General features: G+C 67.6%; 53 protein-coding genes and 4 pseudogenes (2 of these 57 running past the window's edge). 49 read left to right on the top strand and 8 right to left on the bottom strand.

Annotation, left to right across the window (positions count from 1 at the left end):
* From IPK20_01980 to IPK20_01905, 16 genes and pseudogenes are all read left to right on the top strand, one after another.
* On the top strand, window positions 1-613 hold the 3' portion of the coding sequence (locus tag IPK20_01980) for a phospholipase A (protein ID MBK8015580.1). The gene continues 392 nt to the left of window position 1, outside the view; the window shows 613 of its 1,005 coding nt (coding positions 393-1,005); its start codon lies beyond the left edge, outside the window; the stop codon is at window positions 611-613.
* Window positions 614-619: 6 nt separating this feature from the next.
* Window positions 620-1,645, top strand: coding sequence for a phospholipase A (locus tag IPK20_01975; protein MBK8015579.1), 1,026 nt, complete (start codon window positions 620-622; stop codon window positions 1,643-1,645).
* Between the two features lie 73 nt (window positions 1,646-1,718).
* Window positions 1,719-2,174, top strand: coding sequence for a DUF3429 domain-containing protein (locus tag IPK20_01970; GenBank protein MBK8015578.1), 456 nt, complete (start codon window positions 1,719-1,721; stop codon window positions 2,172-2,174).
* A gap of 8 nt (window positions 2,175-2,182) precedes the next feature.
* A complete protein-coding gene (locus IPK20_01965; protein ID MBK8015577.1) occupies window positions 2,183-3,103 on the top strand; it encodes a polyphosphate kinase 2 family protein in 921 nt (306 codons plus the stop codon).
* The gene (locus IPK20_01960; protein MBK8015576.1) at window positions 3,100-4,050 is read left to right on the top strand and encodes a phosphate acetyltransferase; all 951 of its coding nucleotides are present in this window, start codon (window positions 3,100-3,102) and stop codon (window positions 4,048-4,050) included. The genes IPK20_01965 and IPK20_01960 overlap by 4 nt, the downstream gene beginning before the upstream one ends.
* A gap of 233 nt (window positions 4,051-4,283) precedes the next feature.
* Window positions 4,284-5,453: an acetate/propionate family kinase gene (locus tag IPK20_01955; protein MBK8015575.1), complete on the top strand. Its 1,170-nt coding sequence runs from the start codon at window positions 4,284-4,286 to the stop codon at window positions 5,451-5,453.
* Window positions 5,387-6,802 carry a guanine deaminase gene (gene guaD / locus IPK20_01950; GenBank protein MBK8015574.1) on the top strand — a complete coding sequence of 472 codons (1,416 nt, stop codon included), beginning with the start codon at window positions 5,387-5,389 and terminating at the stop codon, window positions 6,800-6,802. The genes IPK20_01955 and guaD overlap by 67 nt, the downstream gene beginning before the upstream one ends.
* 227 nt (window positions 6,803-7,029) lie before the next feature.
* On the top strand, window positions 7,030-8,265 hold the full coding sequence (locus IPK20_01945) for a cation:proton antiporter (GenBank protein MBK8015573.1): 1,236 nt from the start codon (window positions 7,030-7,032) through the stop codon (window positions 8,263-8,265).
* On the top strand, window positions 8,240-9,355 hold the full coding sequence (locus IPK20_01940; protein MBK8015572.1) for a glutamate--cysteine ligase: 1,116 nt from the start codon (window positions 8,240-8,242) through the stop codon (window positions 9,353-9,355). The genes IPK20_01945 and IPK20_01940 overlap by 26 nt, the downstream gene beginning before the upstream one ends.
* 148 nt (window positions 9,356-9,503) lie before the next feature.
* Window positions 9,504-9,986: an NADPH-dependent 7-cyano-7-deazaguanine reductase QueF gene (gene queF / locus IPK20_01935; GenBank protein MBK8015571.1), complete on the top strand. Its 483-nt coding sequence runs from the start codon at window positions 9,504-9,506 to the stop codon at window positions 9,984-9,986.
* Between the two features lie 41 nt (window positions 9,987-10,027).
* A complete protein-coding gene (locus tag IPK20_01930) occupies window positions 10,028-11,626 on the top strand; it encodes a choline dehydrogenase (GenBank protein ID MBK8015570.1) in 1,599 nt (532 codons plus the stop codon).
* A gap of 134 nt (window positions 11,627-11,760) precedes the next feature.
* Window positions 11,761-13,344 (top strand): ABC transporter substrate-binding protein, encoded by a 1,584-nt coding sequence (locus IPK20_01925; GenBank protein MBK8015569.1) that lies wholly within the window; start codon window positions 11,761-11,763, stop codon window positions 13,342-13,344.
* Window positions 13,345-13,434: 90 nt separating this feature from the next.
* Window positions 13,435-15,267: an ABC transporter permease subunit gene (locus IPK20_01920; protein MBK8015568.1), complete on the top strand. Its 1,833-nt coding sequence runs from the start codon at window positions 13,435-13,437 to the stop codon at window positions 15,265-15,267.
* A 95-nt stretch (window positions 15,268-15,362) separates the two neighbouring features.
* Window positions 15,363-16,339: pseudogene (locus IPK20_01915) on the top strand (ABC transporter ATP-binding protein).
* Window positions 16,336-17,292 carry a dipeptide ABC transporter ATP-binding protein gene (locus tag IPK20_01910; GenBank protein MBK8015567.1) on the top strand — a complete coding sequence of 319 codons (957 nt, stop codon included), beginning with the start codon at window positions 16,336-16,338 and terminating at the stop codon, window positions 17,290-17,292. Before IPK20_01915 ends, IPK20_01910 begins: the two are co-directional and overlap by 4 nt.
* A gap of 110 nt (window positions 17,293-17,402) precedes the next feature.
* On the top strand, window positions 17,403-17,729 hold the full coding sequence (locus IPK20_01905) for an NIPSNAP family protein (GenBank protein ID MBK8015566.1): 327 nt from the start codon (window positions 17,403-17,405) through the stop codon (window positions 17,727-17,729).
* Between the two features lie 227 nt (window positions 17,730-17,956).
* On the opposite strand, the gene IPK20_01900 is transcribed toward IPK20_01905, so the two are convergent.
* Window positions 17,957-18,313: a nucleotide pyrophosphohydrolase gene (locus IPK20_01900; GenBank protein ID MBK8015565.1), complete on the bottom strand. Its 357-nt coding sequence runs from the start codon at window positions 18,311-18,313 to the stop codon at window positions 17,957-17,959.
* 13 nt (window positions 18,314-18,326) lie between these two features.
* On the opposite strand from IPK20_01900, the gene IPK20_01895 reads away from it, so the two are divergent.
* From IPK20_01895 to IPK20_01880, 4 genes are all read left to right on the top strand, one after another.
* Window positions 18,327-19,046 carry a pyrimidine 5'-nucleotidase gene (locus IPK20_01895; GenBank protein MBK8015564.1) on the top strand — a complete coding sequence of 240 codons (720 nt, stop codon included), beginning with the start codon at window positions 18,327-18,329 and terminating at the stop codon, window positions 19,044-19,046.
* A 355-nt stretch (window positions 19,047-19,401) separates the two neighbouring features.
* Window positions 19,402-20,322 carry a glutathione S-transferase family protein gene (locus IPK20_01890; GenBank protein ID MBK8015563.1) on the top strand — a complete coding sequence of 307 codons (921 nt, stop codon included), beginning with the start codon at window positions 19,402-19,404 and terminating at the stop codon, window positions 20,320-20,322.
* A gap of 175 nt (window positions 20,323-20,497) precedes the next feature.
* Window positions 20,498-21,073: a nucleoid occlusion factor SlmA gene (gene slmA, locus IPK20_01885; GenBank protein ID MBK8015562.1), complete on the top strand. Its 576-nt coding sequence runs from the start codon at window positions 20,498-20,500 to the stop codon at window positions 21,071-21,073.
* Between the two features lie 11 nt (window positions 21,074-21,084).
* On the top strand, window positions 21,085-22,239 hold the full coding sequence (locus IPK20_01880; GenBank protein ID MBK8015561.1) for a hypothetical protein: 1,155 nt from the start codon (window positions 21,085-21,087) through the stop codon (window positions 22,237-22,239).
* A gap of 9 nt (window positions 22,240-22,248) precedes the next feature.
* Here the strand turns inward: IPK20_01880 and moeB are convergent, their stop codons facing one another.
* The 4 genes and pseudogenes from moeB to gpmA form a co-directional block, all read right to left on the bottom strand.
* Window positions 22,249-23,040, bottom strand: coding sequence for a molybdopterin-synthase adenylyltransferase MoeB (gene moeB, locus IPK20_01875; GenBank protein MBK8015560.1), 792 nt, complete (start codon window positions 23,038-23,040; stop codon window positions 22,249-22,251).
* Window positions 23,041-23,107: 67 nt separating this feature from the next.
* The gene (locus IPK20_01870; GenBank protein MBK8015559.1) at window positions 23,108-24,499 is read right to left on the bottom strand and encodes a S41 family peptidase; all 1,392 of its coding nucleotides are present in this window, start codon (window positions 24,497-24,499) and stop codon (window positions 23,108-23,110) included.
* A gap of 190 nt (window positions 24,500-24,689) precedes the next feature.
* Window positions 24,690-25,548 (bottom strand): annotated as a pseudogene (locus tag IPK20_01865) (peptidoglycan DD-metalloendopeptidase family protein).
* Window positions 25,549-25,963: 415 nt separating this feature from the next.
* On the bottom strand, window positions 25,964-26,716 hold the full coding sequence (gene gpmA / locus IPK20_01860; GenBank protein ID MBK8015558.1) for a 2,3-diphosphoglycerate-dependent phosphoglycerate mutase: 753 nt from the start codon (window positions 26,714-26,716) through the stop codon (window positions 25,964-25,966).
* A gap of 146 nt (window positions 26,717-26,862) precedes the next feature.
* Between gpmA and IPK20_01855 the strand changes: the two genes are divergently transcribed.
* The 8 genes and pseudogenes from IPK20_01855 (at window position 26,863) to IPK20_01820 (ending at window position 33,531) form a co-directional block, all read left to right on the top strand.
* A complete protein-coding gene (locus IPK20_01855) occupies window positions 26,863-28,584 on the top strand; it encodes an O-antigen ligase C-terminal domain-containing protein (GenBank protein ID MBK8015557.1) in 1,722 nt (573 codons plus the stop codon).
* Entirely contained in the window at window positions 28,581-28,991 is a 411-nt protein-coding gene (locus IPK20_01850; GenBank protein ID MBK8015556.1) for a rhodanese-like domain-containing protein, read from the top strand. The genes IPK20_01855 and IPK20_01850 overlap by 4 nt, the downstream gene beginning before the upstream one ends.
* 5 nt (window positions 28,992-28,996) lie before the next feature.
* The gene (grxC, locus tag IPK20_01845; protein ID MBK8015555.1) at window positions 28,997-29,254 is read left to right on the top strand and encodes a glutaredoxin 3; all 258 of its coding nucleotides are present in this window, start codon (window positions 28,997-28,999) and stop codon (window positions 29,252-29,254) included.
* 199 nt (window positions 29,255-29,453) lie between these two features.
* Window positions 29,454-29,876: a thioredoxin TrxC gene (trxC, locus tag IPK20_01840; protein MBK8015554.1), complete on the top strand. Its 423-nt coding sequence runs from the start codon at window positions 29,454-29,456 to the stop codon at window positions 29,874-29,876.
* A 335-nt stretch (window positions 29,877-30,211) separates the two neighbouring features.
* Window positions 30,212-31,389: pseudogene (locus IPK20_01835) on the top strand (NnrS family protein).
* Window positions 31,390-31,473: 84 nt separating this feature from the next.
* Complete coding sequence (gene secB / locus IPK20_01830; GenBank protein ID MBK8015553.1) at window positions 31,474-31,950, top strand: protein-export chaperone SecB; 477 nt, start codon at window positions 31,474-31,476, stop codon at window positions 31,948-31,950.
* 38 nt (window positions 31,951-31,988) lie between these two features.
* Window positions 31,989-32,387, top strand: coding sequence for an SH3 domain-containing protein (locus IPK20_01825; GenBank protein MBK8015552.1), 399 nt, complete (start codon window positions 31,989-31,991; stop codon window positions 32,385-32,387).
* A pseudogene (locus IPK20_01820) lies at window positions 32,384-33,531 on the top strand (NAD(P)-dependent glycerol-3-phosphate dehydrogenase). Before IPK20_01825 ends, IPK20_01820 begins: the two are co-directional and overlap by 4 nt.
* Here IPK20_01820 and IPK20_01815 read toward each other — a convergent pair.
* Together IPK20_01815 and IPK20_01810 are read right to left on the bottom strand one after the other, a co-directional pair.
* A complete protein-coding gene (locus tag IPK20_01815; GenBank protein ID MBK8015551.1) occupies window positions 33,447-35,198 on the bottom strand; it encodes an ABC transporter ATP-binding protein in 1,752 nt (583 codons plus the stop codon). The pseudogene IPK20_01820 and the gene IPK20_01815 overlap by 85 nt on opposite strands.
* Before the next feature lie 194 nt (window positions 35,199-35,392).
* A complete protein-coding gene (locus tag IPK20_01810; GenBank protein ID MBK8015550.1) occupies window positions 35,393-35,863 on the bottom strand; it encodes a tRNA (cytidine(34)-2'-O)-methyltransferase in 471 nt (156 codons plus the stop codon).
* A gap of 119 nt (window positions 35,864-35,982) precedes the next feature.
* Between IPK20_01810 and tadA the strand changes: the two genes are divergently transcribed.
* The 17 genes from tadA to IPK20_01725 all read left to right on the top strand — a co-directional run bounded on the left by tadA (window position 35,983) and on the right by IPK20_01725 (window position 52,859).
* Window positions 35,983-37,686 carry a Flp pilus assembly complex ATPase component TadA gene (gene tadA, locus IPK20_01805; protein MBK8015549.1) on the top strand — a complete coding sequence of 568 codons (1,704 nt, stop codon included), beginning with the start codon at window positions 35,983-35,985 and terminating at the stop codon, window positions 37,684-37,686.
* A 96-nt stretch (window positions 37,687-37,782) separates the two neighbouring features.
* Entirely contained in the window at window positions 37,783-39,048 is a 1,266-nt protein-coding gene (locus IPK20_01800; GenBank protein ID MBK8015548.1) for a type II secretion system F family protein, read from the top strand.
* A gap of 134 nt (window positions 39,049-39,182) precedes the next feature.
* Window positions 39,183-39,686 (top strand): type II secretion system protein, encoded by a 504-nt coding sequence (locus IPK20_01795; GenBank protein ID MBK8015547.1) that lies wholly within the window; start codon window positions 39,183-39,185, stop codon window positions 39,684-39,686.
* 112 nt (window positions 39,687-39,798) lie between these two features.
* Window positions 39,799-40,209, top strand: coding sequence for a type II secretion system protein (locus IPK20_01790; protein ID MBK8015546.1), 411 nt, complete (start codon window positions 39,799-39,801; stop codon window positions 40,207-40,209).
* Between the two features lie 98 nt (window positions 40,210-40,307).
* Window positions 40,308-40,727: a type II secretion system protein gene (locus IPK20_01785; GenBank protein ID MBK8015545.1), complete on the top strand. Its 420-nt coding sequence runs from the start codon at window positions 40,308-40,310 to the stop codon at window positions 40,725-40,727.
* Window positions 40,714-41,304: a prepilin-type N-terminal cleavage/methylation domain-containing protein gene (locus IPK20_01780; GenBank protein ID MBK8015544.1), complete on the top strand. Its 591-nt coding sequence runs from the start codon at window positions 40,714-40,716 to the stop codon at window positions 41,302-41,304. Before IPK20_01785 ends, IPK20_01780 begins: the two co-directional genes overlap by 14 nt.
* The gene (locus tag IPK20_01775; GenBank protein ID MBK8015543.1) at window positions 41,301-42,191 is read left to right on the top strand and encodes a prepilin-type N-terminal cleavage/methylation domain-containing protein; all 891 of its coding nucleotides are present in this window, start codon (window positions 41,301-41,303) and stop codon (window positions 42,189-42,191) included. Before IPK20_01780 ends, IPK20_01775 begins: the two co-directional genes overlap by 4 nt.
* Entirely contained in the window at window positions 42,175-42,657 is a 483-nt protein-coding gene (locus tag IPK20_01770) for a hypothetical protein (protein ID MBK8015542.1), read from the top strand. Before IPK20_01775 ends, IPK20_01770 begins: the two co-directional genes overlap by 17 nt.
* Window positions 42,648-42,803: a hypothetical protein gene (locus tag IPK20_01765; GenBank protein ID MBK8015541.1), complete on the top strand. Its 156-nt coding sequence runs from the start codon at window positions 42,648-42,650 to the stop codon at window positions 42,801-42,803. Before IPK20_01770 ends, IPK20_01765 begins: the two co-directional genes overlap by 10 nt.
* A 35-nt stretch (window positions 42,804-42,838) precedes the next feature.
* Window positions 42,839-46,198, top strand: coding sequence for a LamG domain-containing protein (locus tag IPK20_01760; protein MBK8015540.1), 3,360 nt, complete (start codon window positions 42,839-42,841; stop codon window positions 46,196-46,198).
* Window positions 46,199-46,258: 60 nt separating this feature from the next.
* Window positions 46,259-47,191 (top strand): pilus assembly protein PilM, encoded by a 933-nt coding sequence (pilM, locus tag IPK20_01755; protein ID MBK8015539.1) that lies wholly within the window; start codon window positions 46,259-46,261, stop codon window positions 47,189-47,191.
* Between the two features lie 17 nt (window positions 47,192-47,208).
* Entirely contained in the window at window positions 47,209-47,742 is a 534-nt protein-coding gene (locus IPK20_01750; protein MBK8015538.1) for a PilN domain-containing protein, read from the top strand.
* Between the two features lie 113 nt (window positions 47,743-47,855).
* Entirely contained in the window at window positions 47,856-48,530 is a 675-nt protein-coding gene (locus IPK20_01745) for a type II secretion system protein M (protein ID MBK8015537.1), read from the top strand.
* Window positions 48,527-48,928, top strand: coding sequence for a hypothetical protein (locus tag IPK20_01740; protein ID MBK8015536.1), 402 nt, complete (start codon window positions 48,527-48,529; stop codon window positions 48,926-48,928). The genes IPK20_01745 and IPK20_01740 overlap by 4 nt, the downstream gene beginning before the upstream one ends.
* A gap of 76 nt (window positions 48,929-49,004) precedes the next feature.
* On the top strand, window positions 49,005-50,819 hold the full coding sequence (gene mshL, locus IPK20_01735) for a pilus (MSHA type) biogenesis protein MshL (protein MBK8015535.1): 1,815 nt from the start codon (window positions 49,005-49,007) through the stop codon (window positions 50,817-50,819).
* Window positions 50,820-50,871: 52 nt separating this feature from the next.
* The gene (locus IPK20_01730) at window positions 50,872-51,708 is read left to right on the top strand and encodes an AAA family ATPase (protein ID MBK8015534.1); all 837 of its coding nucleotides are present in this window, start codon (window positions 50,872-50,874) and stop codon (window positions 51,706-51,708) included.
* Complete coding sequence (locus tag IPK20_01725; GenBank protein ID MBK8015533.1) at window positions 51,705-52,859, top strand: tetratricopeptide repeat protein; 1,155 nt, start codon at window positions 51,705-51,707, stop codon at window positions 52,857-52,859. Before IPK20_01730 ends, IPK20_01725 begins: the two co-directional genes overlap by 4 nt.
* Window positions 52,860-52,878: 19 nt before the next feature.
* Here IPK20_01725 and IPK20_01720 read toward each other — a convergent pair whose 3' ends face one another.
* Entirely contained in the window at window positions 52,879-53,580 is a 702-nt protein-coding gene (locus IPK20_01720; protein ID MBK8015532.1) for a ComF family protein, read from the bottom strand.
* On the opposite strand from IPK20_01720, the gene IPK20_01715 reads away from it, so the two are divergent.
* The 4 genes from IPK20_01715 to ctaD all read left to right on the top strand — a co-directional run.
* The gene (locus IPK20_01715; GenBank protein MBK8015531.1) at window positions 53,579-54,526 is read left to right on the top strand and encodes a methyltransferase domain-containing protein; all 948 of its coding nucleotides are present in this window, start codon (window positions 53,579-53,581) and stop codon (window positions 54,524-54,526) included. The two genes, IPK20_01720 and IPK20_01715, sit on opposite strands and share 2 nt — an antisense overlap.
* Window positions 54,527-54,723: 197 nt before the next feature.
* Entirely contained in the window at window positions 54,724-55,110 is a 387-nt protein-coding gene (locus IPK20_01710; GenBank protein MBK8015530.1) for a DUF2244 domain-containing protein, read from the top strand.
* Window positions 55,111-55,129: 19 nt separating this feature from the next.
* Entirely contained in the window at window positions 55,130-56,251 is a 1,122-nt protein-coding gene (gene coxB, locus IPK20_01705; protein ID MBK8015529.1) for a cytochrome c oxidase subunit II, read from the top strand.
* A 61-nt stretch (window positions 56,252-56,312) separates the two neighbouring features.
* Window positions 56,313-57,374, top strand: partial view of a cytochrome c oxidase subunit I gene (gene ctaD / locus IPK20_01700; protein ID MBK8015528.1) — the 5' portion only. The gene runs 519 nt beyond the window's last position; 1,062 of the gene's 1,581 nt are visible here — the first part of the coding sequence; its start codon is at window positions 56,313-56,315; its stop codon lies beyond the right edge, outside the window.

The following is a 57,374-nucleotide window of genomic DNA, read 5'->3' as shown; positions in this document are numbered from 1 at the left end:
CTCCATCAAGACGCGCATTCTCCAGGGGCTGATGAACGACCGGCTGGACATCTGGGCCGGGTACTCCCAGCAGGCCCACTGGCAGGTGTACTCCGATTCGAGCCCGTTCCGCGAGGTGAACTTCGAGCCCGAGGTGATGGCTCTGTGGCGCACGGGACGGGATCTGCCCGGCGGGCTCACCTGGCGTTTCGTCAACTTCGGCCTGGTGCATCACTCCAACGGACGGGGTGGCGCGCAGTCCCGCAGCTGGAACCGCGTGTATGCCCAGTTCGGCCTCGAATACGGCGACGATCTCGCGCTCACGGTCAAGCCCTGGTGGCGGGTTCCCGAGCCGCGCGGCACGGACAACAACCCGGACATGCAGGACTACTGGGGGCGCATCGACGTCACGGGCCTGGCGCGTCTGGGCGAGCACGGACTCGAGCTGACCCTGCGCAACAATCTTCGCCTGGACCGCAACCGCGGCGCCTTCCAGGGCAGCTGGTACTTCCCGCTGTATCGCGGCCTCAAGGGCTATTTCCAGCTCTTCACCGGTTACGGCGAATCGCTGATCGACTACAACCACGTCCAGACGACACTGGGTCTGGGCGTGGCGGTCGTCGACTGGATGTAACGGATCGTGATCGACATGCGGGCTGCAGGTGCTGTCGCCTGCGTGTGCCTGGCGGCCGCACTCTGCGGCGCGGTCCATGCGCAGGACGTCACCGCGGTGCAGTCGTGCACGGACATCGACGACGACACGGCGCGATTGCATTGCTACGACCGGGCCGCCGGACGGCAAGCACGCGCAGAACGCCGCGATGCTCCGGCGCGGGAGGGCACCGCCTCCGGTGCCGCCCGCGCCGAGCGGGACGCAACCGTGCTCGACAGGCTGTGGCATCTCGGCAGCGACGAGGTTCTGGGCCTGCACGTGCATGAAGCGAACTTCCTGCTGCCGGCCAGGTGGACGAGCGCCGTGAACGAGCGGCCCGCCTCTCCGGAACTGGGATCGTTTTCCCAGGGATCGCTGGAGAACGCCGAAGCGAAGTACCGCTTCTCCGTGAAGAGCCGGCTCTGGCACGGGCTAGCAGACGGGCGGCTGGATGTGTGGGTCGCCTATTCGCAGCAGGCCCAATGGCAGCTCTACCGGGCATCGGGGCCGTTCCGGGCCATCGATCACCAGCCCGAGATCATGGCCCTGTGGCGCAGCGACACGCAGTTTCTCGGCAACCGGCTCCGGTACGTGAACCTGGGCGTGAGCCACCACTCGAACGGCCGCGGCGGCGTGGAGTCGCGCAGCTGGAACCGGTTGTATGCGCAGTTCGGTTTCACGCGCGGCGACGATCTGGCCCTGCAGATCCGGCCCTGGATCCGGCTCGCCGAACTCGAGCGCCGCGACGGCAACCCCGACATCGTCGACCACTACGGCGCAGGCGACGCCACGCTGTACGTGTCCGCCGGGCGTCACGCGTTCGAGTTCATGGCCAGAGCACGGCCGAACCTCGGCAACCCGCGCGGGGCATTCCAGGCCGACTGGTCCTATCCGCTGTATCGCGGGATCCGCGCCTACGTGCAGCTCTTTCACGGCTACGGCGAATCGCTGATCGACTACAACCACCGGCAGACTGCCGTAGGCGCGGGACTGGCGCTGATCGGCTGGGACTGACGGTCTCCCGCGGTGTCTGGCCCCTGGCCCTCCCGTTTGGCATACTGCTTCGAGAGATCCGCTCACTCCCATCATGCCGCTACCGCCCGACCGCGTACCGGTGCCCGCCGTGCCTCTGTGGCTGGGCGCAGGTGGATTGGTTCCCTTCGTTCTGCTGGCCGGCGCCCTGTGGGTCGTTCCCGCGGAGTTCCATCCGGTCATCCACGACTGGCTTCGCACCTACGCGGCCGTGATCCTCTCGTTCATCGGCGCCATCCATTGGGGTATCGCGATGACCCACCGGGACATGGCCGATGCCGATCGCTCCGTGGTCATGGGCTGGAGCATCGTGCCGGCGCTCGTGGCGTGGGTCGGCCTGCTCATGCAGCTTCGCGCCGGCATCGTGCTCACGGCTGCCATGTTCGTGGTGCACTATTCGATGGACCGGCAGCTTGCCAGCCGCTTTCCGCTGCCCGGCTGGTATCTGCCGCTGCGGCGCGGGCTCACCGTGGTCGTGGTGGCGTGCATGGCAGTGGCGGCGATGAGATAGGCGCAGGCATGGACAAGAAGGCACTGAAGCGGATCGCGCGGTTCATCGCGCCGTACCGCGTGGACGACGGACGGGGCTTCCGGTTGCGGCAGGTCGATCCGGGCGATACGGGAGCACTGGGCGACGAGTCGCGCGACGAAGCGAAGGCCTGGCTGCAGTCGACCGTCGCATGGCTGGCAGAGGAACAGGAGAAGCTGTACGCGCAGGACACCTGGGCCGTGCTGCTCGTGTTCCAGGCCATGGACGCTGCGGGCAAGGACAGCACCATCGAGCACGTGATGTCGGGCGTCAATCCGCAGGGTTGCCACGTCACGTCCTTCAAGGCGCCGACGAGCACCGAACTGGATCACGACTACCTGTGGCGCTGCAACGCCGCGCTGCCGGAACGCGGTCGCATCGGCATCTTCAACCGGTCGCACTACGAGGAAGTGCTGGCCGTGCGCGTGCATCCCGAGTATCTGGCCAGGCAGAAGCTGCCCCGGCGTCCCGACGGCAAGCGGTTCTGGAAGGAGCGCTGCGAGGACATCGCCGCCTGGGAGCGCCACCTCACCCGGAACGGTGTCGCGATCCGCAAGTTCTTTCTCCACGTCTCGAAGGAGGAGCAGGCCAGGCGCTTTCTCGAACGCATCGACGACCCTGACAAGAACTGGAAGTTCGCCGCGCAGGATGTCGCGGAGCGCGACCACTGGGACGCCTACATGGACGCCTTCGAGAGCGCCATCCGCGCGACGGCGACACCCGACGCCCCCTGGTTCGTCGTGCCGGCCGACAACAAGTGGTACACGCGAGCCGTCGTGGCCGCCGCCGTGGTGGAACTCATGGAAAGCCTCGGGCTCGCGTATCCCCGGCTCGACGAACGGCAACGTGCGGAACTGCAGGCGATGAAGCGCAAACTCCTGCCAGCCCAAGACCTGGCCAGAACGAAGTGACCGAATCGAACCAGAAGCACCGCAAGTTCCTGCGGCTCATCACCCAGTGCGATGGCTTCGACGCCATCCCCATGGCGGTGGTGCACCCCTGCGACGAGAATTCCATCGAGGGCATGGCGGCCGCGGCGCGCATGAAGCTCATCGACCCGATACTCGTCGGGCCGCAGGCGCGCATCCATGCCGCTGCGGCGAAGGCCGGAGTGGAGATCGGCGCATGGCCGATCGTCGATGCGCCTCACAGCCACGCGTCCGCCGCCAGGGCGGTCGAACTGGTGCGGGAAGGCCGAGCGGAAGCGCTCGTGAAAGGCAGCCTGCACACGGACGAACTGATGTGCGCGGTCGTGGACCGCGACACCGGCCTGCGGTCCGCGCGGCGGATCAGCCACTGCTTCCTGATGGACGTGCCCTCGCACCCCGATGCGCTGCTCATCTCCGACGCTGCCGTGAACATTGCGCCGTCACTGGAGGAAAAGGTCGACATCGTGCAGAACGCGATCGATCTGGCGCGCGTGCTCGGATTCGACGAAGTCCGCGTGGCCATCCTCTCCGCCATGGAAACGGTGAATCCCAAGGTGCCCTCCACCGTGGAAGCGGCGGCGCTGTGCAAGATGGCCGATCGCGGGCAGATCACCGGCGGAGTCCTGGACGGGCCCCTGGCGCTGGACAATGCGATCAGCCTCGCGGCGGCGGAGATCAAGCACATCCGTTCCGAGGTCGCGGGGCGTGCGAACGTGCTCATCGTTCCCGATCTCGAAGCGGGCAACATGCTGGCGAAGAGCCTGTCGTACATGGCCGAGGCGGACTCCGCGGGTATCGTCCTCGGTGCGCGCGTACCGGTGGTCCTCACGAGCCGTGCAGATCCGGTGATCTCGCGTCTCGCCTCCTGCGCCATCGCTGCGCTCATTGCGCAGGCGCGTCGCGAAGGCAAGGGCAAGTCGGTGCCATGAGCGCGTTCGGCGAGCGGAGTCCCCCCAGCCTGTCTGCAGCGGATTTCCTCTCCTTCGAGGAGAAGGACGGGATGAGGATGGGGTGCCTCGGGACCGGGGACCAGGAGTCCCCCCCAGCCTGTCTGCAGCAGGTCCCTTCTCCTTCAAGGAGAAGGACAGGATGAGGATGGGATGCCTCGGGTCCACGGATCAGCGTCTCGGGACTGGTCCGTCGCGCGTCGCCTGACACGGAAATGTCCTCCCTCCTCGTCCTGAACGCGGGCTCCTCCAGTCTCAAGTTCTCGCTCTACGGCGTGGAGGGCGCGGCCGTTCGTCTCGTCCGGCATGGCCAGGTCGAGAATCTGCTCGGCAATTCACGGCTTGTGATCGACGATGCGGACGCCGGCACGCACGTCACGCAGGAATTCGGCGAAGCGCTGGGCCACCATCGCGCCACCGCGCTCCTGCTGCAGCGCTTCGCGGAAGACCCATCGATCGAGCTGCTCGCGGTGGGGCACCGTGTCGTCCACGGCGGTACGCGATATGCAGCGCCGGTCCGCGTGGACGACGAGGTTGTCGCCGCACTCGAAGCGCTGGTGCCGCTCGCGCCGTTGCATCAGCCACACAACGTCGCGCCCATCCGCGCCATCTCCGCGTTGGCGCCCGCACTCCCACAGGTTGCCTGTTTCGACACGGCGTTCCATCGCACCCAGCCGGAACTGGCGCAGATGTATGCCCTGCCCGCGGCCATACGGGCGAAGGGCGTGCGCCGCTATGGCTTTCACGGCCTGTCGTACGAGTTCATCGCCGGGCGGTTGAAGGAACTCGATGCAGGCGCCGCCGGAGGCCGGACGGTCGTGCTGCATCTGGGCAACGGCGCCAGCATGTGCGCGCTGCAGGCGGGGCGCAGCATCGCCACCACCATGGGTTTCACGGCGCTCGAGGGTCTGCCCATGGGCACGCGCAGCGGCAGCGTCGATCCGGGTGCCGTGATGTATCTGCTGGACCAGTGCGGCATGGACGTTCGCGCCGTGGAGCATCTCCTTTACCACGAGTCCGGTCTGAAGGGCGTGTCGGAACTCTCCTCGGACATGCGGTCGCTGGAGGCGAGCGGCGATCCGCGCGCCGCGCTCGCCATCGAGCTTCTGTGCTACCGCATCGGCCGGGAACTCGGATCGCTGGCTGCTGCGGTCGGCGGCCTGGATGCGCTGGTGTTCACGGCAGGCATCGGCGAGAACAGCGTTCGCGTGCGCAGCCGGGTGGGAAGCCTCGCGGCCTGGCTGGGGCTCGCCGTGAACGAGGAGGCCAATCGCCGCCACGGGCCGCTCATCAGCGCAGCGCACAGCCGGGTGCGCGCATGGGTCATTCCGACCGACGAGGAGCTGATGATCGCGCAGCACACGCTTGTGGAGATCGGCATTTGAACCGCGCTCTCGCCTTGAGGGGCCCGGCACTCTGGTTCAAGGCGGATCCCTTCACGGTTCCACCCGAAGATGCGCTCGGTTACGACAGTGACGCCATGCTGGTCATGGAGGAAGGCCGCATCAGCGCCTTCGGCCCGGCGGCGCATGTGTCGCGGACGCTGCCGCCGGACACGCCCGTGGAACGTCATGCGGATGGGCTGATGGTCCCGGGCTTCATCGACTGTCACGTGCACTTCGCGCAGCTGGGCATCATCGGCGCGAGCGGTCATCCGCTCCTCGAATGGTTGCAGCGCTTCACGTTCCCGGAGGAGCGGCGGTTCGCCGACGACGGGTACGCGCGGGAAGTGGCACGTCTTTTCCTGCAGGAGATCGCGCGCAACGGCACGACCACCGCGGTGGTCTACGGCACCGTCCACGCGTCGGCGGTGGAGGTGCTGTTCCAGGAGGCCGAGCAGTCCGGCCTGCGCATCATCGCCGGCAAGACGCTCATGGATCGCCATGCACCCGAAGGGCTGCAGGACACGGTCAGTTCCGGATACGAGGATTCGCGCCGGCTCATCGAGCGCTGGCATGGCAGGGGGCGGCTCGGCTATGCGGTCACGCCGCGGTTCGTGGTCACCAGTTCGCGCGAGCAACTCGAATCCGCTGCCGAGCTCTATCGCGCCCATCCGGGCGTATGGGTCCAGTCGCACATCGCGGAGAATCTCGATGAAGTGCGCTGGGTGTGCGATCTATACCCCGAGTGCCTCGACTACACGGACGTCCTCGATCGCGCGGGGTTGCTGGGGCCGCGTGTGATCCTCGGACACGGCATCCACCTGCGGGGCCGGGAGCGCGACCGCCTCGCCGCCAGCGGCGCGGCCCTCGCGCACTGTCCCACCTCCAACCTCTTCCTGGGCAGCGGGCTGTTCGATCTTCGCGCCGCCAAGCGGCGGTCCGATCCCATCCCCGTGGGACTCGCCACCGACGTGGGCGCGGGCACGACGCTGTCGATGCTGCGGACCATGGGGGCAGCGTATGAAGTGTCGCAATTGCGCGGCGAGCCGATCACCCCATCGCAGGCACTGTGGCTCGCCACCGGCGGCGCGGCGCAGGCACTGGGCCTGGAATCGGACACGGGCAATCTGACACCGGGCCTGGATGCAGATGTCGTGATCCTCGATCCAGCGGCCGTTCCGCTCGTTCAGTGGCTCGCGAGCAGAGCGGAGAGTGCCGAGCGCTGGCTCGGCACGGTGCAGACCCTGGGTGACGATCGCACCATCGCAGCGGTCTTCTCCGGCGGCCGGCGTTGCACCCCGGGCGATTTGGGACGATCATCGTCCGCCTGGATCGCGCCTTCGTCCCGCTGACCGACCGGCGCCTCCTGCCCGACCACAGGACGGGTGTCACCCACCTCCCGTGACCCCCCTCCCGATGCCTTGACCGGATCTTTCTCGTCCGGATTCCGGCCCTGGACGGCGGCCGCACGCGCCGCCACTCATCGGAAAGCCCGGGGAAGTTCCCATCGATGCACGCGGATCTCGATCGGACCTTCCCTCGCTTCCGGCCGCATTCACCAACGTCCGGAGGAGGACCCGTGGAGTTCATTCGAGACATCGCCTTGCCGCTCGACATGGGCGGCCGCTTTGCGCTCGTCCTCATCGCGGGAATCGTGTTCGCGGAAATTGCGCAGCGTCATCTGTCGCTTCCGCGCATCGTCGGCTATCTGATCGGCGGGTCGCTGTTCGGTCCTTCCGTGCTGGGGGTGATCCATCCCGACGAGATGGCGCCGCTGAATCTCGTCGTGGAGATGGTCGTGGGTCTCATGGCCTTCGAACTGGGCAGCCGGGTCGATCTCGGCTGGCTCCGCAACAACCGCTGGCTGCTTGCGACGGGCGTGCTGGAGGCGGCGGCCACGTTCGTGGCCGTCCTCGCGGCGCTGCGTCTGTTCGGAGTGGGGCGGGACACGGCGCTGCTGGTCAGTGCGATCTCCATCGCCACGTCGCCGACCATCGTCGTGCGGATCGTCCACGAACTCGACGCGCGCGGGCAGGTGACCGAACGGCTGCTCCTGCTCGCCGCGCTGAACGGCATCTTCGCCATCGTCGCGTTCAAGGCTCTGGTGGCCTTCGTCGAACTCGACCGTGGACCCGCGCCGCTGTCGGCGATGCTGCAGCCGGTCTACCTGCTGAGCGGATCCTTCCTGCTGGGCCTCGTGTCCGCGGCCGTGCTGCGATTCGTCTTCCGCCTGTTCTCGCCGCAGGGCGGAGATGCGTTCGTTCTGGCCCTGTCCACGGTGCTGCTGAGCGGCACCGTCGCCTATCAGTTCCAGCTGTTCGCACCTCTTGCGCTTCTGCTGGGCGGTCTTCTGCTGCGCAGGAAGGGCGCGCGGATGACGTTCTTCCCACCGCATTTCGGCACGGCGGGTGCGGTCCTGGTCCTGCTGTTGTTCGTGCTGACGGGTATCGGCCTCGATCTGGCGATGGCGTTCGCGGGTGGCGCCGCCGCGCTCGCCGCCGTCGTCGCCCGTCTCCTGGCGAAGTCCCTGGTCACCGGCGCGCTCGCCGTGCCGAGTGGTCTGTCGATGCGCAAGGGCTTCATGCTGGGGGTCGCCCTTGCGCCCATGTCGAGCCTGGCCCTGGCCCTGGCGCGGTATCCCCGGCTCGAACGGCTCGCCGAGGGCGCAGAGGTGCAGGCGCTGGTGACAGGCTGCGTGGTGATCCTGGAACTGGCGGGTCCGGTGCTGTGCGCGCTGGCCATCAGACGTGCGGGCGAGGAGCGCGCACCGATCGGCGGAGAGAATCGCAATGCTCGAACCGTTCAAGGCTTCTGAGCCCCTCACGCTGGGTGTGGAGCTGGAACTGCAGCTCCTGTCGCGAGTCGACTACGACCTCTCGCCTGGCGCGGAAGACATTCTCGCGGTCCTCGGCCGCACCACCCATCCGGGCGAGATCAAGCCCGAGCTCACGCAGAGCATGATCGAGATCAGCACCGGCATCCACACGCGGCACGACGCCCTTCTGGCCGAACTCGGGTCCATCAGGACCGCGCTGTCCGATGCGGCGCGCAAGCTCAACATCGCGGTGAGCGGAGGCGGCACCCATCCCTTCCAGCACTGGGCGCACCGGCGCATCTTCGACACCGAGCGGTTCCACTACATCTCGGAGCTGTACGGCTATCTGGCGAAGCAGTTCACCATCTTCGGCCAGCACGTCCACGTGGGCTGCCCGTCTTCCGACGAAGCGCTGTTCCTGCTTCACTGCCTGTCACGGTACATTCCCCAGCTGATCGCGCTCACCGCGTCGTCGCCGTACGTGCAGGGCGTGGACACGGGCTTCTCGTCGGCACGTCTCAATTCCGTGTTCGCCTTTCCCCTGAGCGGGCGCGCGCCGTTCCTGACGAGCTGGCAGGACTTCGAAAAGTTCTTCGACAAGATGACGGCCACGGGTGTCGTAAGCGGCATGAAGGACTTCTACTGGGATATCCGCCCCAAGCCTGAGTTCGGCACGATCGAGGTCCGGGTGTGCGACACGCCGCTCACGGTGGAGCACGCCGCGGACATCGCGTGCTACATCCAGGCGCTGGCTCGCATGCTCAGCATCGACCGCGCCTACCGGCCGGAGGAGGACGACTATCTCGTCTACAACTTCAACCGTTTCCAGGCGTGCCGGTTCGGCCTGGACGGCACTTTCGTCGACCCCAAGACGCGCCAGCACCGCAGCATCCGCGAAGACATCCTGATCACGCTGGACAGCGTGCGGCCGCACGCCGACGCCCTGGAGGCCATGGTGGCATGCGATCACATCGAGGAACGCGCGAAAGAGGGGTTGAGCGACGCCCAGTGGTGCCGCGACAGCCTGGCCGAGCTGGGATGCTTCCACGAGTTGGCGAAGGCTCAATCCGCGCTCTGGATGGGGGACTGATCCCGGTCTGCCCCCTGCCGCCCGCCGTCGGCGGAATCCGTTTCCCCGCCTTCGCCGGAGGGCGGACGCCGGGCCGGTTTTCACGCCAGGGAGAATGGCTCAGAATCGAGAGCTTCTCGCGGACACGCTGCCGCCACGGATCCTCTCGATGCCTGCAAACAAGACCGCGCGCCCGCGCTCCGGAACGTCACTGCGTCAACTCGGCCAACCCACGGCCCTTCCGCCATCGCCCGAGCAGGCCCTCCTCGAGCGAGTGCCCAATCCGCATGCCGACGTGCGCTACGTCGCACGCTTCGCCGCGCCGGAATTCACGTCCCTGTGTCCCATCACCGGCCAGCCCGACTTCGCGCACCTGGTGATCGACTACGTGCCTGACCGCTGGCTGGTGGAGAGCAAGTCGCTCAAGCTGTATCTCGGAGCGTTCCGCAACCATGGCGCGTTCCACGAGGACTGCACCGTGGGCATCGGCAAGCGGCTGCGCGACCTGCTGAAGCCGCGCTGGCTGAGGATCGGCGGCTACTGGTACCCGCGAGGCGGCATGCCGATCGACGTCTTCTGGCAGACGGGCAAACCGCCCGCCGGCGTCTGGATACCGGACCAGGGTGTGCCCGCGTACAGGGGGCGCGGCTGACGGAGACAACAGACCACCGGCAGCGCCGGTGAGACACGAACATGGACTACGACTACATCATCATCGGCGCCGGCTCCTCCGGCTGCGTGCTCGCGAACCGTCTCACCGAGGACGGCAGCACCAGCGTTCTGCTGCTCGAGGCCGGGCCGCGCGACACCAATCCCTGGATACACGTGCCGCTGGGCTATGGCAAGCTGTTCGCCACGCCTTCGGTCAACTGGATGTATCAGTCGGCGCCGGAACCGGAACTGAAGGACCGGCGAGTCTTCACCCCGCGCGGCAAGGTGCTGGGCGGCTGCAGTTCCATCAACGGTCTCGTGCACGTGCGTGGTCAGCGCGAGGACTTCGACGAGTGGGCGCGGCTGGGCAACCGGGGCTGGAGCTTCGCGGACGTTCTGCCCTACTTCCGCCGGTCGGAGGACTTCGACGGGGGGAGCGACGAGTTCCACGGCACCGGCGGTCCGCTATCCGTCAGCGAACTTCCCGACCGCCACGAACTGTGCGACGCGTTCATCGCCTCCGGCGGCTCGCTGGGCATCGCGCGCAACGACGATTTCAACGGCCGCGAACAGGAAGGCATCGGCTACTACCACACGAGTGCGCGGCGGGGCCGGCGCGCCAGCTGTGCCGTGGCCTACCTGCATCCGGTCAGGAACCGCTCGAACCTGCACATCCGCCCGGAATCGCACGTGCGGCGGATCGTCTTCGAGAACAGGCGCGCCGCGGGCGTGGAGTTCGTGCAGTCGGGTGCGGTGCAGACGGCCCGTGCGGCGCGGGAGGTGATCCTGTCGGCCGGCTCCTTCAATTCGCCGCAACTGCTGCAGTTGTCGGGCGTGGGCCCGGCCGGAACCTTGCGGGGGCTGGGCATCCCGGTCGTGCAGGACTTGCCCGGCGTGGGGGAGGGACTGCAGGACCACTTCTACGTGCGCACGGTGTGGAAGTGCGCGCGCCCCATCACGATCAACGATGCCTTGCGCACGCCGCTCGGCAAGCTCCGGAGCGGTCTTCGCTACGTGTTGTCGCGCCGGGGGCCGCTCACGGTCAGCGCCGGCTATGCGGGTGCGTTCGTGAGGACCCGCCCCGATGTTCCGCGGCCCGACATCCAGCTCTACTTCATCAACTTCAGCACGGACAGGATGGGCACCGGACTGCATCCGTTTCCCGGCTTCACGGTGTCCATGTCGCCGCTGCGTCCGGAAGCGCGCGGATACGTGCGTCTGCAGACGGCCGACCCGATGCAGCCGCCGGTCATCCGGTACCACTACCTCGGCACGGAAGGCGACCGGCGCACGGTCGTCGACGGCCTCAAGCTCGTGCGCCGTCTGGTCACGTCGGCGCCCTTGTCGGACTATGTGCTGGCGGAACACGCACCCGGCCGCGAAGTGGAGACGGACGACCAGTGGCTGGACTATGCCCGTGGCGTCGGCGGCACCGTGTATCACCCCACATCCACCTGCCGCATGGGCAGCGATCCGCTTGCCGTCGTCGATGAACGTCTCAGGGTCCGCGGGCTGGCAGGGCTGCGGGTCGTCGACGCCTCGATCATGCCCAATGTCGTCTCGGGCAACAGCAACGCCGCCTGCGTGATGATCGCCGAGAAGGCCGCCGACATGATCCGCGAGGATGCCCGCCGGACCTGAGGCCGGCCGCGCGAGCCTTCGCGGGTTCTCCTCCTCGCGCCGGCGCTTGCCGGAGCGGGGCGGCCCAAGGTGTCCTTCTTGCTAAACTCGAACGCAGTCAACCGGCGATTCGCTGCACTTTCGGAGAAGTCCGCATGTCCTTCCTCAGGTTCCTCGCCGCGGCTGTCCTTGCCGCCTGTGCCACCGTTCCCTTCGCTGGTGCACAGGAGCCCGCGAAGGGCGGAACGCTCACCATGGTGGTGCAGCCGGAGCCGCCCACTCTGGTGTCCGCCACGAACTCGGCCGGCCCCATCGGCGTGGTCTCGACCAAGATCCTCCAGGGTCTGCTCACGTACGACTACGACATGAATCCGCGGCCCTCGCTCGCGGAGACGTGGAAGGTGAGCGCCGACGGCAAGACCATCACCTTCAATCTGCGCAAGGGCGTGAAGTGGCACGACGGCAAGGACTTCACCTCGGCCGACGTGCAGTTCTCCGCGATGAAGGTGTGGAAGGAACTCCATCCGCGCGGCCGCTCGACCTTCGCCAAGCTGACGGCAGTGGAGACGCCCTCACCGCTCACGGCCGTCTTCAAGCTGTCGGAAGCCTCGCCCTATCTCATGTCCGCACTGTCGAGCTACGAGGGCCAGGTCCTGCCGAAGCATCTGTACGACGGCACCGACGTCGCGCAGAACCCATACAACAGCAAGCCGGTGGGTACCGGGCCGTTCATGTTCAAGGAGTGGCAGAAGGGCAACTTCATCCTGCTCGAGCGCAATCCGAACTACTGGGACCGGGGCAAGCCCCATCTCGACAAGATCGTCCTGCGCATCATCCCGGATGCCTCTGCGCGCGCCGCGGCGTTCGAGACGGGCGAGGTCCTGCTGGGCGGGTTCAGTCCGGTGCCGCTCAACGACGTGAAGCGGCTCGAGGCGACCGGCAAGTTCGATCTGGAAACCAGAGGCTACGAATACCTCGCACCGCTGTTCCTGCTCGAGTTCAATCTGAAGAACAGGTACCTGGCCGACAAGCGCGTGCGGCAGGCCATCGCGCACGCCGTCAACCGCGACCTGGTGGTGAAGACCGTCTGGTTCGGTTTCGGCAAGCCGGCGACCGGTCCCGTGCCTTCGGTGCTCACCCAGTTCTATTCGGCCAGCGTGCCCCAGTATCCGTTCGACCCGAAGAAGGCGGAACAACTGCTCGACGATGCCGGATTCAAGCGCGGGGCGGACGGAAAGCGCTTCAAGCTGGTTCATGACTTCCTGCCCTATGGTGCCGACTACCAGCGCACGGCCGAATACTTCAAGCAGGCTCTGGGCAAGGTCGGCATCGACGTGGAGATCCGCAGCCAGGACACGGCGGCATTCCTGAAACGCGTGTACACCGACAACGATTTCGACGTCACCAGCAACTTCTTCTACGCGCTGCCCGACCCCACCATCGGTGTGCAGCGCATCTACTGGACGAAGAACATCAAGAAGGGCGTGCCGTTCTCCAACGCCTCCGGCTACTCGAATCCCGAGATGGACAAGGTGATCGAGGACGCGCAGATCGAGCACGACCGCAAGAAGCGCAAGGATCTCATCAACCGTCTGCAGGCGATCGCCCAGGACGACCTGCCGGTGCTGGATCTGTTCGAGGTGCGGTTCTTCACACTGGTCAACAGGAAGGTGCAGGACCACACGAATTCGGCGGAGGGCGTGTACGGATCGTTCGCGGACGCCTGGCTCAGGAAGTAGGACGGCACTGTCCCCCGGCATCCGTGCCCGTGAAACGCTGTCCATCGCACCGATCCGCCTGCCGCCGCTCCGGTGAGGTGGCTCGCGGGCATGTTCCGGACGGCGCCCGGACCCCATGAAGCGCTTTGTCCGGTTCCTGCTGCGCAGGCTGCTCCAGGCCGTGCCGATCGTGCTGGGCATCGCCATCTTCAACTTCCTCCTGCTGCACCTGGCCCCCGGGGATGCCGCCGACGTGCTGGCCGGCGAAGCGGGAGGCGCATCGCCCGAGTACGTCGCACAACTCAAGGCGAAGTTCGGGCTGGACCAGCCGCTTCCCATCCAGCTCGGCCGCTATCTGGCGCAGGTGGCCACGTTCGACCTCGGCTTTTCGTTCCGCCACAACATGCCGGTCGCCTCGCTGATCGCCGACCGGCTTCCGGCCACTCTGCTGCTGATGCTCGTCGCGGTGGCCGTCGCGTTCGTGCTGGGCATCGCGCTGGGCATCACGGCGGCACAGCACGTGCGCCGGCCGGTGGATGCCCTGGTGTCGGTGCTGGCGCTTCTCGCCTACGCCACCCCCATCTTCTGGATCGGCCTCATGATGATCCTGGTGTTCTCGGTGCAGCTCGAGTGGCTGCCGTCGAGCGGCATGCAGACCATCGGGGCGGACCTGACGGGCTGGGCGTCGTTGGTGGACGTGGGACGCCATCTGGTGCTGCCCGCGGTGACGCTCTCCCTGTTCTACCTCGCGCTGTACACGCGGCTCATGCGGGCCTCCATGCTGGAGGTGTACGGGCAGGACTTCGTCACGACCGCGCGCGCGAAAGGTCTGGACGAGCGCAGGGTCGCGTACCGGCACGTGTTCCGCAACGCATTGCTGCCCATGGTGACGATGCTGGGGCTGCAGGTCGGCTCCATGCTGGGCGGTTCCGTGCTGGTGGAGACGGTGTTCGGCTGGCCGGGCCTGGGACGTCTGGCATTCGAAGCGGTGTTCCAGCGCGATCACAATCTGCTGCTGGGCATCCTGCTCATGTCGTCGCTGCTGGTGGTCGCGGTCAATCTGGCCGTCGATCTCGTCTACGCGCGGCTGGACCCCAGGATCGAACTCGTGTGAAAGCATTCCTCGCGCGGTTCATCCGCAACGTGCCGGCGCTGGCTGGCGCCGTCGTCCTGCTGGCGATCGTGGTCATGGCGTTGACCGCGCCCGTGCTCTACCCGGGCGATCCGTGGGACATGGTGGCGGAGCCTTTCCTCGCCCCGGGTGCGGACGCCGCGCATCCGCTGGGTTCGGACATGATGGGGCGCGATCTGGCCGCCGGCATTTTCCACGGCGCACGCGTGAGCCTCGTGATCGGCGTGGTGGCCACCGGCGTGGCGCTCCTGCTGGGTGTGACGATCGGCGCGCTGGCCGGCTACTTCGGCGGCTGGATCGACGACGTGCTGATGCGTCTCACCGAGCTGTTCCAGACGATTCCCGCGTTCCTGTTCGCCATCGTGCTCGTCGCGATCTTCAAGCCGACCGTCACCACCATCGTGCTTGCCATCGGGGTCGTGTCATGGCCGCCCGTGGCGCGGCTCACGCGCGGTGAGTTCCTGAGCCTGCGCAGCCGCGAGTTCGTCCAGGCCTGCATCGCCATGGGCATGGGTGACCTGCGCATCATCGCGCTGCACTGCCTGCCCAACGCCCTGGCACCGATCATCGTGACCGGATCGCTCATGGTGGCCACGGCCATCCTCACCGAGGCGGGTCTCGCGTTCCTAGGTCTGGGCGATCCCAACGTGATGAGCTGGGGCACCATCATCGGGGCCGGGCGCGAAGTGCTGCGCACCGCCTGGTACGTGTGTGCGCTGCCCGGAGTGGCGATCCTGCTGACGGTCCTGGCCATCAATCTCGTGGGCGAGGGCGTGAACGATGCGCTCAATCCCAGGCTGCGCAATCGCTGAACCGTGAGACCTCCGAGCCCCGTCGTCTCATCGCGATTTCCCCGGCGGCCCGCCGGTGCGTCCGGGCCGGCCCCTTCTTTCCGGAACCGGTCCTGATGGCGCTGCTGGACGTCCGTGGACTGCAGACGCACTTCCGGTCCCGGGGCCGCGTCGCGAAGGCGGTGGATGGGGTGCACTTCTCCGTCGAAGCGGGCGAGACGCTTGCGCTGGTGGGCGAATCCGGGTGCGGCAAGTCGGTCACGGCATTCTCGATCCTGCGTCTGATCGCGGACCCGCCGGGCCGCATTGCAGGCGGCGAGATCCTGTTCGAAGGGCAGGACCTGCTGCGCCTTCCGGATGCGCAGATGCGCGCCATCCGCGGCGATCGCATCGCGATGATCTTCCAGGAACCCCTGACCTCGCTCAACCCGGTCTTCACCATCGGCGAACAGATCGCCGAATCGGTGATGCTGCACCGGGAGCTTCGCGCCGCGACGCAACGCGCCGCGCCGTGGAACTGCTGGACATGGTCGGCATTCCCGAGGCCGGCCGGCGCGTCCACGAGCATCCTCACCGGCTCTCGGGCGGAATGCGCCAGCGCGTGATGATCGCGATGGCGCTCGCGTGCGAACCCCGCCTGCTCATCGCGGACGAGCCCACCACCGCGCTGGATGTCACGATCCAGGCGCAGATCCTCGATCTCATCGACGACCTGAAGCGGGGCACGGGCATGGGCGTGCTGCTGATCACGCACGACCTGGGCGTCGTCGCGCAGCATTCGCAACGCGTGGCGGTCATGTATGCGGGGCGCATCGTGGAGCAGGCGCGCACGGAAGATCTCTTCGCGGCACCGAACCACCCCTACACGCGGGGCCTGCTGGCCTCCATACCGCAGCCGGGGCAACCTGCCGAACGCCTGAACGAGATTCCAGGGCTGGTGCCGGCGCTCGACGACATGCCCGCAGGCTGCGCGTTCGCACCGCGGTGCCCGCTGGCAGGCGAGCGCTGCGGCAAGGAGATGCCGTCGCTTCGTCCGCTGCCAGGCAGTCGCGCGGCCGCCTGCTTCGCCGTGGAGGAGGGCGCGGCATCGTGAACGAGGTCCTGCTGCGGTTCTCGGACGTCAAGGTCCATTACCCGACCCGCGCGGGCGTCGTTCGCGCGGTGGACGGCGTGAGCCTCGACGTGGCTGCGGGCGAGACGCTCGGGCTCGTGGGCGAATCCGGCTGCGGCAAGAGCACGCTGGGGCGAAGCGCCATGGGGCTCGTCCGTCCCACAGCGGGCGAGATCCTGCTGGAAGGGCGGGCCATCTCGGGGATGTCGCGATCGGCGCTCCGGCCGCTGCGGCCGAAGATGCAGATGATCTTCCAGGACCCCTATGCGTCCCTCAATCCGCGGATGTCCGTCGGACGCATCCTGGAAGAGCCGCTCATCGTGCACGGCCGCGGTTCCGCATCCGAGCGCCGCGAACGGGTCGCCTGGCTCATGGCGAAAGTGGGACTGCGTCCCGAGGCCGCGCAACGGCATCCCCACGAATTCTCCGGCGGTCAGCGGCAGCGGATCGGCATCGCGCGGGCTCTGGCGCTCGATCCGCGGCTGGTGATCTGCGACGAACCGGTTTCCGCGCTCGATGTCTCGGTCCGCGCACAGGTCATCAACCTGCTCATGGATCTCAAGCGCGATCTCGGTCTTGCGTACGTCTTCATCTCTCACGACCTTTCGGTCGTGGAACACGTGTCCGACCGCATCGCCGTGATGTATCTGGGCAAGCTGGTCGAACTGGCCGGACGCCGCACGCTCTGGACGCAGCCCGCGCACCCCTACACGCGCGCGCTCATCTCGGCGATTCCCACGGTGCAGCCGTGCACGGACGGCGCCGAACGCGTGCGGCTCACGGGCGATCTGCCGAGTCCCATCGATCCGCCGTCCGGGTGCCGGTTCCGCACGCGGTGTCCGCTGGCGATGGAACGTTGCGGCGTGGAGGAGCCGGCATTGCGCGCACTCGGACCCGGACATTCGGTCGCCTGCCATCGCGCGGGGGATTCCTGAATCTTCACGAGCCGCCCCGGCAACTGCGCGCTGCGCGGGCCTGCACGATTGCCTCGCGCAACGCACCCTGAGTATCCTCCGCGCTCCACACACATCGGGAGGACCGGTTCATGGCGGCGTTTTTCGAATTGCGCGAGTACCGCATCAAGGACGGCAAGCGGGATCGCTGGGTGAAGTTCATGGAAGAGAAGATCATCCCGTTCCAGATCGAGCGGGGAATGGTGATCGTGGGAAGCTGGTGCGACCCCGAGCAGCCCGACCACTACGTCTGGATGCGGCGCTTCGAGAGCGAAGAGGAGCGCAAGGCCCTGTACGCCGCCGTCTACGAGGATCCGAAGTGGGCATCCGACATCAAGCCGTCCATCGACGAGATGCTGGACCGGTCGAAGATCGTGGTCACGCGGCTGGAGCCTTCGCCGAAGTCGGTCATCCGCTGAACGTCCGCGCGGCCGGAAGCGCTTCCGGAAGCCTGCCGGTCCGGGGCCGGGCCGGCAGGCCCGGGGAGACCGGCCGGCTCCGCCGGATGCCGCCATGCGTGTTCCTGTGCGCGGCGCTCCGGACGATTCGCGACCTTCGCCGCACCTGCCTTCGCGGGCCCGGATCGGTGCCGTGAACGGCCCGGGGGCCTCAGGCTACGCAGTGCCGCTCGCCGGCGGGTTCCGCTTCAGAGATCGGTGTACTTGGTCGACCGGCCCTTTGCCTTGTCCACAGGGTACTTCTGCGCGTTGAGTTCGAGCTTGCGCCAGGACGCGTCGACGAGGTCGATGTCCAGCTTGTCGGCGAGCCGCACGAGATAGAGCAGCACGTCGGCCATCTCGAGGCCGATCCGTTCGCGCGCGTCCGCGGGGAGCTCGTCCGCCGTGCCGGTGCGGCACCACTGGAAGTGTTCGCCGAGTTCCGCCGCCTCGATCATCACGCTCATCGCGAGGTTCTTCGGCGCGTGGAACTGGTCCCAGTCGCGCTCGGCGACAAAGGTGCGCAGCGCATCGCGCAGGGCTTGAAGCGTGTCGGGCGAATCCATGGTCGGCTCGGGTATGCTCGGGCATGAATCATCCGCCAGCCCGCTTCGCGCGCGCAACCTCGACAGGAAACGTCGGCACGTGACGGTATCGACCTCTCCGGATCGCGTCTGGATCTTCGATCTGGACAACACGCTCCACGACGCCTCGCCCCACATCTTCCCCCGCATGAACCGGGCGATGACGGACTACGTCTCCCTCCATCTGGGGGTGGACGAGTCCGCGGCGAACGATCTGCGGGTCCAGTACTGGCGGCGCTATGGTGCGACGCTGCTGGGCCTCATGCGCAACCACGGCACCGACCCGCATCACTTTCTCTGGCACACGCATCAGTTCCCGGACCTCGACGCCCTCATCATCGGCCATCCGGCGCTGCGCGGGGTGCTGTTGCGACTGCCCGGCCGCAAGATCGTCTTCTCCAATTCGCCCGAGCACTATTGCCGCGCGGTGCTGCGGGCGCTGCGGATCGAGGATGTCTTCGACGGCATCTTCACCATCGAGCACACGCGGTTCCGGCCCAAGCCCGATCCGCGCGGCTTCCAGCATCTGCTGAGGCGCCATCGCCTGCATGCGGGGCGCTGCGTGATGATCGAGGACAGCACCGAGAATCTCGTCACGGCCAAGCGGCTGGGCATGCGGACGGTCCTGGTGAGCCGGGGCGGGCGGCGCCCGCTGGGCGTGGATCACGTGGTCGGCGATGTGACGAGGCTGCATGCGCTGTTGCGGCATCTCTGAGGACTGGCGGCGCTGCGCCCGGAGGGCGTGCCGCCGGGACGGTGCCGGTACCCGGGCCGGAAGCGTCGGCCTGCGGCCGGGTCCCGGCGGCATTGTCCGGGCACAGAGGAGCGGTTTCTTTTCCGCGTCCCGGGTTGCGCGCGGATGTTTCCCACCGGGCCCCGTCCCTTCGGGTGGCGCCGGAAACGGGCGCTGGCGGCGTTGGTCGGCTCGACGGGATGTCCAAACCCGCCTTCGCCTCCGGCCTTGCCATCGCCCGTTTCCGACTGCCACGCGATCCGCGACCATCGATCAGACCTTCCCTAGAATCAGGCCGCGGCGCCGATCGGGCGCAGCGCCACTCCGGAGACGCCTCATGAGCGACATCATCCTGCACCACTATCCTCCCTCGCCTGTATCGGAGAAGGTCCGCATCGCCCTGGGCATCAAGGGTCTCGCCTGGCGCTCGGTGGAGATTCCGCGCGTGCCGCCAAAGCCGTTCGTGATGCCTCTCACGGGCGGCTACCGGCGCACGCCGGTGATGCAGATCGGGGCGGACATCTACTGCGACAGCCACTGCATCCTGCGCGAGATCCAGCGCCGGTTCCCCGAACCCACGTTCACCCCCGGCGGGGCCGACGGATTGCCGTGGGCGATCAACCGCTGGTCGGACCACGTGTTCGAGCATGCGGTGCGGCTGTCCCTGGGCGCGAATGCGGATCAGCTTCCGGACGGGTTCGCCAAGGACCGGGCGCGGCTGTTTCTCGGACCCGACGGTGACGTTGCGGCACTGAAGCACGACGTCCCGCACCTCGCCGCGCAAGTCCGTGCGCAGTTCGCCTGGATCGACGAGCGGCTGCGGGGCGGCCGGCGTTTCCTGCTGGGCGATGCCCCCAGCGTCTCCGACGCGGCGTGCTACTACCTGGTGTGGTTCGTCCGCGGCCGGTGGAGCGGCGGCGCGGCCATGCTTGCCCGTTTCCCGTCCCTCGAGGCGTGGGAACTGCGGGTCAAGGACATCGGTCACGGCCGGCCCGTCACCACCACGGCGGAGGAGGCCATGGAGGTCGCCCGCGCCGCGGTGCCGATGACGCCCGAGCACCACGACCCCTACGATCCCCAGGAACTGATACCGGGACAGAAGGTGACGGTCACCCCGGACATCGACAGCGGCGAGCCGCCGGTGGAGGGGATCGTCCGCCACGTGGATTTCGAGCGCATCGCCCTGCTGCGGGACGACCCCGAGGTGGGCAAGGTGTGCGTGCATTTTCCCCGGTTGGGGTACCGCGTGCGGGCGTGACGCCAGCGGCCCGCGGGGCCGGGCACCCAGTTTTCGGCAGAAAAACCTGCAGGGCACCCTCAATGCTGGCGTTCTGGCGGAGCGGGTGCTAACTTAGCCGGAGTTCGGGGACGCGGCGGCACACCGGTACCGTGCCGGCGCCCGTCCGAAGCATTCGCAAAGGGAGGTAGCGCCGATGCCGGTCAAACGGGGCGAACGCAAGCTCCAGATCCTCCAGACGCTCGCGGCCATGCTGCAGGATCCGGCGGGGGAGAAGATCACCACGGCGGCGCTGGCCGCCCGCCTGGAAGTCTCCGAGGCTGCGCTGTACCGGCATTTCGCCAGCAAGGCGCAGATGTACGAGGGGCTCATCGAGTTCATCGAGCAGACGCTTTTCGGTCTCATCAACAAGATCACCGCCGAGGAAACGAGCGGCCTCAAGCAGGCCGACGCGATCGTCCCGGTGCTCCTCGGTTTCGCGGTGAAGAATCCGGGCATGACCCGGGTGCTGATCGGCGACGCGCTCGTCCACGAGAACGAGCGTCTGCAGGTGCGCATCAACCAGCTGCACGACCGCGTGGAAGCGCAGATCAAGCAGTCGTTGCGCTTCGCCGTGAGCCAGGGCGAACTTCCGCAGGATCGCGACATCACGGCCCAGGCCAACGTGATCATCGCCTTCGTGATCGGCAAGTGGCACCAGTTCGCCAAGAGCCGCTTCAAGCGCAGTCCCATGGAGAACCTGGAGGCCCAGACCAGGCTGCTGCTGCTCTGACGATCGACCGAATGCGACGAACGTTTCGACGGCCGGTGGCCGGGCGCCACCGGGATCTGCTGCGCGCCGGCATTCCGCTGACGCTGCTTGCCGCCGCCCTGTGGTTCGGCGGGACGCCCGGTATCCACCGGAGTGCCGGTCCCGTCCGGCCCGCCGCGCCCGCCCCTGCGGCACCGTGCAAGGGGGATCTCCTGCAGGAGCTCGCCGGCCGTCACATGAGCGCACTCCCGCCTGCCGTCGTAGCACAGGAAAGGAATCTCCTGGGCATCATGCAGAGCGCCGGACGCAAGCGGCTCGACCGTTACGTCATTGCGCGGGCCCTGGCGGTGGACGACGGCCGGTATGACGACGGCGGCCTGGTGCAGGAGCTGGACGAGATCGTCCTGTCGCACCTGCTTTCGAATTCGCCCGCCTTCCAGAAGGTACTGAATCCGCCGCCGCCGCCGAAGGAGCCGGCCATCCCGGTGCGTCCTCAGCAACTCGCCCCCGACGCGGCGCCGGAGACTTCCAACGACCTGCTGGAGGCGTTGCGGGTTTCGCCGAAGCCGCCCGCGCCGCCTCCGCGGCCCAGGCCCCCCGTATTCGACGCACTCGGGGAGGCCGCCAGGTACGCCGGGGCGCTGGGCCAGAGCGATGTCAAGGTCGCGTCCTTCCTGGCCGTGTACGGGGAGCGTCCGGAAGTCTTCTCGCCGCTGTTCGCGAACCATCGTGACGACGCGCGATTCGCCGACGCATTCGAGGATGCGGTGGCGCGCAATCTCCGCGCGGACCTCAAGACGCATCTGTCGGCGATCTTCCTGCGCGTGGCGGCACACCTCGAAGCGCAGGGATACGACCGGGACCGTCTCGACACCATGATGGCCGAAGATCCCGGTGCGTTGCGGGACCTCCTGCATGGGGAACTCGCGAAGGCGTCTGCGGCCGAGCCGGGCAGCGGATGGAAGTTCGAGGCAGGCCACGCCGCCTATCTTGCCCGGCGCGACCTGGGGCACTTCGCCTACGGGGTGGTCATGACATCGACCGATCTGTTGATGGGCGCACTGGCCGCGAGACCCCAGACGGTGGACGCCGAGTGGCGATGGCAGCCCGAAGACGCTCAGCTTTCGCGCGAATCGATGCGGCGGGTGAAGCGCTGCTTGGGTGCGCTCTGTCTGAACGCGCGCTGACGCGCCGCGTCAGGTCCTGCAGGATGCGGCGGCTTCGGCCGTGAGGCGGGACCGGTCGCCTCCGCACACCGTGCATTCGGGATCCCTGGGCACGCGCACCTGCCGCCATTGCATCGAGAGCGCGTCCAGGATGAGGAGCCGGCCGTCGAGTGGCTGCCCGACGTTGCCCAGCACCTTCAGCGCTTCGGCGGCCTGGATGGACCCGATGATGCCCACCACGGGTGCGAACACTCCCATGACCGCACAGCGCATCTCCTCGGCGTCGGCGGATTCAGGAAACAGACAGTGATAGCACGCGCTGGCCTCATGGCGCAGATCGAAGACCGCGACCTGGCCATCGAAGCGCACTCCTGCACCGGAGACGAGCGGCTTGCGGTGCTTCACGCAGGCACGGTTGACGGCATGGCGCGTCGCGAAGTTGTCGCAGCAGTCCAGCACGATGTCCGCATCGCGGACCAGCGACTCCAGCCGCTCGCCCGACACCCGCTCCTGCACGGCATCGATCCGGGTCTCGGGATTGATCCCGCCCAGCGTCTCCGCTGCCGACAGCACCTTGGGCCGGCCGATCGATGCGGTGCGGTGGACGATCTGCCGCTGAAGATTCGTGAGATCGACATGATCGGGGTCGCACAGGGTCAGACGGCCGATGCCGCTCGCCGCGAGATAGAGCGACACCGGGGAACCGAGACCGCCGGCGCCGATCACCAGCGCGCGGGCGTCGAGCCAGGCCTGCTGGGCGTCGATCCCGACCTCGTCGAGCAGGATGTGGCGCGAATAGCGGAGAAGCTGCGCGTCGTTCAAGGGAACCGCCGGAGGGACGAAGGGCGGGGCCGGCGGTCTCCGCCGCGCCCCGCCCTCCGGGAGAAGATCACTTCTTGTTGTTGACGATGCTGAGCGCCTTCAGCAGGTTCACCGCTTCGTTGAGCTGGTAGTCGCTCTTGGAGACGACGTCCGGCGGCGTGTCGGTCTTCGGTTCGTCCGCGGCCTTGGGCGCCGTGCTCTTGGCCGGGTCTTCCTTCGGCGCTTCCTTGCTGTCCTGCGGGTTCGACAGACGCCGGCCCAGGTCGGCCTCGCGCATGCGCACGCCCTGCTCCTCGGTCTCCTTGATCGTCGCTTCCTCCACGACGATGTCCGGCGTGATGCCCTTCGCCTGGATGGAGCGGCCCGACGGCGTGAAGTAGCGCGCGGTCGTGAGCTTGATGGCGGTTCCGTTGCCCAGCGGCAGAATGGTCTGGACCGAGCCCTTGCCGAAGCTCTGGGTGCCCATCACGACCGCGCGCTTGTGGTCCTGCAGGGCGCCCGCGACGATCTCGGAGGCCGACGCGGACCCGCCGTTCACCAGCACCACCATCGGCACCTTCTTCACGTCCGCCGGAAGCTTCTTGAGGTAGTCGTCGCGGCTGCCGCGCAGGTAGTACTCCGGCGATGCGATGAGCTTCATCTTGGCGTCTTCGGTCCGGCCTTCGGTGTACACGACCAGCGTGCCGGGCTGGAGAAACGCGGCGGACACGGCGACGGCCGCGTTGAGCAGGCCGCCAGGGTCGTTGCGCAGGTCGAGCACCATGCCCTTCATCTGGCCGTTGCTCTGCTTGAAGACCGTGTCGATGTTCTTGGCCAGCAGGTCCCCGGTGTGCTCCTGGAACTGCGTGACGCGGAAGTAGCCGTAGCCCGGCTCCAGCAGCTTCGCCTTCACCGACTGGATCTGGATGACGGCGCGGTTCAACGTGATCACTCGCGGCTTGGCGTCGCCCTTGCGCACGATGGTGAGCGTGATGGGAGTGTTGGGCTTGCCGCGCATGCGCTTGACGGCGTCGTTCAGGGTCATGCCCTTCACGTTGGTGTCGTCGAGCTTGATGATGAGATCGCCGGCCTTGATGCCGGCCCGGTAAGCCGGAGTGTCCTCGATGGGGGAGACCACCTTGACGAAGCCGTCTTCCATGCCGACCTCGATCCCGAGACCGCCGAATTCGCCCTGGGTGCCGACCTGCAGTTCCTTGAAGGCATCGGCGTCGAGGTAGGCCGAGTGCGGATCGAGGCCGGACAGCATGCCGTTGATGGCTTCGCTGATGAGCTTCTTGTCCTCCACGGGCTCGACGTAGTCGGCCTTGATCCGGCCGAAGACTTCGGTGAACGCGCGCAGGTCTTCCACCGGCAGCGGACCGGGTTCCTTCTGGGCGACTGCCGAGAAATGCAGGCTGACCATGACGCCGAGGACGGCGCCCGCCAGTACCAGCCCTGCCTGTTTGACACGTGTGACCATGCGGCTCTCCGGGTAACGACTCATCATGATATGCAAGAACGGTGCGGGCCTGCCACGGGCATTGCCCGCAACGCCGCGGCAGGGTCTCGCTTCCCTGCGCTGCCGGGCCGAATTTCGACCCCGGCACGGCCGTTACGTTCAGCGGGGTGCGCGGCAGTGCAGCGGAAGTGGCGGGTCTGCACGAGGGCGCTCAGTGCGGCGGCGCCCATTGCAGCGGATCGAACGGCTTGCCTTGATGCCTCATCTCGAAGTATAGCCCCGACTCTTCCTGGCCACCGCTCGCGCCGACCGACGCGACCACGTCACCTGCGCGCACCGTGTCTCCGGGCTGACGCAGCAGCGCCTCGTTGTTGCCGTAGAGGCTCATGTAGCCGCCGCCGTGGTCCACGATGAGCAGGTTCCCGAACCCGCGCAGCCAGTCGGCGAACACCACGCGGCCCGTGGCGATCGCCTTCACCTCCTGTCCCTGACGCGCCCGGATGAAGACCCCTTGCGCGAGAAGCCGCCATCTCCCTGGGGCTGCCGAACCGGCTCGCCACTTCGCCCGCCACGGGGAGTCGAAGCTTGCCGCGCAGCGACGGAAAGTCTCCACCCTCCGCGTCCGGCGTGGGGGTCTCCCGGTTCGCCAGGGTCTTCTTGCCTCCCGGCTTGGTCTTGGACTTCGTGAGCGCCTTGGCGATCTTCTCGATGAGCTGGGTCAGCCTTTCCTCGTCCTTCTTGAGGGTGGCGTATTCCTTCCGCTGCTTGGCGAGTTCGGCCGACACGGAGGCGAGCGCCTTGCGCCGGTCCTTCTCTTCCGATTCCAGCGCCTTCTTCTGCTCGCTCTGGGTCTTTACCACGTGGCCCAGTTCCTCGCTGCGGGACTGGTTGTCCGCGGCGAGCTGGGCGAGCTGATCGAGGTTGCGGCGCAGGCCGGTCACGGCCTCGCCGCGGGCGCGGGAGACATAGGTGAGATAGTGGAGGTCCCGCGCCACGCGGTTGGGATCCTGCTGCGCCAGCACGAGCCGGATGGGTTCCGCACGGCCGTTCATGTACTGCTTGTGCAGCATCCGGCCGATCTCCGATTGCTGGCGCTCGATCTCGGCCCGGGTGCGCACGGTTTCCTCTTCGATCTGCGCGAGCCGCTGCGAGAGATCCGTACGCTGGCGGCCCAGTTCGCGAAGCTTGCGGTTGGTGTCGCTGATGGCGCGCTCGGAAGCGCGGAGCTGGTCCACTGCCTCGGCGCGGCTTTCCTCCGCCGCCCGCAATTCGGTCTGCAGCGTCTGCAGCCGGCTGCGGACTTCGTCGAGTTCCTGCTTCGGCGGGGCTGCGCAGAGGGCGGCGGACCAGGAGGCGAGCGCCGCCGTCAGGATGAAGGCGCGCAAGTTCACGACCGGGCCCTCGCCGGCGTGCCTGTGCGAAGGAGGCCCCGCAGGCCGTGCGGCAGGGGCACGGGCGGCCCTGCCGCACGGGTCCGGGTCTGCCTCAACCCTTTGCCTTGCCCTGCGCGGCCACGGCCTTCACCTTCGCCTCGATGGCCGCCGCGTCGCCCAGGTAATAGTGCCTGACCGGCCGAAGCGACTCGTCCAGTTCGTACACCAGGGGAATGGCGGTGGGAATGTTGAGCCCGACGATCTCCTGTTCCGAGACGCCGTCCAGGTATTTCACCAACGCGCGGATGGAATTGCCGTGCGCGGCGATGAGGATCCGCTTGCCGGAACGCACCTGTGGGGCGATCACCTGTTCCCAGTAGGGCACGACGCGCGCGACGGTGTCCTTGAGGCATTCGGTCAGCGGCAACTCGGTCCCGGACAACGCGGCGTAGCGGGAGTCGTTGCCCGCGAAACGCGGATCGGTGCGTTCCAGCGGAGGCGGTGGGGTGTCGTAGCTGCGGCGCCAGACCAGCACCTGGTCCTCGCCGAACTGCGCGGCCATCTCCGCCTTGTTGAGTCCCTGCAGGCTGCCGTAGTGGCGTTCGTTCAACCGCCAGGAATGCTGCACCGGCAGCCACATGCGATCCATCTCGTCGAGCGCGAGCCAGAGTGTCCGGATGGCGCGCTTCAGCACCGACACGTGGGCGAGGTCGAACTCGTAGCCGAGCGACTTCAGCAGCCGGCCGGCCTCGCGTGCCTCTTCGCGCCCCTGTTCCGACAGATCCACGTCCGTCCAGCCGGTGAACCGGTTTTCCTTGTTCCAGGTGCTCTCGCCGTGGCGCAGCAGCACGATCTTGTAGCTCATGCGGGAAATCCTCTGACGTTCGTTGACTCAAGTTCTGGCTGACAGAAACCGTTGAATTCTATCCGGTCACCCGATGCCGGGGGGTCTGCTCAGGTGAAAGGCAGGCCTTCACGGGTCCGTGAACCGACCGTTTCCAGTGCGAGACCATGCAGAACGCATCCGGCGCCATATCGCCAAGCACGAGACTTGCCGTCGCCGCCCTCGCGGCGATGATGTTCGTCCCCCCTTTGCTGCCACTGGGAATGGAGCCCATCCCGTCGTTCGAAGCGGAGTGGATCGCGGCGCTGCTCGGGCTCGTCGCCGCGGTGGCCGCGTTCTCGGGCGGCGGACGTCGCACGGTGCCGCTGCCCGCCGCACTCCTGTTTCCCGCAGCGGGGGCGTTGCTGCTTGCGCTTCAGTGGTGGGCAGGCATGACCGCCAGCACCGCGATGGCGTGCCTGGCACTTGCCTATCTTGCCTGGATGGCCTTGCTGACGAGCCTCGCGGCCCGTGTGTTGTGCGACGTGGGCATCCGGCAGGCGGTGGAATGGTTCGCCTGGGCCCTGCTGCTGGCGGCGGTCACCAATTCCGCCGTTGCCCTCGTCCAGTGGTTGCATCCGGCACTGGATTCGCCCTGGATCCTGCCCGTGATGCACGGCCGGCCCGGAGGCAACCTGGGGCAGCCGAACCATCTCGCGATCCAGATGGCGCTGGGGACGGCCTCCCTCGCGTGGCTGCGTGCCCGGGGGCGGATCCGCGAATCCTTCGCCTGGCTGCCGGCGGCCATGCTGGCCTGCGGCCTGGCCGTGACCGGCTCCCGCTCCGCCTGGCTGCTGGCAGGGCTGAGCGTTGCCGGCTGCTGGTGGCTCGGGCGGCGGCTCGATGCCGGCGCGGCCAGGGAAGCCCGCCGTGTGGTCCTGGTCGTGGCGGCCTTCTTTGTGCTGCTCGACCTGGGCAACGGTCTGCTGCATGCCGGCGGGGCGAGCCACAGCGGCATCGTCCGCTTCGAGACCGTGCATCACGACGGCGAAGAGCGGCTGCAGATCTGGCGCGGTGCGTGGCGCATGTTCCTGGATGCGCCCTGGTTCGGCCAGGGTCACGGCCACTTCGCCGAGCGTTTCCTGGCCATCGCGCCGGAGTTGCCCGCGCCGCGGCCCACCAGCATGACGCTTCACGCCCACAACCTGCCGCTGCAGATCGCTGCGGAGTACGGTCTGGCAGGGCTCGCCCTGACCGCTGCGGCCCTGCTGATCTGGTTCGTTCGCGTCTCGAAGCGGCCGGCCACACCGGAACGGGCGTGGGCGCTGGGCGTCGCCGGCATTCTCGCGGTGCAGAGCCTGGTGGAGTATCCGCTGTGGTACGCGTATTTTCTCGGCCCGTTCGCCGTGGCGCTTGGTGCCGCAGAGGGGCACGGACTAGAATTCGGGCTTGGTCGCGCGGCGCGGTGGGTCCGGATGGGCAGCCTGGCAGTCGGTGCGGCGATCCTCTCGACCGTGGTCATCGATTACCGGTTCCTGCGGTCGTTCGACGATGTGTCCCGCCCTGCCCAAGCGTCACGGGAAGCGGTGGCGCATCTCGCTCGGATGCGTGGTTTCTCCTTGCTGGGGGCCTACGCCGGCGTGGGGCTGCATCGCGGCATCGATTTCGGACCGCAGTGGATGAGCGAGAAGCTCGCGCTGTCGGAAGAGGTTGTTGTCGTTTTTCCGCTGCCCGACGTCGTCTACCGTCATGCGCTGCTGCTGGCCGCCCAGGGTCGTGAAGACGACGCTCGCCGGTGGTGGCGGCGCGCGGAGACAAGTTATCCGTCGTTGGCCGCACGTTGGCGGAAGGCCGCGGGGCGCCACGCGCCGGCCGTGACTGCCGGGTTGCAACAGGGAGAGGATTCGTGAGTTTCGTCAGCAGCAACTGGTGGCTGTTCGTGCTTGCCGCGGTGAGCGGCGTGGGCATCCTGGTGCCGACCATCGCCAAGATGATGTCGGGCATCCCGCAGGTGGGCGTCGCCGAGACCGTCACCCTCATCAACCGCCGCGATGCCCTTGTGCTCGACGTGCGGACGCAGACCGAATTCGGCACCGGCCATGTTCCCAGCGCCCGCCACATTCCGCTGGGCGACCTCAAGGCGCGTCTCTCCGAACTCGACAAGTTCCGCGACCGCCCCATCGTGGTCCAGTGCGCTTCCGGCAACCGGTCCCAGGGCGCCGCGAAGATTCTCAAGGACTCCGGCTTCAAGGAAGTCTTCAATCTGCAAGGCGGCATCGGCGCCTGGGTACAGGCCGGGATGCCCACGGAGAAGTAGGCGCCATGGCCGACGTCACCATGTACTGCACGGCCGTCTGCCCCTACTGCATCGCGGCCGAGCGGCTGCTCAAGTCCAGGGGCGTCACCGAGATCCGCAAGATCCGCGTCGACACCGACCCGCAGCAGCGGGTGGTGATGATGGAACGGACGGGCCGTCGCACGGTTCCGCAGATCTACATCGGCGATACCCACGTGGGCGGGTTCGACGACCTGTCCGCGCTGGACCGCCAGGGCGGCCTCGTCCCGCTGCTGTCCGCCTGATTCTTCTCGAGGCCGCCGGCCGCCGGTCCGTTGCCGCGGGGTCCGGTTCTCCCGCGCTGTCCTGCGTTTCCCTCTCTCCCGCCGCCGACGCCTCGCCGCTGTACCCCGCTCCGCGAGTCCCGGACAGCTTTCGCCGGCTATTGAGTTCGCCTGGCCCCGCCCCATCTTTCCCGGTGTAGACCCTTTCAGGATTCCCGCCATGCACGTCGTCTGTCCGCATTGCCTCTCCGTCAACCGGGTGCCGGAAGACCGCGCCGGCGATGCACCCAAGTGCGCCAAGTGCGATGGTCCCCTGCTGACCGGCGAACCGCTGACGCTGGATGTCCGCAATTTCGACAAGACCATCGATCGCAACGACCTGCCCGTGGTCGTGGACTCCTGGGCATCTTGGTGCGGCCCCTGCCGCATGATGGCACCGGCCTTCGCACGCTCGGCCCGGTCCCATGCGGCACGCGCGGTCTTCGGCGAGCTCGACACCGACGCCGAGAGCGCCATCGCCCAGCGCTACGGCATCCGCAGCATCCCCACCCTGATCCTCTTCAAGGGTGGCCGTGAGGTCGCACGGGTGTCCGGCGCCATGGACGCCGGTTCGCTGGATCGATGGGTGGCGCAGCACGCCTGAGCCCGAGGGGCAGCGCCGCCTGCGCCGGCCTCCCGCGGCGCGGGGAGGGAACGGGCCCGCCGGGCCGCTGACTTTGCAGGCTGTCTACCCGCTTGCCGGCCCGCACGGCGGCGCGGGCCTTCGCGTCATCTGCCCGCGGCCCTCCCTTGCGACCGTGCGCATCCATGGGATCTTCCCTCGGGCCGGCGGTCCGGGGCCCGCGGTCCGGGTCTAGGCCGAAGTGACTAGCCTGCCTCGTGCGGAGGGAGGCGTGCGATCCGGTCCTCGGAAGGATTCTCCGGACGGTCCGGCGGCATTACCTTGGCGGCATCCCCGAGACACGCCGGACGAGCACCATGCAGACCCCCTCTCCCAAGACGACCCCGCCCGTTCCATGGGGCGGCGCATTGTTCTCTCTGGGCTTCCGCCCTTTCTACCTGCTGGCCGCGGCCCTGGCCATCGGGGGTGTCGCGGTCTGGACGATCGAACTGCTCGCCCAGACTGGCCATCCCGGCCCGCTTCCGGGGATCGCGTGGCACGCCCACGAGATGGTCTTCGGATTCGGTATCGCGGTCATCACCGGCTTCCTGTTCACGGCGGGGCGAAACTGGACCGGACAGCCGACGCCCCATGGGCCGCTGCTCGCGGCACTGTGCGTTCTCTGGCTGGCCGGGAGGCTTGCCCTGTTGACCGGTCCTGCATGGATTGCGGCGGTGATCGAGACCGCCTTCCTGCCCGCCGTCGCCCTGTGCCTCTGGATACCGTTGCATCGCGCCCGGAATCGCAACCGCTTCTTCGTCGGCCTGCTGCTGGCGCTCGCGGCGCTCAACGGGCTCTTCCACGCCGCCGCGGCGGGCACCGTGGAGATTCCGCCTCTGCAGCCGGTCCGCGCCGGGCTCTACCTCATCGTCGTGATCGTGACCCTCATGGGCGGCCGGGTGATCCCCAGCTTCACTGCCAACGCCATCCGCTCCGCCCGCATCCGCCGCCGTCCACGGGTGGATCGCGCGGCCATGGCGGCAACGGTCGTCGCGTTCGCGTTCGTCCTGCTTTCCGTCCCCGGCATCCTGACGGCGGCGGCCTGCCTCGCGGCCGCCGTCCTGCAGGCGTTGCGGCTGCTGGACTGGGATCCATGGTGCACCCGTCGTACGCCGATCCTCTGGATCCTCCATCTTTCCTATGCGTGGATTCCCTGGCCTTGGTGCTGCACGCACTGGCCGCTGCGGGGGCCGTCGTTCCGGTGCCTCTCGCCGACCACGCGGTGTCCGTCGGCGCGGTAGGCGGCATGATCATCGGGATGATCACCCGTACGGCCCGCGGGCATAGCGGCCTGCCGCTGGCGGCCGGACGGCTGGAAGTCGCCGCCTACGTGCTGGTGCACCTGGCGGCCGCCGTGCGTGTCTTCGGACCGCTGGCGTTTCCGGCCGTGACGGTCTCCTGGCTGACGGCCGCGGGCGCCCTGTGGTGCGCGGCGTTTCTGGCCTATCTGATCCGCTTCGTTCCAGTGATGGCAGCGCCGCGGCCGGAGGCCTGAAACGGCCTGTGCGCATGCACGGAACGCAAAGAAGGGTGGGTTACACTACGGGCCCTTTTTCCGACCCCGAACCCCGGAGTTCCCATGGCCGAGCCGCAACAGGCACCCCAGCCCCAGTTCAGCATCGAGAAGATCTACGTGAAGGATCTCTCGGTCGAAATCCCCAACGCGCCGCAGATCTTCCTCGAGCGTTCCACGCCGGAACTGGAGTTCTCCTTCCGCAACGACGGGCAGGCGATCGGCAACGACTACCACGAGGTTTCGCTCACGGCCACGGTGACCGCCAAGCTCAAGGAAGGGGACAAGACCGTCTTCCTGATCGAGGCGAGCCAGGGCGGGATCTTCCAGGTGCGCGGCGTGCGTCCCGAGGACATGGAGATGGTCTATGCCATCACGTGTCCCACGATCCTGCTTCCCTACCTGCGCGAGACGGTCTCCGACATGGCCGTCCGCGCCGGCTTCCCGCCGGTGTTCCTCGCCCCGATGAATTTCGAAGCCCTGTACCGGCAGCGCCAGGAAGCCGAACAGGCTGCCCCGGCCGCATCGGAGCAGACGCACTGAAGTTCTTCCTGCGGTGTGCTGCGGTCATCCTCTTCGGGATGGCCGCGGTGGCCCAGGCGCTGGAGTTTCGCGCGATCGGCGAGACTCCGGCGGTGCTGTACGACGGTCCTTCCACCAAGGCCACGAAAATCCTCGTCATCTCGGCCGGGACCCCGGTGGAGATCCTCTCTTCCATCGAAGGCTGGGCCAAGATCCGGGAGCCCGGAGGCAAGCTCGCGTGGGCCGAATCCAGCGGGCTGGCGAGCCGGCGCAATGTGGTCGTCCTGGCGTCCCCGGCCGTGGCGCGCAATGCTCCGGAGGAGAGCGCACCGGCCGTCTTCGAGGCGCAGCGCGGCGTGATCCTGGAACTGCTGGAGCAGAACGGTGCCTGGGCCAGGGTGAAGCACAGGGACGGCCCGGCCGGCTATCTTCGCGCAGTGGAGCTTTGGGGCCTATGAGAATCGCCATACTGGGTGCCGGTGCCTGGGGTACCGCCTTCGCGCTCGCCCAGTCCGTGCAACACCGCGTCACGCTCTGGACGTGGCAGCGCGAGCACTGCGAACGCATGCTCGCATCCCGCGCCAACGAGTTCCTTCCCGGGCTTGCCCTGCCCGGCAGCGTCGCCATCACGGACGACATGGCGCTGGCCGTGCGGGAGGCCGATCTCGCGATCGTGGCCACGCCGACCTCCGCGCTGCGTAGCGTTCTCGTGCAATTGGCCGGCCTGGCGCATGTGCCGCCCGTGGTGTGGCTGTGCAAGGGATTCGAGCCGCAGACATCGAGATTTCCCATCAGGTCGCGGAGGAAACGCTGCCCGCCGACGTCTCGCGGGGCGCGCTGTCCGGGCCGAGCTTCGCGGAAGAGATCGCCAAGGGGCTGCCCGCCGCGGTCACCGTGGCTTCCCCGGATGCCGACTTCGCGGAGCATGCCGCACGGGAACTGCGCACACCGAGGCTGCGGATCTACTCCACTACCGATCTCACCGGAGTGGAGGTGGGTGGCGCCATCAAGAACGTCATGGCCATCGCGGCAGGCGTGTGCGACGGCATGGGCTGCGGGCTCTCGGCGCGTGCCGCCCTCATGACCCGCGGGCTCGCGGAGATCACGCGGTTGGGCATGCGGCTCGGGGGCCGCCTGGAAACGTTCATCGGGCTTTCCGGAGCCGGCGATCTCATCCTCACCTGCACGGGCGACCTCTCGCGCAATCGCCGAGTGGGCCTGGCGCTCGCCAAGGGCCAGACCCTCGGCGACATCCTGACGGCGCTGGGCCACGTGGCCGAAGGCGTCGGGACGGCGCGTGAAGTGCAGCGGCTGGCCGTGCGCCACGGTGTGGAGATGCCCATCACCGAAGCCGTGTGCCGGCTGCTCGACGGCGAGATCCGCCCCGAAGAGGCCGTGGACTCCTCATGCGTCGCGATCCCAAGGCGGAGTCCCGGTAGCACACCCGCTGCGGGCCAATCCTCCCGGTGCCCGCGCCGGGCCGGTGCTCCAGGACCTGGCGCTCGATCCGCCAGCGCTCAGGAGGCCGCCGTCTCCCGCGCCGCTTCGTCCGCTTCGTCTCCCAGAAATCCGCCGGACTGCCGTGTCCACAGACGCGCGTAGATTCCGCCCGCGGCGAGCAGCTCCGCATGCGTTCCCGTCTCGACGATGCGGCCTCGCTCCAGCACGACCAGACGATCCATGCGTGCGATGGTGCTCAGCCGGTGCGCGATGGCAATGACGGTCTTGCCCTGCATGAGCGTGTCGAGCTGCTCCTGGATCGCCTCTTCCACCTCGCTGTCGAGCGCGGAGGTCGCCTCGTCCAGGACGAGGATGGGGGCGTTCTTCAGGATCACCCGCGCCAGCGCGACCCGCTGACGCTGGCCGCCGGAGAGCTTCACCCCGCGCTCGCCGGCATGCGCGTCGTAGCCGAGGCGCCCTGTCCAGTCCTGCAGCTCGGCAATGAAATCGTGCGCGTGTGCCTGCCGCGCGGCCGCCTCGACCTGCGCGGCCGTGGCGTCCGGTCGCCCGTAGCGGATGTTGTCCGCGATGGAACGGTGCAGCAGCGACGTGTCCTGCGTCACGACGCCGATGGCGGCCCGAAGGCTTTCCTGGGTCACGCCCCGCACGTCCTGGCCGTCCACCTCGATGGCGCCTGATTCCACCTCATGGAAGCGAAGCAGCAGGTTGACGAGCGTCGACTTGCCCGCGCCGCTGCGGCCCACGAGGCCCACGCGCTCTCCCGGACGGACCACGAGATCGAGGTCCTGCAGCACCGCGCCGCCCGGGGCCGCGACGCGGCCATAGTTGAAGCGGACCGCGCGGAAGTGGATCCGGCCCCGCGTGACCTCGAGCGGCCGGGCCTGCGGCGCATCCAGGATGGTGAGCGGCCGCGCGATGCTGTCCATGCCTTCCTGCACGACGCCCACGTTCTCGAAGATGCCGCTCACCTCCCAGCTCACCCAGCCGGCCATGTTGGAGATCTGCCACGCCAGGGGCACGGCGGTCGCGACCACGGCGGCTGTGGCCTCGCCGTGGTACCAGAGCCAGCCGCCCAGGAGCGCCGTGGACGCCACCAGCAGCGTGTTCATCAGCGCCAGGGTCGCGACGAACGTCGTGCTCCAGCGCATGTGCCTCGCCATGCGGCGCTGGTGTTCGTCGAGGCTGTCCTTCACGTGGGCGTCCTCGTCCCGGGCGCGGGCGAAGAGCTTGACCGTGAGGATGTTGGTGTAGCTGTCGACGATGCGCCCCATCGCCTGCGAGCGTGCCTCGGAGCTGGCACGCGACAGCTCGCGCATGCGGGGCACGAAAAGCCGCAGGAACAGCATGTACGCGCACATCCAGACCACGGTGGGGATGGCCAGCACCGGGTGCGAACCGAGCATCACGGTCAGCGCCCCGATGCCGTACACGCAGATGTACCAGACGGCACGGATGCTCGACACCACGCTCTCCCGCAACGCGTTGGCCGTGTTCATCACCCGGTTGGCGATGCGGCCGGCAAAGTCGTTCTGGAAGAAGGTCCACGACTGCCGCACGACGTGCCAGTGGTTCTGCCAGCGGATCTCCGTGGTCACGCCCGGGAACACGGCGGACAGCCGGATCAGGCAGTCGATCAGGATCGCCACGGGGCGCAGGAAGAGGAACAGTGCCGCGAGCGTGGCGATCGTCACGCGGGATTCCGCCCACGCGGCAGCGGAATCCGGGGCGGTCATCAGGCCCACGATCCTGCCGATGAGCAGCGGCACCACCATGTCCAGGAGCGCGACCGCAAGGCTTGCGGCCAGCATGGCTCCGTAGAGGCGCGGATGCTGCCTCAGGAAATGCGCATAGAAGCGCCACAGCGTCGGGGGCGGGCCGGAGGGGGGTGTCACGGTCTCCGGCGAGACGGCGGTGCCCGAAACCCGCGACTCGAAATAGCGGAAGAGCCGGTTTCCGGGTAACCCGGAATCGCCTGCCTTGGACGAACCGCCTGTCTCGGACCTCAATCGATCGCTGCTCCCGAAAATCCGGCTTGCCGCCAGGCCTCGTAGACGGTGACCGCCACGGCGTTGGAAAGGTTCAGGCTCCGGTTGCCTGCCAGCATGGGCAGGCGCAAGCGGCGTTCCCGCGGGATGCGCTCGAGCACGTCCGCGGGAAGGCCGCGCGTCTCCGGACCGAACAGCAGCACGTCGGCCGGCTGGAACCGGGCGGCATACACGTTCGCGCCGGCCTTGCTGCTCAGCGCGTACACGCGGCGCTCGCCCAGGATGGCGAAACAGCGGTCCAGATCGGGATGCACCGTCACGTTGGCCATCTCGTGGTAGTCCAGGCCCGCGCGCCGGACTTCCTTGTCGCCCATCCGGAATCCGAGGGGTTCGATCAGATGCAGGCGGGCGCCGGTGTTGGCGCACAAGCGGATCACGTTGCCTGTGTTGGGCGGAATTTCCGGCTGATACAGGACGACGTCGAACATGCGAAACGGGTGGAGGGAGTGGAGCGACCCTCAAGTTTGGGCCATCCCGCGCCGAAGTACACGGTCGACCGGCATGGTTGCCGGTGTGGCCGGGCTCGCACCGGTGCAACGGAGAATTCATGGCACGACCGGAAAAGGTGAGGCTCGGCGAGATCCTGCTGCGGCAGGGGTTGCTGACAGAGGATCAGCTGAAGAGCGCGCTGGAGGACCAGAAGCGCTCGGGACGCCGCCTGGGCCGCGTGTTCATCGATTCCGGCTACGTGACCGAGGAGCAGATCTGCGAGGCTCTCGCGCGGCAGTTGCGCGTCACCTTCGTCGACCTGCGCAACGCGAAGCTCAATCCCGAACTGGTCGCAAGGCTGCCCGAATCCCAGGCCCGCCGTTTCCGCGCCCTGGTGCTGGAAGAAGCCGGACCGGCCTTCCGGGTCGGCATGGCCGATCCGACCGACTTGCTGGCCTACGACGAGCTTGCCCGCGTTCTCAAGCGGGACATCGACGTCTGCGTCGTGGCGGAGTCGCAGCTCATGGCGATGCTCGACCGCGTCTACACGCGCAGCGGCGAGATCTCCGGCCTCGCCCAGGAACTGGGCGAGGAGATGGGCGACAACGCGGTGGATTTCGCCGCGTTCGGCACGACGGCGGCGGCCGAGGACGCACCGGTCGTCAAGTTGCTGCAGACGGTATTCGAGGAGGCGGTCCGCGCGCGCGCCTCGGACATCCACATCGAACCGCAGGCGTCCAAGCTCTTCATCCGCTTCCGCATCGACGGCGTCCTGCACGTGCAGACCCAGGCCGAGCCCAAGATCGCCGCGCCGCTGGTGCTGCGGCTGAAGCTCATGTCCGGCCTGGACATCTCGGAGAAACGCCTGCCGCAGGACGGCCGATTCCACATCGCGCTGCGCAACACCCAGGTGGACGTCCGGATATCCACCATGCCGACGCAGCACGGCGAATCGGCCGTGATGCGTCTGCTCAACCAGTCCGCCGGCGTCGCGAATCTCGAGCGCCTGGGCATGCCTGCTCACGTACTGGACCGCATGCGGCGGATCATCCGCCGGCCCAGCGGCATGGTGCTCGTCACCGGGCCCACCGGCAGCGGCAAGACGACCACGCTCTATGCGGCGCTCACCGAACTCAACACCCCGGAACGCAAGATCATCACGGTGGAGGATCCGGTGGAGTATCGCCTCCCCGGACTCACCCAGGTGCAAGTCCACGAAAAGATCGAACTCACGTTCGGGCGGGTGCTGCGCACGGCCCTGCGGCAGGATCCGGACGTGATTCTCGTGGGCGAGATGCGCGATCAGGGCACGGTCGAGACGGGACTGAGGGCCGCCATGACCGGGCACCTGGTGTTGTCCACGCTTCACACCAACGATGCCGCCAGCACCCCGCTGCGGCTCATGGACATGGGCGCACCGCGCTTCATGGTGGCCATGTCGCTGCAGGTGGTGCTGGCTCAGCGCCTGGTCCGCCTGCTGTGCGAGAACTGCGCGCGGCCGCATGTCCTGGAAGACCACGAACGCCACTTCCTGCGTTTCGAGCTGGGCGACCGGGTCGACCAGTTCGCGTTCAGGCAGGCGACCGGCTGCGACCGCTGCAACAACTCCGGATTCGTCGGCCGTACGGCCATCTACGAGATGCTGGAGATGACGCGTCCCGTCGTGGATGCCGCCTCGGACGGCGACCACTCCACGTTCGTGGCGGCGGCCCGCAAGCAGATGGGCGGGCGCACCTTGCGCCGGGCCGCGGTGGAACTGGCGGCGCAGGGCAGAACGACCGTGGACGAGGCCATCCACGCGACCAATCAGCTGGAGGACTGACGCCCATGCGAGACGTCCAGCCCTTGAGAAGGCACGGTCCGGGCACCCTCGTTCCAGCGGCATCCGCTGCCCGCCACGCGGGAAGGGTCCGCTGAGATGCCGCACTTTTCCTACAAGGGGAGAAACGCCGGCGGCCAACTGGTCGAGGGGGTTCTGGAAGGGGCTGACGCTGGCGCGATCGCCGGCCAGCTCGTGACCTCCGGCATCACGCCCGTGGACATCGTGCTCTCGCGGGGCCGATCGGCGAACGGCAATGGCCATGGCAACGGGCAGGTCGAGCAGGCGGACCGGCCCCTCTGGGCGCTCGGCCGAAAGCCCGTGGACACCCAGGACCTCATGCTGTTCAGCCGGCAGATGTATGCGCTGCTCAAGGCCGGCGTGCCGATCCTGCGCGCTCTGGCAGGACTGCAGGAGTCCGCGACGCATCCGACGGTCAGGGAATCCATCCAGGGCGTGCGCGAGGGTCTGGATTCCGGCCGGGACCTGTCGGCTTCCATGCAGCGGCAGAAGGCCATGTTCAATCCGTTCTACGTGGCCATGATCTACGTGGGCGAGAGCACGGGGCGGCTGGACGAGATCTTCCTGCGCCTGTTCCGCCACCTGGAGTTCCAGGACTTCATGCGCACGCAGGTGAAGTCGGCGCTGCGCTATCCCACCTTCGTGGTGATCGCCATGGCGGGGGCCATCGCCGTCATCAACCTCTTCGTCATTCCGGCCTTCGCCAAGGTCTACAAGGGCTTCGGCGCCCAGCTGCCGGTGATCACCCGCCTGCTCATCGGATTCTCCGACTTCATGGTCGCAAGCTGGCCGTACCTGCTGGCGGGCGGCATCGCCGGTGCGATCGTCTTCCGGCGGCACATCCGGACTCCCGCGGGAAAGCTCTGGTGGGACCGCTTCAAGCTGCGCTTTCCCATCGCCGGCAAGATCATTCTCAAGGCCACCATCGCCCGCTTCGCGCGCAGCTTCTCGCTCGCCTTCCGCAGCGGCGTGCCGATCACGCAGGCGCTGTCGTTGAGTGCCCAGACCGTCGACAACGCACACATCGCGACCCGCATCGAGAAGATGCGCGAGGGCGTGGAGCGCGGCGAGAGCGTCCTCCGCACGGCCGTGTCCTCGGGCGTGTTCACGCCCGTGGCCTTGCAGATGATCGTCGTGGGGGAGGAATCCGGTTCGCTGGACGACATGATGGAAGAGGTCGCCGATCTCTATCAGCGCGAGGTCGAGTACGAGCTCAAGACCCTGTCCGCGCAAGTGGAGCCCATCCTGATCGTGGGTCTGGGCGTGCTGGTGCTGATCCTTGCGCTGGGCGTGTTCCTTCCGATCTGGGATCTCGGCCAGGCGGCCTTCCACAAGGGTTCGTGAGGCCGGCATTCCATCTTTTCGAACGATGCCCCCTGTTTCCTAAAGATGTTCCCCGCGCGTCCGCTAACGCTGTCAAACCCTACGGGTGCGCGCACGGGTGCGTGCGGCATCCATCCACGAGGACAGTGACGAAAGTGAGGACGCAAACGGGCAGGGCCGGAGCACGCAGCGCAGGCTTCACGCTCATCGAGCTGGTGGTGGTGATCTCCATCATCGGCATCCTTGCGGCGTTCGCGCTGCCCCGCTACGTGAACATGCAAAGCCAGAGCCGCGCGGCCAAGCTCAATGCCATCTATGGCGCAGTACGGTCTGCGTCGGCACTCGCCTCGGCAGCGTGCCGCGTCGATCTGGCGGGAGTCGCGCAAACGCCGACCTGCACCCAGGATGCAGGCACCGTGAACATGGACGGGCTGGCCGTGACCATGCGCTTCGGCTACCCCACGGCCGACGGCGCGGGCATCGTCACGGCCGCCCAGATCAATCCGCAGACCGACCAGGTACAGGTACTCGCGGGCAATCCGCTCGTGATCCAGGTCCGCGGCGCCGTCGATTCGGTCAACTGCCAGATGAGCTATCAGGAATCCCCAGGACGAGGTCAGGCGCCCATCATCCCCGCGCCCGTCACCAGCGGATGCTGATCCGATCCATTACACGGACCCGCAAGTCCACCACAACGACAGGAGGGGCAAGCACCCTCCCGGAGACACTTCGCGTTCACCTCCTTCCCAATACCCGAAAGGACTCCTTGCCATGCAACGCAATCAAAGCGGTTTCACCCTGATCGAACTCGTCGTCGTGATCGTCATCCTCGGCATTCTGGCCGCAGTGGCACTTCCCCGGTTCATCGACCTGAGCGCCGACGCAAGACTCTCCGCGACCAAGGGTGTCGCGGGCGCGGTCTCTTCGGCCGCGTCGATCAACTACGGCGCGTTCAAGGTGAACTCGTCGCGCACCGGAGTCGTGCAGATGAACTCCACCAACGTCTGCACGTCGGGCATCCTCGGCTCCATGCTCCAGGGCGGCAGCCTCCCGACCGGCTACACGGTGAGCGGCACGGGCAACTGCAGCACGGGCGGCGACGGCGCGGTCGTGTCCTGCACGATCACCGATTCGCAGGACGGCTCCGCCACGGCGACTGCCAGCGTGGTCTGCACCAACTGACGAGCGTCGGCCAGGCGGCCGCCTGGCGCCGCCACCGTCCGGACATGCCCAGCCGACGACGAACGTTCCGCAACCGCGCCCCTGGGCGCGGTTTCACTTTGACCGAGCTGCTGGTGGTCATCATGATCCTGGGTGTGATGGCCATCGTCGTGCTGCCGCGCTTCGCGAACCAGGACGACTTCGAACTGCAGGGCACCTACGACAAGGTGCTGTCGACGGTGCGGTATGCGCAGAAGATTGCCATCGGCTCGCGCAGCAGCGTTCTTCTCATCTTTGCGGGCAACGGTCTTTCCGCCTGCTTCGCGCCTGCCGGAAGCTGCACCTCGGATGTTGCCGATCCGACGACCGGCAGCGCGCTTCAGGCGACAGGGTCCTCGGCGGTAACCGTGTCGGGCACCAGCTTCTCCTTCGACGCGCTGGGCCGGCCCAGCAGCGGACCCCTGACCGTCACCGTGGCCAACGGTGCGCTCACCCGTACGTTCACGGTCGAGGCGGAAACGGGACATGCGCACCCCTGATCGCAGGAACGCGCGCCCCCGTCCATCCCGCCAGTGCGGCCTCACGCTCATCGAGCTCATCGTGTTCATCGTGATCGTGAGCGTCGGCATCGTGGGCATCCTGGGCGTGTTCAACATCACCTCGGCAAAGAGCTCCGATCCGCTGGTGCGCAAGCAGGCGCTGGCCGTGGCAGAGGCGCTGCTCGAGGAGATCGAGCTGATGCCCTTCACGTACTGCGACCCGGATGATCCGGCCGCGGCGACCGCGACGAGCGAGGCCGGCTGCACAGTGCCCGAGAGCATGTCCGCACCCGGACCGGAGACTTCCCAGGGCGAGACCCGTTACAGCACCACGACCCCGTTCGACAACGTCAACGACTACCACGGCTTTGTCATGAGCGGCATCCGCGATCTCTCCGGCACGGCCATCCCGGGGCTCGAAAGCTATTCGGCCAGCGTGACCGTGACCCAGGGTGGGCTCGGACTGGCCACCACCGCCGACGCCGCGCTGGTCGCGGTTGCCGTGACCGGGCCCGGCAACGAAACCGTGACGCTGCACTCGTACCGCGTGAGATCGGCGCCGAACTCCCTGCCATGATCCGTGCGACCGTTCCAATGCGGCAGTTCGAAGCGTGCACCCGCTGCACGACCAGCGGCCTGCGGGCGAGGGGGAGCGGGCGCCGCCGGCTGACCGGATTCACGCTCGTCGAGGCGGTCGCGGCCATCGCCATCGCGGGGATCGTCTTCGCGGTGGTGGCGGTGTTCCTGCAGCGGCCCGTGCAAGGCTATCTCGACACGACGCGGCGCGCGGAGCTCTCCGACACCGCGGACGTGGCGATGCGCCGCATCGTGCGCGACCTGCGCCTCGCCCTTCCCAACAGCGTGCGTGTCGACGGCACCGGACGCTACGTGGAATTCCTCCTGGTGAGCGGAGGCGGGCGTTATCGCGCGCAGACCGACTCCACCGGCGCGGGCAACGTGCTCGATTTCACCTCGGCGTCCGGAGACTCGTCCTTCGACGTGATCGGAACCATGCCCACCGTGACCGCAGGCAACCACGTGGTCATCTTCAATCTGGGTGCCGGTTTCTCCGGCGCCGACGCGTACCAGTCCTCGGGCAACAACCGAGCGACGATCGCCTCGGCATCCGCCACCACGATCACGCTGACGGCGGCGAAGCTGTTTCCGTACGAATCGCCGGGCAGGCGATTCCAGATCGTCGAGCATGCGGTCACGTACGAGTGCGACCTCGCCTCGGGCAGCCTGCGTCGCTACTGGGGCTACGGGATCAATGCATCGCAGGCCACGCCGCCCACCGGGGGCAGCAGTGCTCTGCTGGCCACCAAGGTCACGGACTGCGCGTTCACCTACGACGCCAACGACCTTCTCACCCGGTACGGGACCGTGTCCGTCCGCCTCGCCATCGCTGCCGACGGGGAATCCGCCAATCTTCATGCGGAGGCGCACGTTGCGAACATTCCCTGACACCCTGCGCGGTTTCGCTCTCCCCAGCGCCCTGTTCCTGCTCGTGATTCTGGCCATGCTTGGCGCGTTCATGCTGGCCGTGTCGGGCATGCAGCACGCCGCGCAGGCGGTGGACGTCTCCAGTTCCCGGGCCTACCAGGGCGCGCGGGCCGGCATCGAATGGGGGCTGTACCAGGTGCTCGATGGGAACAATGACGATGCCGGCCTGTCGGCCTCGACTCCGCAGCCACCCGCGTGCTTTTCCGACACCACGCTGAGTCTGGGAGGCAGCTTCGACGGCGCGTCCGCGACCGTCACCTGCGCCCGCACGACCACCACGGAGGCGAACCGACAGATCGCCGTATATGCCATCGTGTCGACGGTCTCCCTGGCCGGCGGGGCGATGCCGATCAGCCGTCAGGTGAATGCCACGGTGACACGTTGTGTGGACCCCAACGGCACTGCGCCGAGGTACGCATGTCCGTGAGCCGTTTCGGAGTCGCATTGCGGGCGCTCGCCGGCACGGCGGTGGCGCTGGTGTGCCAGTTGCCATGCGCCGGCACCCTGCACGCGGCGATCAGCCAGGTGGCGACCGCGACGGGAACGACCGGTTCGTCGGGGCGTCGTCGCTGAGTCTTTCCGTCCCGGCCGGAACGGTCGCGGGTGACGTGCTGATCGCCCAGGTCGCGGTGCGCGGCACCGGCAACACCATCACGGCCCCGTCGGGGTGGACCACGCTTCTGGGCGACAGCAAGAACTCGGTCCGGCAGAACATCTACTACCGGGTGGCAGGCTCGTCCGAGCCGGCGAGCTACGCGTTCACGTTCGGGGCGTCCGAGCGCGGCGGCGGGGCTCTCCTGAGCTATCGCGGGGTGGACAACGCGGCACCGGTGAACGTATCGAGCACCAAGAACAATTCGTCGTCTACGACAGTGACCTCGACAGCCGTCACGACGGATATCACGGACGCGACCCTGCTGGCTCTCTATTCGGGCGCGCAGTCCACGTCCTTCACGGCACCCAGCGGGATGACCGAAATCTACGACGTGTCCACCGGCGCCGGTCCGAATGGCATCACGGCATCGGCCTCCTCGCTTGCGCTGACCGTCGTGGGCTCGACGGGAGCCAAGAACGCGACGCTCGCCACGGCAGCGGACAACATCGCGGCCCTGGTGGCGCTGAAGCCCGCGTTCATCGCGCGACTCGAGTACCGCTTCGACGAATGCAGCTACACCGGCGCGGCCGGGGAGATCAAGGATTCGATCGGTTCGTCGCACGGCACGCCGAAGAACAGCGTGAACGGACTGGCCGAGGGAGTGATCGGTTCGGCGCTCGAGCTCCTGAAATACTCGCACTGGGTGAGCACGTCCGCCACGCTGTCCCGCGACTGGACCCTGCTCACCTGGTTCAAGACGCCTTTCGATACGAGCGGTTCCCAGTACCACATCCTGTCCGCCATCGCGGGAGGCGGCGACATGATGTACGTGGACCACAATGCCGGCTATCGCTGGGGTGTGTACACGACCTCGGGGACCACCGACGGCAGCTACAAGTTCGGTGTGCTCTCCGACGGCTGGCATCACGTGGCCCTGGTGGGGCGAGGCAGCAGGACGTCTCTGTACATCGATGGCGCGCTGGTGGATTCGGTCGCCCGCAAGGTGAACGGCGGTACGCTCGCCTACGTCGGGACCTCGTACGACTCGGTCAATACCAGCGGTGCGCAGGGATGGCGCGCTCCGCTGGACGAGTTCGTGGTCGGGGAAGGGGCCGCCACGGCCGACGAGATCGCGCTCGTCTACAAGCTTCAGGCCAACGGCTATGACCTCGACGGGAATCCGCGGAAGGTCACGAGCTGCGGCGCCGCGCAGCTTTCGGTCACGGCCTCGGCCAGTGCCAGCACCTGCACAGGCCACAATGTGACAATCACTGCGCTGGACGGTTCAGGCAGCCGGGCCACCGACTACACCGGCACCGTCGTCCTTTCCACGAGCAGCGGCCGCGGCGGCTGGGCGGCCGGAGCCAGTTCCGGCAGCGTGACGGAAACAGGCACGGCGAACGATGGCGCTGCGACCTACACGTTCAGGGCCGCCGACGCGGGAAGTGCGACGCTCACGCTGTCCAACCAGAGCGCGGACGATCTCACGGTCACCGCGCGCGACAGCACGACGTCGTCCATCACCGGAACCTCCTCCACGGTCTCGTTCCGCGACAACGCTTTCGTCCTGTCGACGACCGACGCCTTGAGCACCACGGCCGTGGCAGGCCGTCCGCACGCCATGACGGCCACGCTCTACCGTCGCGACACCTCGCTGGCCACTCCCAACTGCGCAGTCGCGACGAACTATTCAGGGGCGAAGAGCCTGAAGGCCTGGTACACGGCCAACGCGTCCCACCCTGCGGGTGCGACGGCGCCGGCGATCGACAACGGCACCGCGCTCGGGACGTCCGTGCCGGGATCCGCCAATGTTTCGCTGACATTCACCGCGGGCGTCGCCTCGTTCAACCTCACGACCTCGGACGTCGGCAAGTTCTCGCTCAATCTGCGGGATGACACGCGCAGTTTCGCCAATGCCGTGAACATCGACGGCAGCTCCTCCACGATCACGGTGAGGCCGTTCGCCTTCGCGATCACCGGGATCGCCAGCGGCTCGACGGCGAATCCTGCCGGCACCGCAACGTCCGGCTCAAAGTTTGCCGCTGCGGGCAGCACGTTCTCGGCCACGATCAAGGCCCTGCTATGGCAGTCGGCCGATGACGCGAACAACGATGGGACGGCCGATGCCGGAGCGAACCTCGTCGACAACACCGCTGCGGCACGATTTGCCTGGCCGACGGGACTCGCCGCAAGCAGCGATGCCGCGTACTTCACGCCCGCGAGCGGCACACTGGGGGTGCTGGGCGGGTCGACCGACATCGGCTCGGCGAGCTACAGCGGGGGCAGCGTGACGGTGTCCAATCTCACCTACAGCGAAGTGGGGAGCATCGGGCTCACCGCGTCCGCGACGGGCTATCTGGGCACCAGCGGTGCGGATGTTTCCGGCGTGGCGGTGAACGCATCGACGGGCATCCCAACCCGGGTGGGCCGCTTCTATCCAAGCCAGTTCGCCCTCGTGTCGAGCAGTCTCACGCCCGCCTGTTCGTCCGGAAGCTTCACCTACATGGACCAGCCGGCTTTCGGCCTTGCGTACGTGCTGGAGGCCCGCAGTTCGTCCGGCACAGTGACCACCAACTACCGCAGCGGGTCCTACACCGTGGGCACCGTTACGCTGCACGCCGAGAATGCGGACGCGGGGACCGATCTGGGCAGCCGCATCACCGGACTGCCGTCCGCGAGCTGGACCCTGGGACAGTACTCGATCAGTTCCACCTCGGCGACGTTCAGCCGCGCGGCGTCGGCGGACGGCCCTTACGACAGTCTCGTCCTGGGCGTGTCCGTGACGGATGCGGACGGCGCCAAGGTCGCTTCGGCGGACATGACGGCCTCCGGCACCGGTTCGTGCGGCAGTTCGTGTGTTGCCCGCGCGCTCAATTCCGGCGGGTCGACCAAGGTCCGGTTCGGCCGCCTGAAGATCGGCAGCGCGCTCGGCGCGCCGCAGATCGATCTTCCCGTGCCGCTCACCGCCGAGTACTGGAACGGCAGCGGATTCGTGACGAACCGCGACGACGCCTGCACACGGCTCACCAACACGCAGTTCTCGTTCTCCAACTTCCGCTCGCCCCTGGCCGCGTGCGTCACCTCCGGCAGTCCCACCGGCGCCAACGGCATCGTCTTCTCATCGGGCCGCGCGACCCTCCGTCTGGGCAAGCCGAACGTGCGGGGCTCCGTGGACCTCACCGCGAACCTCGGGAGCTCGGCGTCGGGGAACACCTGCTCGGCCGGTGCCTCCTCGGTGGCCACGGCCTCTTCCAAGCCCTGGTTGCAGGGCAACTGGGGTGCGGCCACGTACGACCGCAATCCCGCCGCGCGGGCTGTGTTCGGCCTCTATACCAACACGCCGGACGTGATTTTCCTAAGGGAAAGCTACTGACCGCCGTAAACGCGGATGTGAGGAGCTTCATGCTCCTGGCTTATTTCATCTGGGTGGGCCGTGCGTCCGACGCGCCGTTCGAAGACCGGAGATTCCCTCTACGCGATCGCCCTCGCCGGCGGCCGGGTCCAGGTTGCGCATGTCATCCGCGACGCGGGACGGCGCCCCCGCGTGGATACGCTGCTGGACGCGCCTTCGGAGGGCTCGTCCACGGAAACGCTGCGGCGGCTGCGCAAGGAGCTCAGGCTCGACCGCGGGCAGGTGTCCGCGCTTCTCGCGCCGGGCGAATACCAGGTTCACGCGGTCGATGCGCCCGACGTGCCGGAAGCAGAAATGCGCACCGCGGTAAGGTGGCGGCTCAAGGACGTCATCGACTATCCGCCCGAGCAGGCCACGGTCGACGTGCTGTCCCTGCCTCAGGCGTCGTCGAGCCACGGGCGGCTGCCGCAAGTGCTCGCGGTGAGCGCGCGCAGCGAAAGGATATCGGGCGTCATCGAACTGTTCGATGCAGCCAGGCTCGACCTCGCCGTCATCGACATTCACGAGACCGCGCAGCGCAACGTCGCCAGTCTCTACGAGGAAGGCGAGCGTGCCGTGGCGCTCGTGTCGTTCACCGAGACCGGCGGACTGTTCACCGTTTCGGCCCGCGGTCAGTTGTACCTGTCCCGCGCGCTCGAGACGGGCACCGAGCTGCTTTCGGGCACCGACGCCGATACCCGTTCCGGCCTGATCGACCGCATGGCGCTGGAACTGCAGCGGTCGCTGGATCACTTCGACCGGCAGTACGGCGGCCTGCAGGTGGCGCGGCTGCTGATTGCGCCCTTCGCCGAGGTCGACGCCTTGCGCCTCGCGCTGGCGGAGAACCTGTACGTGCCCGTGGAGATCCTGGATCTCGCGCGGGCGCTGGAACTCGAATCGTCACCGCTCCTGCGGGATCCCGCGGCCCAGGGCAGGCACCTGAGGCTGCTCGGCGCAGCCCTGCGCGACTTCTGAGTGCACTCTTCACCGCCATGAACGGAAACGTCAATCTCTTCGATCCTGCGCTGCGCAAGCCCAAGGTGCTGCTGCCCTCCGGACAGGTCGCGGCAGGCTGGATTGCCGGCACGGTGTTTCTTCTGGCCTGGTACGGCTGGGAATCCTACGACCTGCATCGCGTCTCGACGGAACAGCGGCAGGTCTCGCGCCGGTCCACGGAGGTCCAGGAACAGGTGAAGCGCCTGTCTTCTGCCCTGGCCGCGCGCAAGCCGTCGCCGGAGATGGTGACTCAGGTCGAGGAGCGCACCCGGAAGCTCGAGTCGCGGCAGGCGGTGGCCGACCGGCTGAACGGTGGCGATTTCGGGGCCGGCGGCGGCCACGCGGCGGTCCTGCGGGCTCTCGCGCGGAGCGTTCCCAGCGGACTGTGGCTGACCGGTGTCACCGTGAACGGAAACGGCACGGACATCCGCATCGAGGGCCGCACGCTCGATCCCGAACTGGTGCCCCGATTTCTCGGCGCGCTGGGGCAGGATCCCTCGCTCAAGGGCCGCGGATTCAACCGGCTGTAATTCCGTCCGCCCGATGCCAGCACGCAAGGCGGCGATGGCAAGGCGGCAGCGCCCAGGCCGTCCTATCTCGAGTTCAGCGTGGCTTCGCGCATCGACGATGCGCCGGCGGTCCGATGAAGGTGCTCTGGGACAAGCTGGCCGCACGGCTGGACCGCCTCGCGAATCGCGAACGGATGCTCGTGTTCGCTGGCGGGCTGGCGCTCATCTTTCTGGTCGTATGGGCCGGTGCCATCGATCCGGTCGCGCGGCAGACGCGCAAGGTCCGGACGGAACTGGCTTCCGCAAGCAGCACGGCCGGAGCGTTCGAGGAGCAGCGCGTGGCCCTGGAGGCCAGGAGCCGGGAGCACCCCGATGATGCGCTGAAGGCCAAAGTGAACGAACTGGACGGGCTCATCGGCACGCTCGAAGCCGACATCGGCGCGCGCAGTTCGTCGCTGGTGGCGCCCGAGCGGATGCCTGCGCTGGTGCGCGATCTCGTCGCGCGTTCGCCCGGAATCGAATTGCGCGCCATGCGCACGCTTCCCGCCGCGCCGTTGCTGGAGCAGGAAAAAGGGGACAAGGATGCTCATGCGAATGCGGGCGAGGCAGGCGGCCTTTTCAAGCACGGGATCGAGCTGACCGTGCAGGGCGCCTATCCGGCGCTCGTCGACTACTGCTCGCGCCTGCAGGCGATGCCGGTGCGCGTGGTATGGAGCCAGACACGGGTGGACGCGTCGGCCTTTCCACGCGTGTCGATGACCCTCACGCTCTTCACTCTCGGCCTGGACCGAACATGGATGACGTTATGAACCGCCGCGCCATGCTGACCACGCTTTGCCCCTTCGTGCTGGCCCTGATGACGCAGGCGGCCCGAGCCCAATCCCTGCCCGATCCCACCCGTCCGCCGGAAGGCGCGGTGGCGGCCGGCGCCGCGGCCGAAAAGGAGGGCCCGCAGCCGCTCGTCCTGCAGTCGGTTCTTGTCGGCGAACGGCGCCGCATCGCGGTCATTGGCGGGACGCTCGTTCCCCTGGGCGGTTCGGTGCGCGGCTACACGCTCACCCGCGTGGGCGAGGACGACGTCACGCTGACAGGCCCCGAGGGCACGCTCCATCTGAAGCTGTACGGACCCGTGGAGCGCCGCGATGTCAAGTTGGCCGACGTTCCGCCGATAAGGCGTACAAAGACAAAGCGTATTCACGGCTCGTGACCCAAATCCCGTCACTCATACCGTCGTCATTCCACCCGTGACCCGACATCCCGTCACCACGACTTTCCGCACCTGCATCACCGGCGTGCTGCTCGCCCTGGCCCTTGCGGCCACGGGCTGCACGGCATTCCAGCCCAGGCAGGGCAAGACGCTCGACCGGATCGACCGCGAACTGGAGCAGGGCATCGCTTCCCGCAAGCCGCCCCGGGAGCCCGATGCCGTCGCGCAGGCCTTGCTGCCCCCGGTGGTCGTGGAAATGCCCAAGATGGATGGCCGTCCCACCGAGCCCAGGTTCGATCTGAACGTGGCCAACGCCCCGGCTTCGCAGGTGCTCATGGCGATGGTGCAGGGCACCCGGTACAGCATGGTGGTGCATCCGGGCATCAAGGAAAGCATCTCCATCGCGCTCAAGGACGTGACGGTGGCCGAAGCCCTTGACACGGTGCGCACCTTGTACGGCTACGACTATCAGATCCAGGGCACGCGCATCCTCGTCCAACCGGCGGAGATCCAGACGCGGGTCTTCCAGGTGAACTATCTGATGACGCAGCGCCGGGGCCGCAGCGACGTCCGCGTGACCTCCGGCGCCATCTCGGACTTCGTCTCGCCTTCGGCCGGCCTGCCCGGCACCGGCCTGCCCGGCATGCCGGGAGGCAGCCCGTCACCCGGCATTCCATCGACGCCCGGCGCGTTGCCCGGCGGGGCAGGGGCCGCGTCGCAAGCGGTCGTCGGCAGCCGTGTCGTCACGACCACGGACAGCGACTTCTGGAAAGAACTCTCGGATGCGCTCAAGACCATCATCGGCAGCGAGAACGGCAGGCAGGTGGTGATCAGCCCGCAATCGGGCGTGATCGTCGTGCGCGCGATGCCGGCCGAGATCCGCTCGGTCGAATCGTACCTGCGCGCCACGCGCCTGGTGCTGGAACGTCAGGTGATGCTGGAGGCGAAGATCATCGAGGTGGAACTGTCGGACGGCTATCAGGCCGGAGTCAACTGGTCGGCATTTGGCGAGCATGCGAGGGTCGCGGGCGGCGTGCTCTCGCCCGGTGTGGCGCTGGGCACCAGCGGCGCGATCTCGTCGTTCACGGCGCGAGCCGCCGACGGCAGCATCAGCGCCAACTCCGCGCTCACCGCCAACCCGGCCAATCCTTCGTCCATCACGGCGGGCGTGGGCGTGCCCGGCACGGTGTTCGGTCTCGCGCTGCAGACGAGCAATTTCGCGGCGCTGCTCTCGTTCCTGCAGACACAGGGCAATCTGCAGGTGCTTTCCAGTCCGCGGATCGCGGCCCTCAACAACCAGAAGGCCGTGCTCAAGGTCGGCAACGACGAATTCTTCGTCACCAACGTGACGACCACGACGCTCACCAATGCGGCCGGGGGCACGACGCAGTCGCCCTCCATCGTCGTGCAGCCCTTCTTCTCCGGCGTGGCCCTGGACGTCACGCCGCAGATCGACGAGAACAACCAGATCATCCTGCACGTGCATCCCTCGGTGTCGAACGTGGTCGAGAAGACCAAGAACATCGACCTGGGCACGTCGGGCAATTTCCGCCTGCCCCTGGCTTCCAGCACCATCAGCGAGACCGACACCATCGTGCGCGCCACCGACGGCAACATCGTCGCCATCGGCGGTCTGATGCGCGAGACCACGCAGCGCACGCGGTCCGGTGTGCCGGGACTCGCCAATGCGCCGCTCATCGGGGGCGCGTTCCGGTCCACATCCACCGCCGCCCGCAAGAGCGAACTGGTGATCCTGTTGAAGCCCACGATCATCCAGGGCGATGCGGTCGCCTCGAACGATCTCACGGATCTGCGCGAGCGCCTCAAGTCCTTCGATGCGGCCGACGGGGTGGGCGGCGAATCCATGTGGCGGGACGGCAAGAGGCGTTGACCGCTTCTCCGTCCTGCACGACTTGCAGGAGTGCAACACCATGACGGACGCGATGTACGGAAGGCACTTCGGACTGCGGGAGGCGCCCTTCGCGATCACTCCCGACACGAGCTTCGTCTACGACTGCCAGGCGCACCAGGAGGCGCTCAACGTGCTGATGGTGGCTCTCGACGCAGGCGAGGGCTTCATCAAGATCACCGGAGACGTCGGTACCGGCAAGACGCTGTTGTGCCGCCGGGTGCTCGCCACGCTGGGCAGCGACTACGTCACCGCCTATCTGCCCAATCCGCTCCTCGAGCCTCGCGGACTGATGGCCGCGCTGGGGACCGAACTGGGACTCGAGCTGACGCCGCGCGACGATCCGCACCATTTGCTGCGCAGCCTCAACGACACGCTCGTCCGGCTGATGGCCCAGGACAAGCGCGTGGTCGTGCTGATCGACGAAGCGCAGGCGATGCCGCTGGCCACCTTGGAGACGCTGCGGCTGCTCTCGAACCTGGAAACCGAGAAGCGCAAGCTGTTGCAGGTGGTGCTGTTCGGACAGCCGGAACTGGACCGCAATCTGGACAAGCCCCAGGTCCGGCAGATCAAGCAGCGCATCACGTTTCACTATTCCATCGACACGCTGGCCCGGCACGAACTGCGCCACTACCTGCGCCACCGCATGAGCGTGGCCGGATACAACGGGCCGCAGATCTTCTCGCCGCTCGCGCTGTGGTTCCTGCACCGTGCCACCGGCGGCGTGCCCCGGCTGGTGAACATCCTCGCGCACAAGGCGTTGCTGCTCGTGTATGCCGAGGGCGAGGATCGCGCGGGGATCCGCCACGTGCTTGCCGCGGCACGCGACACCGCTTCCGCCCGCCACGTCCTGATCCCCTGGCTCGTATGAGCGTCATCAACCGGGTCCTGCGCGACCTCGAAGAGCGCAACGCCACCCCGGCCGAGGCCGGTCCCCAACCCGTGCACGTGCGTGCCGTCGCGCGTTCTGGCCGGAGGCACAGATCGGTCATTGCCATCGCCTCGGTCACGTCGCTGGCCGTGGCCGCCGCGGGCGCGTTCGCCGCGCGTCATTGGCAGACACCGGGACTGCCGGCGCATGCGCCGGCGATCTCCGCTGCTCCGGCAGCGCCGGGCGATTCGCCGATCCCGGCGCCCGTGCAGCCCGGCATCACGGCTGCCGCGCCGGTGCCCAAGCCGATTGCCGCGCCGTTGCCACGGCCGGTCGCTCTCTGGGGCGAGTCCACCGCCGCTCCGGCATCGGTGCGGACGAAGATGCCGCCGCCGGATCGTGCCCCATCGAAAGGTCCTGCGATTCCTTCCCGCGCGTCCGAAGCGCCGGTCCGCTCGGCGGAAGCAACGGATCCGGGCAGATCGACACAATCCCGTCCCCAGACGGCTGCGCCGTCCGCGGATTCCGCCGCAGTTGAGCCCGCCATCCAGAAGACCCAGAAGCCGCCGACGGTGGCGGAGAGAGTGGACACGGCATTCCGGGCCGGCGCGGCGGCCGCCCAGAACGGGCACGTGCGCGAGGCGGAATCCCGTTTCGCGGAAGCGCTTGCCTTGTCACCTTCGCATCTGCCCGCAAGGCAGGCGCTGCTGGGACTCCTGATCGAATCCCGGCGCAACGATGCGGCGGAAGCCCTGGTCCTGGAGGGGCTCGAACAGCATCCGGAAAACGCTGCGTTCGCCATGGTGGCGGCAAGGCTCCAGGTGGATCGCGGCGACTTGAATGCCGCCATCGCGACACTCGAGCGCCACGAAACCGCACCTTCGGCGGGAGGCGACTACCTGTCCTTCCACGCTGCGCTGCTCCAGCGGGCGGGTCGTCACGCCGAAGCCGTGGACAAGTACGGCGATGCGATCGCGATGGGCACGGCGCGCGCGGTCTGGCACATGGGCCGCGCGATCTCGCTGCGCGAACTGGGCCGCACGGCCGATGCGCGTTCCGGGTTCCAGCAGGCGCTCGCCTCGGGCGCGCTGACACCCGAGGTGCGCGAGTACGTCGAGCGGCAGCTCGCGGCGCTCAAGAAATCGGGCTGAGCCCCGGGCCCCCACCCCTTCAACCGTCCCGCAGTGCGCGGGCCACGATCCATCCCCTGACTTCCGCGGCGCCCGCTTCCTTCAGGGCGCGGGCCGCGGCATCCAGCGTCGCGCCGCTCGTCATCACGTCGTCCACCACAGCCACCCGGCAACCGCGCAGATCGGCGCTGGCGCGAAACGCATTCTTCACGTTGCGGCGGCGTTCCTCCAGCGATAATCCGGCCTGCGCGGGCGTGTCCTCGATCCTGTCCAGTCCCGGCCGAAGGCGGCTCGACCAGCGCAGCGGCAGCTGACGGGCGATCTCCCAGGACTGGTTGAATCCGCGGCTCGCCTGACGCGCGTCCGAAAGCGGCATCGCGATCACCGCGTCCGGATCCGGCTCGCCCGGCAGCCGGTCGGCCAGGACCGACGCCAGCGCGCGGGCCACGGCGATGTCTCCCGAGTACTTGAGGGCCCGGACCATGGCGTCGAGCGGATAGCCGAAGACCGCTCCTGCCGTCACGCCGTCGTAATGCGGTGTGGCAGACTGGCAGCGGCCGCAGAGAACGCCGGCAGGGCCCGGCAACGCGCAGCGCGGGCAGCACGACGTGTCCAGCCGGCGAATGTCGCCGCGGCAGCCATCGCACAGTCCGCCGGGCGCGGGGCGCGTCTCGCACGCCATGCAGCGCTCGCCCAGCGAATGGCGGAGCAAGTCCGCGGTTGCGGCAAACAGACGGAACATGAGGTCAGTGGAGCAGCAGATCGGAAGCGGTACCGGCGCAAGCCCCGAAGCGTACGCCATCGATGCGCGCGCGGTGCGTCTTCATCGCGAGCGGGCCGCCGCCCGCTACGGCGAGTTCGCGGCAGTGGCCGATGAAGTGGGCGCCCGGATGTTCGAGCGGCTGGAGATGATCCGCCTGCCGGATGGGCCCGTCCTCGATCTGGGATGCGCCTCCGGCCGGTGGACGCGCGCACTGGGGCAGCGGTATCCCGGCCGCGACGTGTTCGGCCTGGATCCTTCCGCCGGACTTGCCCGCGCGGCGGTGGACGGCATGGCCGAAAGCCGCAAGTGGTGGCAGTCCATGCGCCGTCCCGCGAGCCGGTTCTTCTGTGCGGATTTCGACCGCCTGCCCCTGCGTCCTTCGACCTTCTCCCTGATCTGGTCGAACCTCGCCGCCCACTGGTTCTCGCGCCCCGCGTCGACCTGGCGCGAACTCGGAGCGGCACTGCGCGGGGGCGGCCTGCTGATGTTCTCGTGCGCCGGCCCCGATACCCTCGTGGAACTGCGGCAGGCGTGGCGCACGGCAGGACTGGGCGTGCCGACGGTGCCGTTGGCGGACATGCACGACATCGGCGACGCGCTCGTGCACGCGGGCTTCTCGGCGCCGGTCATGGACATGGAAACGCTCACGCTGCAGTACCGCGACGCGGACCGGTTGTTCGGCGATCTGCGCGGCGTCGGCGCCACCCAGGCAGCCGCCCGACGTTCGCCCGGCATGCTGACGCCGCGTGTCTGGCGCCGGGCTGTCGACGCGCTCCCCCGGGACCCGCAGGGCGGGATCGCGGTGACGCTGGAGGTGGTGTACGGGCACGCCTGGTGGCCGGAGGCCGGGCCTTCCAAGACCCGGGATGGTTTGGATGTCGTGCGCATTCATGGGCTTGGTGCGAAGCAGTCCGGCAGGCGGTGATTCGACGCGGCGGGTCCGTGCATCCTTGCCTCGTCCGAGAATCGCGTGCTAGAGTCCATCGAGATCAGACGCGGCGGTACCGCGCAACGAGCCGGGGGTTGGCGGAGGTGAACATGGTTAGTTCGCATTCGGCGCCCGACTGTTTCCGGCTCGTGTCCAGGCGCAATGAATCGCTCGGCTCCAAAGGCCGTAGACGATTGTTCGCCGGCATCGCGGTCGTCTCGCTCGCCATTGCCTTGGGTTGGTCGCTTCGTGGTGCCTGGGTGGTTCTTCCGTTCGCCATCCTTGAAGTGGCCATCCTGTACGCGGTCTTGCGCGCGATCGATCACGGAGTCCAGGACTTCGAATCGATCACCATAGACGGCGACCGGGTGCTGGTGGAGCGGCGCGAGCACGGGCGCGTCAGCAGGTACGAATTCAATAAATATTGGGCGCAAGTTGTCATAAAGCGCTCGGACAGATGGGGCCGCGTCGATCTGGCGGTCAGGTCCCACGGAAAAGAGGTGGGGTTCGGCCAGTTCCTCACCGACGAAGAGCGCGTCTCCCTGGCGCGCGAATTACTGAAACGACTGAAGCACTACTGAAGACGGAACTGGGGGAAGCATGAGGAAAATGCTGTCTTTCAGCGCGCTCGCTACGCTCGGGATCGCGCAGGCTGCCTATGCGGCTACTTCGAAGTACGGTTTGCAGGATCCCGAATCACCCATCGCGCGCGAGATCTATTCGCTCCACACGCTCATTCTCTGGATATGCATCGCGATTTTCGTGCTGGTGTTCGGCACGATGTTCTTCGCGATCATCAAGCACCGCAAATCCGTAGGCCACAAGGCGGCGCACTTCCACGAGAACACGACCGTGGAGGTCGTCTGGACCATCGTCCCCTTCGTCATCCTGATGGGGATGGCGTATCCGGCGACCAAGACGATCATCTCCATGAAGGACACCTCCAACCCGGACCTCACCATCAAGGCCACGGGTTATCAGTGGAAGTGGGGTTACGAGTACATCAAGGGCGAAGGCAGTCTGGCCGGCGTGAGCGACGGGATCTCGCTCTACTCGAGCCTCGCCACGCCCATGGAGCAGATCTACGACAAGAACGTGCCCAAGAGCGAGAACTACCTGCTCGAAGTGGACACGGAGATGGTCGTTCCGATCAAGAAGAAGGTGCGGATCCTCACCACGGCCAACGATGTCATCCATGCCTTCTGGGTGCCGGCGTTCGGCGTGAAGCAGGATGCCATTCCGGGCTTCATCCGGGACACCTGGTTCACGGTGGACAATCCGGGGGTGTATCGCGGGCAGTGCGCGGAACTGTGCGGCAAGGAGCACGGGTTCATGCCGATCGTCGTGCGCGCGGTGACCGAGGAAGAATTCAAGGACTGGGCCGCCAAGCAGAAGGCTGCCATGCCTCCCGCCGCCCAGGCGGAGGCTCCCGTCCAGGTCGCGGCAGCGGCGCCGGCAGCGGCGAACGATGCCTCCGGTCCGGTCGACGGGAAGAAGGTCTACGAAGGTCTCTGTGCGGCCTGTCACGGCGCGGGGATCGCGGGCGCACCCAAGGTGGGGGACAAAGGCGCGTGGACGGCGCGCATCGCGCAAGGCGATGCGGCGCTGCACGAGCACGCCATCAAGGGGATACGTGCCATGCCGGCCAAGGGCGGCAATCCCGCCCTGTCGGACGCGCAAGTGACCGCAGCCGTCGACCACATGGTCGCGCTGTCCAGGTAACACGCCCCCGACCCCGATTTTCCTTTCCCTGAAGCAACGCTAATCGCGCAGGAGAGCGAGCATGGATGCCGTTCACGGACACGACCACGCACACGACGACCACCATCACCCCAGCGGCATCATGCGCTGGCTGACGACCACCAACCACAAGGACATCGGCACGCTGTACCTGTGGTTCAGCTTCGCGATGTTCATCACCGGCGGCATGCTCGCGCTGGGCATCCGCGCGGAGCTGTTCCAGCCCGGCATGCAGTTGTGGCGCCCGGACTTCTTCAACCAGCTCACGACCATGCACGGCCTCATCATGGTGTTCGGGGCGATCATGCCGGCCTTCGTGGGGTTCGCGAACTGGCAGATCCCCATGATGATCGGCGCGGCGGACATGGCGTTTGCGCGCATGAACAACGTCAGCTTCTGGCTGCTGCCGCCTGCAGCAGCACTGCTGGTGTCGTCCTTCTTCGTGCCGGGCGGTGCTACCGGCGCGGGCTGGACGCTGTATGCGCCGCTGTCGGTCCAGCAGGGCATGGGCATGGACCTCGCGATCTTCGCGGTCCACATCATGGGTGCGTCGTCGATCATGGGGTCGATCAACATCATCACGACGATCCTCAACATGCGCGCGCCGGGCATGACGCTCATGAAGATGCCGCTGTTCGTGTGGACGTGGCTCATCACCGCCTACCTGCTCATCGCCGTGATGCCGGTGCTCGCCGGCGCAGTCACCATGCTGCTCACCGACCGCCACTTCGACACGCACTTCTTCAACGCCGCCGGTGGCGGTGACCCCGTCCTTTACCAGCACGTGTTCTGGTTCTTCGGCCACCCCGAGGTGTACATCATGATCCTGCCGGCGTTCGGCATCGTGTCGCAGGTGATTCCCGCCTTTGCACGCAAGCCGCTCTTCGGTTACGCCTCGATGGTGTACGCGACGGCGTCGATCGCGATCCTGTCGTTCATCGTGTGGGCGCACCACATGTTCGTGGTGGGCATGCCGGCGGCGGGGCAGCTCTTCTTCATGTACGCGACGATGCTGATCGCGGTGCCCACCGGCGTGAAGGTCTTCAACTGGGTCGCGACCATGTGGAAGGGGTCCATGACCTTCGAGACGCCGATGCTGTTCTCG

Source organism: Betaproteobacteria bacterium (assembly GCA_016713305.1).
Taxonomy (GTDB): Bacteria; Pseudomonadota; Gammaproteobacteria; order Burkholderiales.
Note: the sequence above shows the minus strand (reverse complement) of the source record. Positions and strands in the feature narration are given on the sequence as shown.

What these genes read in the sequence shown, in the direction of transcription:
- IPK20_01725 (MBK8015533.1), top strand. Translation starts at nt 51,705, where the DNA reads ATGAGCGTCATCAACCGGGTCCTGCGCGACCTCGAAGAGCGCAACGCC.
- IPK20_01925 (MBK8015569.1), top strand. Translation starts at nt 11,761, where the DNA reads ATGTCCTTCCTCAGGTTCCTCGCCGCGGCTGTCCTTGCCGCCTGTGCC.
- IPK20_01790 (MBK8015546.1), top strand. Translation starts at nt 39,799, where the DNA reads ATGCAACGCAATCAAAGCGGTTTCACCCTGATCGAACTCGTCGTCGTG.
- queF (MBK8015571.1), top strand. Translation starts at nt 9,504, where the DNA reads ATGCCTGCAAACAAGACCGCGCGCCCGCGCTCCGGAACGTCACTGCGT.
- IPK20_01825 (MBK8015552.1), top strand. Translation starts at nt 31,989, where the DNA reads ATGGCCGCGGTGGCCCAGGCGCTGGAGTTTCGCGCGATCGGCGAGACT.
- IPK20_01965 (MBK8015577.1), top strand. Translation starts at nt 2,183, where the DNA reads ATGGACAAGAAGGCACTGAAGCGGATCGCGCGGTTCATCGCGCCGTAC.
- IPK20_01740 (MBK8015536.1), top strand. Translation starts at nt 48,527, where the DNA reads ATGAACCGCCGCGCCATGCTGACCACGCTTTGCCCCTTCGTGCTGGCC.
- IPK20_01955 (MBK8015575.1), top strand. Translation starts at nt 4,284, where the DNA reads ATGTCCTCCCTCCTCGTCCTGAACGCGGGCTCCTCCAGTCTCAAGTTC.
- slmA (MBK8015562.1), top strand. Translation starts at nt 20,498, where the DNA reads ATGCCGGTCAAACGGGGCGAACGCAAGCTCCAGATCCTCCAGACGCTC.
- guaD (MBK8015574.1), top strand. Translation starts at nt 5,387, where the DNA reads ATGGGTCATTCCGACCGACGAGGAGCTGATGATCGCGCAGCACACGCT.
- gpmA (MBK8015558.1), bottom strand. Translation starts at nt 26,716, where the DNA reads ATGAGCTACAAGATCGTGCTGCTGCGCCACGGCGAGAGCACCTGGAAC.
- IPK20_01750 (MBK8015538.1), top strand. Translation starts at nt 47,209, where the DNA reads ATGAACGGAAACGTCAATCTCTTCGATCCTGCGCTGCGCAAGCCCAAG.
- IPK20_01810 (MBK8015550.1), bottom strand. Translation starts at nt 35,863, where the DNA reads ATGTTCGACGTCGTCCTGTATCAGCCGGAAATTCCGCCCAACACAGGC.
- trxC (MBK8015554.1), top strand. Translation starts at nt 29,454, where the DNA reads ATGCACGTCGTCTGTCCGCATTGCCTCTCCGTCAACCGGGTGCCGGAA.
- IPK20_01870 (MBK8015559.1), bottom strand. Translation starts at nt 24,499, where the DNA reads ATGGTCACACGTGTCAAACAGGCAGGGCTGGTACTGGCGGGCGCCGTC.
- grxC (MBK8015555.1), top strand. Translation starts at nt 28,997, where the DNA reads ATGGCCGACGTCACCATGTACTGCACGGCCGTCTGCCCCTACTGCATC.
- IPK20_01780 (MBK8015544.1), top strand. Translation starts at nt 40,714, where the DNA reads ATGCGCACCCCTGATCGCAGGAACGCGCGCCCCCGTCCATCCCGCCAG.
- secB (MBK8015553.1), top strand. Translation starts at nt 31,474, where the DNA reads ATGGCCGAGCCGCAACAGGCACCCCAGCCCCAGTTCAGCATCGAGAAG.
- IPK20_01720 (MBK8015532.1), bottom strand. Translation starts at nt 53,580, where the DNA reads ATGTTCCGTCTGTTTGCCGCAACCGCGGACTTGCTCCGCCATTCGCTG.
- tadA (MBK8015549.1), top strand. Translation starts at nt 35,983, where the DNA reads ATGGCACGACCGGAAAAGGTGAGGCTCGGCGAGATCCTGCTGCGGCAG.
- IPK20_01815 (MBK8015551.1), bottom strand. Translation starts at nt 35,198, where the DNA reads ATGCTGGCCGCAAGCCTTGCGGTCGCGCTCCTGGACATGGTGGTGCCG.
- coxB (MBK8015529.1), top strand. Translation starts at nt 55,130, where the DNA reads ATGAGGAAAATGCTGTCTTTCAGCGCGCTCGCTACGCTCGGGATCGCG.
- IPK20_01970 (MBK8015578.1), top strand. Translation starts at nt 1,719, where the DNA reads ATGCCGCTACCGCCCGACCGCGTACCGGTGCCCGCCGTGCCTCTGTGG.
- IPK20_01905 (MBK8015566.1), top strand. Translation starts at nt 17,403, where the DNA reads ATGGCGGCGTTTTTCGAATTGCGCGAGTACCGCATCAAGGACGGCAAG.
- IPK20_01890 (MBK8015563.1), top strand. Translation starts at nt 19,402, where the DNA reads ATGAGCGACATCATCCTGCACCACTATCCTCCCTCGCCTGTATCGGAG.
- IPK20_01880 (MBK8015561.1), top strand. Translation starts at nt 21,085, where the DNA reads ATGCGACGAACGTTTCGACGGCCGGTGGCCGGGCGCCACCGGGATCTG.
- IPK20_01745 (MBK8015537.1), top strand. Translation starts at nt 47,856, where the DNA reads ATGAAGGTGCTCTGGGACAAGCTGGCCGCACGGCTGGACCGCCTCGCG.
- IPK20_01920 (MBK8015568.1), top strand. Translation starts at nt 13,435, where the DNA reads ATGTTCCGGACGGCGCCCGGACCCCATGAAGCGCTTTGTCCGGTTCCT.
- IPK20_01930 (MBK8015570.1), top strand. Translation starts at nt 10,028, where the DNA reads ATGGACTACGACTACATCATCATCGGCGCCGGCTCCTCCGGCTGCGTG.
- IPK20_01895 (MBK8015564.1), top strand. Translation starts at nt 18,327, where the DNA reads ATGCTCGGGCATGAATCATCCGCCAGCCCGCTTCGCGCGCGCAACCTC.
- IPK20_01765 (MBK8015541.1), top strand. Translation starts at nt 42,648, where the DNA reads ATGTCCGTGAGCCGTTTCGGAGTCGCATTGCGGGCGCTCGCCGGCACG.
- IPK20_01855 (MBK8015557.1), top strand. Translation starts at nt 26,863, where the DNA reads ATGCAGAACGCATCCGGCGCCATATCGCCAAGCACGAGACTTGCCGTC.
- IPK20_01775 (MBK8015543.1), top strand. Translation starts at nt 41,301, where the DNA reads ATGATCCGTGCGACCGTTCCAATGCGGCAGTTCGAAGCGTGCACCCGC.
- IPK20_01715 (MBK8015531.1), top strand. Translation starts at nt 53,579, where the DNA reads ATGAGGTCAGTGGAGCAGCAGATCGGAAGCGGTACCGGCGCAAGCCCC.
- IPK20_01730 (MBK8015534.1), top strand. Translation starts at nt 50,872, where the DNA reads ATGTACGGAAGGCACTTCGGACTGCGGGAGGCGCCCTTCGCGATCACT.
- IPK20_01900 (MBK8015565.1), bottom strand. Translation starts at nt 18,313, where the DNA reads ATGGATTCGCCCGACACGCTTCAAGCCCTGCGCGATGCGCTGCGCACC.
- IPK20_01800 (MBK8015548.1), top strand. Translation starts at nt 37,783, where the DNA reads ATGCCGCACTTTTCCTACAAGGGGAGAAACGCCGGCGGCCAACTGGTC.
- IPK20_01940 (MBK8015572.1), top strand. Translation starts at nt 8,240, where the DNA reads ATGCTCGAACCGTTCAAGGCTTCTGAGCCCCTCACGCTGGGTGTGGAG.